Source organism: Cryobacterium sp. TMT2-15-1, assembly GCF_004402345.1.
Lineage (GTDB): Bacteria > Actinomycetota > Actinomycetes > Actinomycetales > Microbacteriaceae > Cryobacterium > Cryobacterium sandaracinum.
The window spans coordinates 1-54876 of record NZ_SOGD01000006.1 but is presented as its reverse complement, the minus strand read 5'-3'; the positions used below and the strand labels follow the sequence as shown (position 1 = coordinate 54876).

Below are 54876 nucleotides of genomic sequence, written 5' to 3'. Positions count from 1 at the left end.
CTTCAGATAGAGGAATGCGACAACCTGACCGCGATCCATTGCCTTGCTGAGCGGTTCGAAGGACGCCTCCCGCACGCGCAGGGACGGCGAGTAACCGAGCACGGGATCGCTCGAGTCGATGCCCAGCGCATGCAGTTTCGTCATCGCACGCCTGGACTCCGCAGACAGGGAGCCCTCCCGCCAGACCGTCGCGGCTAGCTTCAGCAGCATGAGCTCGTCCGGGCTGAAAGTCACGTCCACCGGAAGCTCGTAGAGTCCCTTGGGGATGCGGTAGCGCAAATGGTGGTTGCTTCCGGGATCGTCCGGCGGCTCAACCACCTCGAGCGGAATGCCCAGTTCGCGGATGTCGTCTTTGTCTCGTTCGAACTGCCGCTCCAGGCTCGCGTTGTCGCCGCCGGGGAGGTAGCGCTGGCGGTACCCCTGCACGGTGGACAGAATATCGGCCTTGGTCAACCCGACTTCCGTTGCGATGAGCGCAAGTACCAGGCTGAACAGGCGTTCTTCTACCGAAACACGGCTGTTCTTTTCAATGGTGGACGGCACGCTGCGAGTCTATCCGCCGCTTGCAGGCCGAGACTTAGTTCACGCCGAGGATATCGATGACGAACACGAGCGTTGAGCCTGCGGGGATCTTCTGCGAGGCCTCATCACCGTAAGCCTGATCGGCCGGGATGACGGCGATTACCTGCGAACCGACGGTCTGCCCGATGATGGCCTGGGCGAACCCGGGAATCAGCCCGCCCTCGGTCTTGGAACCGTCCACGATCAGGAACTCGGCCGGTTTCCCGGTCTGCCAGCTGGAATCGAAGACCGTGTTCTCGTTCCAGAGCACGCCCGTGTAGTGCAGGGTCGCAGTGTCGCCTTCCGGGACCTGCTTGCCATTGCCCTTCTTGAGGACGCCGATCTGTAGCTCGGTCGGCGGCTCACTCGACGGAATGGTGAGGCCGGGGGTTCCATCAGTCGCAAGGACAACGGACGGAAGCCCGCTCGCGACCGGCTGGTTGGCGCCGTTGGCCCGGAGCAGGTTGGCTCGCACGACGTCGATCACGAAGACCAGCGAGTCGTCGGCGCCGATGCCACTGTTGGGGTCTCCGCCGGCCGGACCGAGCCCGTCGTCCGGGGAGACGATGAGAGCCAGCCGGGATCCGACCTGGGCGCACTCCAGGCCCATCGCCAGGCCCGGGAGCGACTGCTCGTCGTCCAGGACGATGCTGGCCTGGTTGACCCCGTCGTACTCGCCCGCGCTGATCAACGCACCCGTCGTACCGTTGTAGAGGCTGAGGTCAAGCTTGACCAGCTGATCCGGGACGAGACCGGCACCCGTGCCGGCGATGATCGCACTGGCCTGGGTGGTGTCCGTCTTGAGCGGGGTCGGGAAGTCCACCGTCGGCGCGGAGCCGAATTCTCCCGACACCGACACGAGCTTCGACGCCGCCCCCTTCGTGACCGGCGCCTGGCAGTCTGCGGCGTCGACGGGGGTGCTGCAGCCGGTGAGGACCGCGACCACCAGGCCAGCGGAAGCGATGAGTGCAGGAGCTCTACGCACGGGATCTCATTTCAGTGTGGGGCAGGTGATTGTGCGGGACAGGGGCAAATTCGGGGCCGGATGGCAGGCCGATCCCAATTCTAACGGGCGTTGGGTGCGACGTCGTCTGGTTCGCCCGCGTCGAGCCCGCGAGCCTTCGAGATGGCCGCGCCTGTCTCGGCCATCCGCACGCGCTTGCGCATGACCTTCGAGCTGACACTGCGTTCGCCGAGCGCGCCCGGGGTCCAGGCCTCCACATCGGCATCGGAGAAGTCGGTCTTCGACGGACGGCGCTTCAATTCGGGAAGAATCGTGTCCGGGGCGAGACGGCGGGCCGTGATCAGGAAACCCGTGTGCCCGATCATCCGGTGATCGGGCCGCACGGCGAGACCCTCGACGTGCCACCCGCGAACCATGGTCTCGTTCGAGTCCGGGTTCGTGTAGAGACCGGTCGCACGGATGGCCTCGGCCACCCGCGAGAGCTGGGTCACCGTGGCCACGTAGCAGAGCAGCACTCCGCCGGGCTTGAGCGCGTCCGAAACAGAGCCCAGGCACTCCCAGGGCGCGAGCATGTCGAGCACGACCCGGTCCACGCTCTGAGCCGGCATCGTGTCGGGCAGGGTATCGGCGAGGTCGCCGAGCGTGATGCTCCAGTTGGCGGGATCAGACCCGAGAAAGGTCGCGATATTGTCACGCGCGACATCCGCGAACTCGCTGCGGCGTTCGAATGAGGCCAGCCTCCCGGCGGGGCCGATGGCGCGCAGCAGCCAGAGCGACAGGGCGCCGGAACCGACGCCGGCCTCCACCACAGTCGCCCCCGGGAATATATCGGCCTGCGCGATGATCTGGGCGGCATCCTTGGGATAGATGATGGCAGCACCGCGCGGCATCGACATAACGAAGTCGTTCAGCAACGGCCGTAAGGCGAGGTGCTCCACGCCGACGTTGTTCGTGACGACCGAGCCGTCCGGGACACCGATGACGTCATCGTGCGCCAAAATTCCCCGGTGGGTGTGGAAGACCTTGCCTGGTTCCAGGGTGATCGTGTTCAGTTTGTTCTTGGGTCCGGTCAGCTGTACCCGGTCGCCGATCCGGAAGGGGCCGCTGTTTTGGATGACCTGGTTGTCGCTCATGCGTGGGTTATGTCCTTGCTCTGGGTCAGTGTGGGTCGGTCGGGGCCGGCCTGCGGCCGAGGGATCCGCGACGGGCAGTGTACAGCGAGGTGAAACCGTGAAGAGTGCGACCGGCGAGGGTCGGCCAGAGATCGTAGTGCGCGCTCTCGGGTAGGGGCACCATATGCGGGATGCCGACGACGACTGCCCCGGATGCCACGGCGGCCGCGATCCCCGGAACGGAATCCTCGACCGCGATGCAGTGCTCGGGGTCGACGCCGAGCAGCCCGGCGGCCGTCAGGTAAGCCTCTGGATGCGGCTTGCTGTGCGTGACCATATCGCCGGCGATAATGGTGTCGAAGGCGGTGAATCCGACAAGTTCGGCGATCTGTCGCGCCATCCGCTGCTGCGACATGGTGACCAGCGCCATGGGGACGCCGGCGGTCTTGAGCTCGGCGAGCAGTTCGAGCGCGCCGGGCCGCCACGGGGCACCGCAGGTTCTCAGGAGTTCCTGGACCCGGCTCGTGAGCCGGTGCACGATGGCGTCGCCGGCCAGGTCGACGCCCCGATCCTGCAGGATGACCGCGGAACCCTCGAGACCGGAGCCGACCAGCAGCATGGCGTCGCTGTGGGACCAGACGCCGCCGAAGGACTCGACCAGTTCCGTCTCGGCCTGCATCCAGTACGGCTCGGAGTCCACGATGGTGCCGTCCATGTCCCAGAGCACGGCCGCAGGCAGGGGGGAATTGATTCGGATCGCGTTCACGGAGTTCAAGTGTAGGGGCACCGCCTATCCTTGATGGATGGTGCGCCGTGCGGGGCACCCCGTCGAAAGAGGTTTCAGACAGTGACAGAGGCTAATGGGTTCCTCAACGGTCGCCTCCTGGTGGTGGCGTTCGAGGGTTGGAACGACGCCGGCGAGGCGGCGACCGGCGCCGTGGGCACCCTGAAGGATCTGCTGGATGTCTCCCCGGTCATAGAAATCGACCCAGAGATCTACTTCGATTATCAGTTCAACCGGCCCACCATTTCGGCCGGCGGCGAAGACGGCCGGCGCAAACTGGAGTGGCCGGGTGCCGTACTCTACGGACCGACGACCCCCGCCGAGGCCGGGGCTCCCCTGGCCGACGACGCGCAGCTGCGCGTCAGCGGCACGAACGCCGGAAACATCTATCTGCTCCTTGGAACGGAACCGTCTCGCAGTTGGAAGGGATTCGCCGCAGAGATCCTCGACGCCGCCCTCGCCGCGGATGTCGGCGGCATCGTCTTCCTCGGGGCGATGCTGGCCGATGTTCCCCACACCCGGCCTATCTCCATCTTCGTCTCCAGCGACAACCCGCAGGTACGGGCCGAACTTCAGGTTGAGCGCAGCACCTACGAAGGCCCCGTCGGCATCCTGAGCGTGCTCGCGATCGCCGCGGAGGAGGTCGGCATTCCGACCCTGTCGATCTGGGCATCCGTTCCCCACTACGTGCACAACGCGCCGTCGCCGAAGGCGATGCTGGCGTTGATCGACAAGCTCGAGGAGATCATCGACGTCGTCATCCCGCGCGGCGACCTGGTGAGCGAGGCCGATGAATGGCAGAGCGGCATCGACACGCTGGCGGCCGAGGACGACGAGATGGCGGCCTATATCGGGCAGCTCGAACAGGCTCGCGACACGGTCGATTCCCCGGAAGCCAGCGGCGAAGCTATCGCCCAGGAATTCGAGAAATACCTGCGTAAGCGCGGCGATGGCCGGGACGGCCCCGGCGAGGGGCGCCCGCCGACCGACTCGCCCCGGCAGCCCTAAAGAGCCACGCCGAGCAGCGCGTCGACCGCTCGGGCCAGCAGTGCCGGCTCGTCGACTCTGTCGGAGTCTGCTGCGGCGGCATCAACGACCGCCAGCGCGCCCGGGGTGTCAAGGTCGGCGGCGAGGGCAGCCCGCAGCCGTTCGATAATCGCGTGCGTGTCGATGGTTCCGGCCGTGCCCGCTGCCCCGAAGGCCGCGGTCCAGGCCGCGAGGCGGGCCTCCGCCACTCGAAGGTGCGCGTTCGTCCACTCCCAGTCGGTGCGGTAGTGCTGGTCGAGCAGGGCCAGGCGGATTGCTCGCGGGTCGGTTCCCGCGGTGCGCAGTTTGGACACGAGCACCAGATTTCCGAGCGACTTGCTCATCTTCTCGCCCTGATAGGCCACCATGCCGGTGTGGCTGTAGACGCCGGCAAGCGGATGCCCGGATAGGGCTGCCGCGTGCCCCGCACTCATGTCGTGGTGCGGGAAGATCAGATCGCTGCCGCCGCCCTGCACCGTGAAGTCCGTGCCGAGTTCCTTCAGTGCGATGACCGAACACTCGATGTGCCAGCCCGGACGGCCGGCGCCGACGCGCGACGCCCAGGACGGTTCCCCGGGGCGGGCCGAGCGCCAGAGCAACGGGTCGAGGACATCCCGCTTGCCGGGACGGGCCGGGTCTCCCCCGCGTTCGGAGAACAGGGTGAGCATGGCCTCGGAGTCGAGATTGCTCTCGTCGCCGAGCGTCCACGAGGTTGCGCGCTGCGCGGCCTCGATGTCGAAGTAGATGTCGGAACCGGCCGCCTCCGTCGGCTCGGGCGCGCCTGCGGCGGCCGCGTCCATGGGGACCGGGTACGCGAGGCCGGCGTCCCAGAGCTGGGCCACGGCATCCGCAATCTCGTCGATGACCTCGGTGACGGCGACATAGTCGTTCGGCGGGATGATCCCTAGTGCCTCCATGTCGGTGCGGAAGAGGTCCACCTGCGACTCGGCGAGAACCTCCCAGTCGACGCCGGTGGCGGCCGCTCGCTCGAGGAGCGGGTCGTCGACATCCGTCACGTTCTGGGCATAGTGCACCCGGTAGCCGCCGTCCAGCCAGACCCGCTGCAGGGTGTCGAAGGCCAAATAGGTGGCCGCATGGCCGAGGTGCGTGGCGTCGTAGGGGGTGATCCCACACACGTACAGCCGGGCGACGTCTTGGGGTTTGGCCTCGATCAGGGCCGCGGTGGCGGTGTCGTGCAGCCAGGGTGCGCCGGACTGACCGGGGAGTTGCGGAATTTCGGGTCGTTGCCAGGCACGCATCGTCCCAGCCTAACTAGGCGGAGATGGTGTTCGTCACCAGCAGGCCGATCAGCATGAGGCCGAGCACGATGCGGTAGATCACGAACGGCAGGAAGCTACGTCTGGAGATGTAGCTCATGAAGAACTTGATCACGAACAGGGCGACGACGAAGCCGACGACCGTGGCCGCCAGGGTATCCCACGGGCCGAAAATCTCCGGGGTGCAGTTTGTCGCACCCTCCAGACACGGCTTGGCGATCGCTTTGTACACCTGGAACAGCCCGCTGCCGAGAACGGCCGGGATGGCGAGCAGGAACGCGTAGCGGGCGGCGGCGGCGCGCTCGTACCCCATGAACAGGCCGGCGGTGATCGTGCCTCCCGAACGGGATACGCCGGGGATCAACGCGAGGGCCTGGGCGAAGCCGTAGACGATGCCATGGGGAACGGTGAGGTCGCCCAGCCGGCGGCGCTTGGCCCCGACGTAGTCGGCGATTCCGAGCAGGACGCCGAAGCCGATCAGCACGCTGGCGGTAATCCATAGGTTGCGGAGCGAGGACTCGATCTGGTCCTGGAAGAGCAGGCCGAGCGCCACGATGGGCAGTGATCCGAGGATGATCAGCCAGCCCATCCGCGCGTCCGGGTCCGCGCGCGGAACCTTGCCGACGAGGGACTTGGACCACTGACCGATGATGCGCACGATATCGTGCCAGAAGAAGATCACCACGGCAGCCTCGGTACCGATCTGGATGATCGCGGTGAAGCGGGCTCCCGGGTCATCTCCGGTCCCCAGGAATTCCCCGACGATACGGATGTGGGCGCTGGAGGAAACCGGGAGGAATTCGGTCAGTCCCTGCACGAGTCCCAGGATGAGTGCGTCGATGAAATTCACGAAGTGCCCTTTTGCTGATCAATAGTTCGAGAGCAGGTCGGTCAGGACCTGCCTGCCAAACACTAACGCGTCGAGAGGCACCCGTTCGTCGACCCCGTGGAACATCGCCGGGAAATCGAGGTCGGCGGGGAGCTTGAGCGGGGCGAAACCGTAACCCTTGATCCCGAGAGTACTGAGGGCCTTGTTGTCCGTGCCGGCGGAGAGCAGGTAGGGCAGCACGGGAGCGCCCGGATCGTGTCGGCCGAGAGTCTCGACGACCGCGTCGACGAGGGGCCCGCCGAATTCTGTTTCGAGACCGATGTCGCGGTGCATGATCACGATCTCGATGTCGGGGCCGACCAGCGCTGCCACTTCGGCGAGTACGGATTCCTCGTCTCCGGGCAGGGTGCGGATGTCGATGAGCGCCTCCGCCCGGTCCGGGATGACGTTGTGCTTGTACCCGGCGTGCAGAACGGTGGGATTGGTCGTGGTGCGCAGGCTCGCTTGGATGAAGCCCGATGCCGTGCCAGTGGCGAGGGCCAGCTCGTCGGGACCGACACGTTGGGGGTCGACGTCGAGCACCCGTGCCAGCTCCGCCAACAGCTGGGTGGTGGTCTCGGTCAGGCGGATCGGCCACTCACGCCGGCCGACCTTGGCGACAGCCTCGGCGAGCCGGGTCACGGCGTTGCTCTGGATCAGCCGGGACCCGTGGGCCGCCTCGCCCCGCGCCACAAGCTTGATCCAGATCAGCGCCTTCTCACCCGTCTGGAGCAGGTAGGCACGCTGACCGCCGAGCGTGATCGAGTAGCCCCCGACCTCGCTGATGGCCTCGGTGGCGCCCTGGAAGAGCTCCGGGCGGGTGTCGACGAGGTAGTGCGAGCCGAGCACTCCCCCGGCCTCCTCGTCGGCGAAGAACGCCACGATGAGTTCACGAGCCGGTTCCTGGCCGGAGCCGAGGATGTTCTGGAGCGCCGCGAGCATCATGGCGTCCATGTTCTTCATGTCAACGGCTCCGCGACCCCACAGGAGGCCGTCCTTGATCACGCCGGCGAACGGGTCCACCGACCAGGCCTCCGGGTCAGCGGGAACGACGTCGAGGTGGCCGTGGACCACCAGCGCTCCGCGGCTGCTGTCGCGACCCGGAACGCGCACGACGACACTCGTGCGGCCCGGTTCTGAATCGAACAGCTGCGGGGCGAGGCCGAGAGACCGCAGGTTCGCCTCGACGTACTCGGCGGCATCCGTTTCGCCGTTCGAACGGCCCTCGCCATAGTTGGTCGTGTCGAAACGGATGAGGTCGCGAGCGATCGTGGCCGTGAGGTCCAGTGCAGCGTCGGCCGGTGTGTTGTCAGCAGAGGAAAGCATGCGTGTCACGCTACCGGGCCTTGCCGCCGCCCGGCGACGGTGGGCGCGGCTGGAGGGCCTCGAAATCCGTGCTAGATTATTTATTCGGCGGCCGGGAACGGCCGCTGAAACACTCGGCCCGGGTGGCGGAATGGCAGACGCGCTAGCTTGAGGTGCTAGTGCCCTTATGGGCGTGGGGGTTCAAGTCCCCCCTCGGGCACAGAAATGAGATTCGGATCCTTCCGACTCGTCACATGGAAATAGGTCGCGACAATCGATACTGGTTGCGCGGCCTATTTTTTTTATGGTCGAACGTGTCTCCGGCTTGAACGTAGTCTCCTCGCCATCGCCCCGTATCGGACGTCCGCCGGCGGCAGCCTCACCGCCGACATGCTCGGCGCCGCCCGCTTTTCCCGCAGGCGATCGCTACTGGAGAACTGGTTGATGCCACTATCTGTCATGCGGTCATCGGCCCCTCTCCCGTGCGCGCCCACAGTGCACACCTCATGCCGGCGATCCTCGACGGGACCGTCACTCCCGGAGGGTCCTCGACCGCACGGTGAACCTCGACACAGTCCCCGTCGCCAACCGTGACAGGGGCAACCACGAAGCCCTCACGATCATGATCATCCCCTGACCGGCCGCGTCGCGACCAGAGGTCAGCGACCGAGGGAAGATCGTCGGGGCTGTGCTCGCAGTTGCCCGAGGTCGCGGCTTGGCAGCCTATTCCTCAAACGTCACGTTGCCGCGGCAGGCTTCGCCCGGGCTGGGTACCAGATCCTTGAAGCCGTGGCTGACGAACCGCCCGTAGCTCTGCACGCGCCCGTCCGTGACGAAATCGTCGTTGAATTGGGGCGGCTGGTTCTCCTCAGCATCGGGGAGGTCCCGGCCCGAATAGGCGCACGCCGAACTCGCGTTCGTTGCGCCCGGGACCGGACTGCCATTGCCACTGGTCTCGCCAGCCTGAGCCGAAGTGGCGCCGACGAAAACAAGTCCGAGTGCGACAACGCACCCCAGTACCATGCGTTTCATGAGTAATCCTCTCAACAAGGGACGACCCGCCTGGCATCGGGTGAGCCAGCGTCCCGCCCCACCTTTGCGGAAGATACTCCTCGGCGGCTATCTGGACAACGGGCGGAAGACACATGCGGAAAGCCAAGCATGACGGCGTGAACCGCTCGTTCCCCCCAGGCAGGCCAAGATCCACATCCGACACGTCGTCGTGGCGGTGGCTCGCGTGGGCGTCGAACCGCCAAGCGGTGCTAGACCGCTTCGGTGAGGGCCCCGGAGAGAACCTCGTCCAAAGCCAGGACGGTGTCTTCCGGCGATGTGCCGAGTGCCAGCGCCAGCTCAGACTCCAGGAGTTGACGGGATTTGGCGAGCATCCGCTTCTCTCCGGCGGACACGCCGCCGTCCTGCTCGCGGCGCCACAGGTCCCTGACGACTTCGGCGACGCGCGTCACGCTGTCACTCGCCATCTTTTCTTGATTCGCTTTGAACCGGCGGCTCCAGTTCGTTGCTTCCTCCGTGAACGGCTCGCGCAGAACCTTGTAGACCTCTTCCAGCCCAGCGGCATCGATGACGTCACGCACTCCGACAAGCCCCGCGTTCGCGATGGGAAGTTGGATGGTGAGCTGCGACGAATGCACGCGCAGCGTCATCGCCGGCTGGGCGACGCCCTTCAGGGTTATGGTGGAGAGCTCGGTAAGGGTGACCGCACCGTGGTGCGGATAGACGAGGGTTTCCCCAACGATGAACTTCAAACTGACTCGATTCAGATCGTGCTGCATGCGGCGTCCCGGTGGCGCCGACTAGCCGAATTCCCGGTGGCCAACCTGTCAATCGTGCCACAGTCCCCTGAACGTTCACCTTGCGACAGCAAGCGCGGCGCGGCGTACTAGCCGGCCGATGGCTGCTGCTGGGTGATGCAGTGGATGCCGCCGCCGCGCGCGAACAACGGCCGCGCCTCGACCGACACGACCGTTCGGCCCGGATAAGCCGCGGCCAGGATCTCCCGGGCGACCTGGTCGGCCCGTTCCTCGCCGAAGCCGCAGGCGATCACGCCGCCGTTGACGACGAGGTGATTGACGTAGTTGTAGTCCACGAAGCCGTCCTCGTCCGTGAGTGCGGCCGGTGCCGGCAGGTCGACGATGGTGAACGGCCGGCCCGCGGCATCCGTCTCCTCGGCGAGCACGGCGCGGAGCTGCCTGGTCACTGCATAGTCCGGATGGGCCGGGTCGTTTTGCGCGTGCATCAACATCGTTCCGGGCGACGGGAGGGTGGCCACCATATCGACGTGGCCGCGGGTTCCGTAGCGCTGCTGGTCCCGGGTCAGGCCGCGCGGCAGCCAGACCAGGCGGGTGGCCCCGAGGGTGCGGGCGAACTCGGCCTCGATCCTCGCTCGGTCTACGTAGGGGTTCCGACCCGGATCCAGTTGAACGGTCTGGGTGGCCAGCACCGTTCCCGCGCCGTCGACGTGAATGCCGCCGCCCTCGTTCACGAGCACCGAGGAGATCACACTCGCGCCAGAGGCGGCGGTGACGAGCCTGCCTACCTCCGCGTCTTTGCCCCAGCGCGCCCAGTCCTGGGCACCCCAACCGTTGAATGCCCAGTCCACCGCCCCCAGCTGCCCGTCATCGCCCAGCACGAAGGTCGGGCCGATGTCGCGCATCCAGGCGTCGTCAAGTGGTGACTCGATGATTTCGATCTCCGCGGAGAGGTACCGCCGAGCGGTCGCCACCTCGGCCGGGTCGACGACCATGGTGACGGGTTCGAATTCGAGGACCGCGTGGGCAACCGCGGTCCAGGTTCCGCGCGCCTCGTCGGCGGAATGCGCATCCGTGCCGAGCGTGTAGCCGTCCACCGGGAATGCCATCCAGACCCGGTCCTGCGGCGCGGTCTCCGCCGGCATCAGCCAGGTCACGACTCCCCCGACGTCGCCATCGCACCGAACGGATGAGCCGGGTCGACCGGCGTGGTCAGCCCCGCATAGCTGTCCGGCCGTCGTGTGGCCAGGAAGGGAAACAGCGTGAGCCACTCCTCCCGTTGTGCCAGGTCGAGGTCGGCAACCAGCACCGCGGACTCGTTACGGGGAGCCTGCACGAGCACACGACCGTAGGGGTCAGAAATGAAAGAGGAGCCGTAAAAGGTCAGGTCGCCCTCGTCGCCGTGACGATTGGGCACCACCATGAAGAGGCCGCTGGTGATCCCGTTGGCCACGATCACCTGCCGCCAGAGGGGCTGGGTGTCGAACGTCGGGAAGCCGGGCTCCGAGCCGATCGCCGTGGGATAGACCAGCAGCTGGGCGCCGCCGAGGCCGTACAGCCGCGACACCTCGGGGAACCATTCGTCCCAGCAGGTGGGCAGCCCGATCCGGGCACCGCCCAGTTCCTCGGGCGCATAGACGGGATACGCGTCCTCGGCTGGGCCCGGTCGGAACCAGGTGTCTTCGTAGTAGCCCTCGGTGACCGGGATGTGCAGTTTCCGCGTGCGACCGAGCAGCCGACCGGTCGGCGAGACCAGGATGGCCGTGTTGTAACCGCGCGGGTCCTCCGGTGCATCCTCTGCGTCCGGTCTCTCGTAGAGGGAGGCGTGCACGACGATGCCGTGCACTTCGGCCTGCTCAGCCGCGAAGGCGAAGGTCGGTCCGGTCAGCAGGTCCTCGGCCGCTAGCTTCGGCACACCCTGTGCCCGTGCGTTGCCGGGGTATTTGCGCAGCGTCAGCTCGGGCAGGAAGGCGACGCGGGCACCCTGCTCGGAGGCCAGACGGATGCCCTCGGCCAGCTCCGCGCGCAGCGCGTTTTCGTCGACGTGCCAGCGGTGCTGCACGAGCCCGACCCGGAGCGGCGGCCCGGCCTCGTCCGACGTGCGGGTCAGCGGTTCGGCGATGCCGGGCGCGTTGATCAAGAGCATGACGTGACCTCCCTGTGGAATAATTGATCACTTGATCAATAACCGTTGGCTAAAGATATATAGACTCAGGTTTCATGTCAACCGATCCGAGTGCATCGCGGCGCAAAGCACCGATCGAGCGGGCAGCGGAAATCGCTCGCGCCGCCCGGGAGATCGCCCTTGACGAGGGATTGTCGGCCCTCACACTGCGTGCGGTCGCCTCCCGGATCGGGGTGACCCCGGCCCTGGTCAGTCACTACCAGCCGAGCATGGACTCCTTGGTGGCCTCCACTTTCGGGGCGATCGTGGCCGCCGAGATCGGCGAGGTGGCGGAGGAGCTGGCGCCCTGCGAGACATCCGTGGCGGCCCTGCAGACGCTGATCGACACTCTGCTCGGACCCGCACGTAGCACCGTGACCGCGGTCTGGCTCGATGCCTGGAGCCTCGGCCGACGCCACCCTGCGCTCGCCGTGGAGGTGGGCGTTCAGATGGACGCCTGGCAGGCGTTCCTGGCCGTCCTGCTGAACACCGGCTGCGCGCGCGGTGAATTCCGGGCGATCGACCCGGACGCCGTCGCCTGGCAGCTTTTGGCGATCATCGACGGGCTGAACGCGCACGCCATCGTGCGCTACGGCCATGCGCAGCGGCTGCGCGGTCTCGTTCGCACCGTCGCCGAACACGAACTGGGGCTGCGCTCCGGGGCCCTCGGGCCCGGGGACGACTCCGGCCGCCGACCCGAACCTGACCCTCCCCCGGCATCGATTACCGTGCCTGTATGCTAGAGACAGACTTCCGGTCACGGTTCTGCTGTGCACGGACGAGCGCTGGTTGAGACAGTGCATGAGGCCCCGGCGATTCGTCGCCGGGGCCTTTTTCGTTGCGGGACCGCCACTGAACCCGCGACGTACTCCGCTGCGGGACGGTCGTTTCCGGCGGCCGACTCCCCGGCGGCCCGGAGCCGTCCCGATTCGCGTTGACAACCCGGCGGCCCCGGAGCGCTATGTGACACAATTCCGTGCCTGTCGCTGTTGCCGGGTACCTTTTCGAGGTGGAGGCCCCTGTGCAGATTCCAGCGTCCTTCGACTATGTGCGCGCCAGCACGGTCGACCATTCGATCACCCTACTCGAGCACCACGGTCCGGAGTCCCGGGTCATCGCGGGCGGGCACAGTCTTCTGCCGATGATGAAACTCCGTCTGGCCATACCCGAGTGGCTGATCGACATCAACGAGCTCTTCGAACTGGACTTTGTGCTGCGCGACGGCAACACGCTGCGGGTCGGCGCCATGACCCGTCACGCGACACTGCTGGCGTCCCCCCGAGATTTCCCGCTTGTTTCCGATCGTCGCCGACGCGGAGCGCGTGATTGCGGATCCGACCGTGCGCAACCGTGGCACGATCGGCGGGTCGCTCTGCCAGGCCGACCCGGCCGAAGATCTCTCCACGGTCTGCAAGGTTCTGCGGGCGGAAGCGGTCGTGCGCGGGCCCGGCGGCGAGCGCGTACTCAGCATGCACGACTTCCACCGTGGTGCTTACGAGACCGCCGTGGCGCACAACGAACTCCTCGTCGAGGCGCGCTTCCCGATCCGTGCACGCTCGGGAAGTGCCTACGAGAAGGTTGAACGGCGGGTCGGTGACTGGGCGGTCGTGGCGGCGGGAGCGGCGATCTCCCTGGCCATCGACGGAACGATGGACGACGTCACCATCGGCCTCACCGCCGTCGGTGTGGCGGGCACGGTCGCCGAGGCCGAGGACATGTTGCGCGGCCAGCATCCGCGGGAAGACCTGTTCGTGGAGGCCGGGCGGCTCGCCGCGTTGGCGAGCGACCCGGTCACCGACCAGCGGGGCCCCATCGACTACAAGCGGCACCTTGCCGACGAACTCACCCGCCGGGTGCTGCGCCGCGCGGCTGCTCGCGCCGGCGAAGCACAGGAAGGCTAAGTCCATGCAGATCAGCATGACCATCAACGGCACCGACATCACCGAAGAGATCGAACCGAGGGTGTTGCTTGTTCACTTTATTCGCGACCCGCTGCGGCTGACCGGCACGCACTGGGGATGCGACACCTCCAACTGCGGAACCTGCGTCGTGCTCATGGACGGCCAGCCGGTAAAATCCTGCACGGTGCTCGCGGCGATGGCCGACGGCCACTCCGTGACCACGGTCGAGGGGCTCGCCACCGGGGCCACGCTCGATCCCGTGCAGCAGGGTTCATGGAGGAGCACGGCCTCCAGTGCGGGTTCTGCACGCCTGGGATGATGCTCACCGCGCGGGCCCTGCTGGACCACAACCCGCATCCGGACGAGGGCGAAATCCGCGAGGCGATCTCCGGCCAGATGTGCCGGTGCACCGGCTACGCGACGATCGTGCGCTCGGTGCAGTGGGCCGCGGCCGATCCCACGGCGCAGGACGGGTTGGACGAGACCGCGGAAGAAGAGGTAACGGCATGACCATCATCGAGGAGCGGGCCGCGAACCCGGCGGCCGGAGACGACAACCGCCCGATCGGCTACGGCCGTATCCAGCGCAAGGAGGACCCCCGCTTCGTGCGGGGCAAGGGGCACTACGTTGATGACATCGTGCTGCCCGGGATGTTGCACGGCGCCATTCTGCGCTCCCCCGTGGCGCACGCCCGGCTGGTGTCGATCGACACGAGCGCCGCGCTGGCCCACCCGGGTGTCGTGGCCGTGATCACCGGCCAGGACCTGCTCGGCCTCAAGCTCGCCTGGGCTCCGACCCTCTCCGCCGACGTGCAGGCGGTGCTCGCCACCGACAAGGTGCGTTTCCAGGGGCAGGAAGTCGCTTTCGTGATCGCCGAGGACCGCTACGCCGCGCGCGACGCACTCGAACTCATCGAGGTCGACTACGACGTGCTGCCGCCGGTCATCGACGTACGCACGGCGCTGAACCCCGGTACCCCGGTCATCCGCGACGACATCGAGGGCCGCACCGACAATCACATCTTCGACTGGGAGGCCGGCAACGCGGCCGAGACCGAGGCGGTGTTCGCCTCGGCGGACGTCGTCGTGTCCCAGGAGATGGTCTACCTCGCGTGCATCCGGCACCGATGGAGACCTGCGGGGCCGTCGCCGACTATGAGCCGATCGAGGGCGCGCTGACTCTGTATGAGACCAGTCAGGCCCCGCACGCGCACCGAACCCTGTTCGCGATCGTCTCGGGCATCCCTGAACACAAGATCCGCATCGTCTCCCCCGACATCGGCGGCGGCTTCGGCAACAAGGTCGGCATCTACCCGGGCTACATCCTCGCCGTTGTCGGGTCGATCGTCACCGGGCGGCCGGTGAAGTGGATGGAGAACCGCTCCGAGAACCTGATGAGCACCTCCTTTGCCCGCGACTACATCTTGCAGGGCGAAATCGCCGCCACGAAGGACGGCAAGATCCTCGCGGTGCGGTCGACCGTGCTCGCGGACCACGGCGCCTTCAATGCCACGGCGTAACCCTCGAAGTACCCGGCCGGATTCTTCCACATCTTCACCGGAAGATACGACCTGCAGGCCGCGCACTGCAAGGTGACCGGCGTGTACACCAACAAGGCTCTGGGCGGAGTCGCCTACGCCTGTTCCTTCCGGGTCACCGAGGCGGTCTACCTGGTCGAACGGCTTGTGGACATGCTGGCCCGGAAGCTGGAGATGGACCCCGCGGAACTGCGGCTGAAGAACCTGATCAAGCCCGAACAGTTCCCGTACAAGAACAAGACGGGGTGGGAGTACGACTCCGGCAACTACGAGCAGGCGCTGCGCAAGTCGATGCAGATGGCCGGCTACGACGACCTTCGGCGCGAACAGCAGGAGAAGCGCGCTCGCGGCGAGTTGATGGGGATCGGAATCTCGTTCTTCACCGAGACCGTGGGTGCCGGGCCGCGCAAGCACATGGACATCGTCGGCTTGGGCATGGCGGACGGCGCCGAGCTGCGAATCCATCCCGCCGGCAAGGCCGTCGTGCGGATCTCCGTGCAGAGCCAGGGGCAGGGCCATGAGACGACCTTCGCCCAGATCGTGGCCGAAGAGATCGGCATCCCGCCGGAAGACATCGACGTCGTGCACGGCGACACCGACCAGACCCCCTTCGGCCTGGGCACCTACGGCAGCAGGTCGACCCCGGTCAGCGCCGCCGCCGTGGCCCTCGTCGCCCGCAAGGTGCGGGAGAAGGCGAAGTTCATCGCCGCCGCCATGCTCGAAACCCGGCCCGAGGACCTCGAGTGGGAGAAGGGACGCTGGTTCGTCAAGGGCGACCCGAGCATCGGCAAGACCATGGCGGAAATCGCGATGGGCGCGCACGGAACCGTCACCCTGCCGGAAGGGATCGACGGCAACCTGGATGCCGAGGTCACCTACGATCCCCCAAACCTGACCTTCCCCTTCGGCGCCTACTTCTGCGTGGTCGACGTCGACCCCGGTACCGGCCACGTCAAGGTACGCCGGTTCATCGCCGTTGACGACTGCAGCACCCGGATCAACCCGATGATCATCGAGGGGCAGGTGCACGGTGGTCTTACCGATGGGGTCGGTATGGCCCTGATGCAGTTCATTGAGTTCGACAAAGAGGGCAACAACCTCGGCGGCACCTTCATGGACTACCTCATCCCCACGGCCCTGGAGGTGCCGGATTGGGAAACCGGGTTCACCGTGACCCCATCGCCGCACCACCCGATCGGAGCGAAGGGTATCGGCGAGTCCGCCACCGTGGGGTCGCCGCCCGGAAACCGGGAACCGTTCGTGCGCGCCACAGTGGTGCGTGCCCAACATCCGACAAGCGCCCAGGCCGGGGACACCGGTCTGCTGCTGGCGGACGGCACTCTGGAGGGATTTGTCGGCGGCGCCTGCGTTCAGGCGTCGGTGCGGGAATACGGTCTGAAGAGCCTGGCCTCCCACGAGCCTCTCCTACTGCGCGTTGTGGCGGGCGAGCCATCCTATGTCCGTGAGGGGGAGCCGTGCAGGTGTCCAACCCGTGCCTCAGCGGCGGGGCCATCGAGATCTTCCTCGAGCCGTCCGTGCCGGCACCCCGGATATTGGTCGTCGGAATGACGCCGGTGGCGCACGCCCTGGTGGCGATGGGTGGCCCGCTCGGTCTTGACATGCACCTCACGGTGGGAGCAGACGCGACGCCTCGGTCGGACGACGCGGCGCTGATCGTGGCCTCGCACGGGCGTGACGAAGAGCCTGCCCTGGAGGCCGCCCTGAGAGCCGAGGTGCCCTATATCGCTCTCGTCGCCAGCCACGCCCGGGGGGCAGTCGTGCTGGCCTCCCTCAACGTTTCGGAGGAACAGCGTGCGCACGTGCACAGTCCGGCCGGACTGCAGTTGGGCGCCCGCTCCCCCGCCGAGATCGCGCTGTCCATCCTGGCGCAGCTCGTCGCCGAGAGGGCCAAGCGGCCTGCGGCGGCGACGACCGCCACTGGCCCGGTTGAGGTTGAGGTTGAGGTTGAGGTTGCGGTTGCGGTTGCGGTTGACCCGGTATGCGGCATGTCCGTCGCCATCGGGGACGCGGCGCCGCGGGTCCCGCGCGACGGGAAAACCCTCTACTTCTGCTCGGAGTCCTGCCGGCGCAGCTTCCTCGCCGATCCGGAGCAAATATGTCGTCGCCTCCTGAGCCGCGCATCGCGGGGTTGGTCCTGGCCGCCGGGGCCTCGCGCCGCCTGGGCCGACCTAGGCAGCTCCTGCCCTACGGCGACGGGGTCCTCCTGGACGCCGTCCTCAGGACGGCACGGGCCTGCGGGCTCCACCAGATCGTGCTGACCCTCGGCGGTGGGAAGCAGGCCGTGCGCCAGAGCGTCGACACCCGCAACTGTGACGTGGTCGGCAACCCCGCGTTCGGCTCCGGCTGCTCCTCGTCGATCGCAGCGGCCATCCCGGCGCTGCACCCGGAGACCGACGTGCTGGTGCTCCTGCTCGGCGATCAGCCCGGCGTGAGCCCGGAGACCGTGCGCCGTCTGGTGCACGGCCGGGGCGCCTCGCACCTCGCCGTGTGCCGCTACGACGACGGCGTGGGGCATCCGTTCGCCGTCGACCGGACGGTACTGCCGGACCTGGCCCGGCTCCACGGCGACAAGGCGTTCTGGAGGCTCCTCGAGCAGCGTGCCGCCGAGGTGTGCGAGGTCGTCGTGGCGGGCCCGATGCCCCCGGACATCGACACCGAGGTGGACTACGAGCGGGCGCTCGCCGCATTAAGGAAGTTACGGTGACCGGCGCCGCCCGCACGGGAGCGGAAGACGACGTTCGCCGAATGATCCCGGACGTGCCCGCCCTGCTGGGCGCACTGGACGAGGTCGACTACCTGGCCGACGAGGGCCTCGCCACGGCTCTATTCCTGGCGGTGCGCCTGCCGCAACCCATCCTGCTGGAGGGTGAGCCGGGGGTCGGCAAGACCGAGGCAGCCAAGGCGCTGGCCCGGGTGCTCGACACTCCCCTGTTCCGGCTCCAGTGCTATGAGGGCATTGACTCGGGCGAGGCCCTCTACGAGTGGAACTATCCGCGCCAACTGCTGGGGATCAGGCTGGCCGAGGCCCGCCAGGCCAGCCTGGCCGAGACGGAGCTGTTCGGCCCGGAATACCTGCTGCGCCGCCCCCTGCTGCAGGCGATCGAGCACCAGGGTCCGCGTCCGGCGGTGCTTCTCCTCGATGAGATCGACCGGGCGGATGCCGAATTCGAGGCGTTCACCTTCGAGCTGCTGGCCGAGGCGGCCGTAACGATCCCGGAGCTGGGCACGGTGCGGGCTACGCATCCACCGATCGTGATCCTGACGTCCAACCGCACCCGCGACCTGCACGACGCCCTGACCCGGCGCTGCCTGTACCACTGGATCGACTACCCGACGCCGCAGCGGATCGCGGAGATCGTGCGCTGCAGGGTGCCGGAGAGCGGCGCACAGATCGCACTGCAGGCGGCGTCGGCCATCACGCGGCTGCGCTCGCTGGACCTGGCGAAGCCGCCCGGCGTCGCCGAGGCCATCGACTGGGTCTCGGCGCTGACCGTGCTCGGCGTCGACAAACTCGACCCCGGCCGCGTGGATCAGACCTGGGGGTCGATTCTGAAGAACCGCGACGACCTTGACCTGGCGGTCGGCAGGCGCCGTGTGGCTGGTGGGCGATCATGGCTGACCGGGGGTCACTGGGCCTCCGGAGCATTGATCACGTCGGGGCGGGCCGTTCCCACGTCGAAGCGGCCGCACTGGCGGTCGGGTTCAGCACGGCGCTGCGCCGAGCGGGCGTCCCGAGTTCCCCGGACCGATCCGCTCGACTGGCGGAGGCCCTCCGGCTGGTTCCGCCGCACGAGCGAGAGCCGCTGTACTGGACGTGCCGGGTGGTTCTGGTCTCCGCCCGGGAACAGGTACCCGTGTTCGACGCGGTATTCGACGCCGTGTTCGCCGGCACCCTCGACCCGGCCGACTTCCGCGGTGACCAGAACGCTCCGCCGTCAATCGGCTCCGAACCACGCACCCGGCCGACCGCGACCCACCAGCGGCCGGCGATCGCGGCGGACCAGGCGCCGCTGCCTCAGGCGCCGGGCATGGCTCCGGGCGGGGACGATTCCGGGGACACTGACACGGATGCGCCGGAGCGGGAAACGATCCTGGTGACGGCGGCGGACGAGGAGCGCCTGCACCAGATGTCTTTCACCGAATTAGCTCCGGACGAGGTCGCCCAGATGCGTCGCCTGGTGCGCCGTTTGATCCTGCTGTGCGATGTGTCCGGGTCGATGGAGCCGTACACGCGGGTGTACCTGTCGCTCCTGCAGGGCGCGGTCGCGGGGGCCGAGGCCGAGGCCTTCATCTTCTCGACCGGATTGACCCGGCTGACCCGTCAGCTCGCGGTGCGCGACCCGGACCAGGCTCTGGCACGGGCTGCCGCCAGCACCCAGGACTGGGCGGGTGGCACCAGGCTGGCAGAGAGCATCCGCCATTTCACGGATGCCTGGGGTCGACGTGGCCTCGCCCGCGGGGCCGTCGTCGTGATCATCTCGGACGGGTGGGCGCTGGACGACCCGGAATCGGTGCACGCCCAGATGGCCCGCCTGCGGCGCTTGGCCTACCGCATCATCTGGGTCAACCCCAGGAAGGTCGCTTTGGACTACCAGCCGGTGGTGGGCGGAATGGCGGCCGCGTTGCCCTTTGTCGACGCGTTCGTCAGCGGGCACAGCTATGCGGCCCTGGCAGAAGTGGCGGCGGCGATTCGCGCCGACCGTTCGGACCCACACGAGAATACGAGGGCCCGATAATGGACATCAACGGCACGTTCTCCGTCGTCGCACCGATCGACGAGGTGTGGAAGACTCTGATGGACTTCGAGCGTGTCGCCGGCTGCGTTCCGGGGGCACAGGTGCTGAACAAGCTTTCGGATGACGCCTATCAGGTCGGAATGAAAGTGAAACTGGGTCCGGTGACCATGCAGTACAGAGGTCAGATGACCGTTCTCGAACGCGATGCGACCGCGCACCGCGCCGTGTTCGAGGGGCGTGCTCAGGAGACCCGCGGTCAAGGCACGGCGCAGGGTACGGCCACCCTCACGCTCGTCGAGGCGGACGGCGAGACTCAGGGCACGGTCAGTGCCGATGTGGCGCTCTCCGGCAAGGTGGCCGCGATGGGGCGCAGCATCATCGGCAGCGTCACGGACCAGATGATGGCCCTCTTCGCCGAGAACCTGCAGGCCATGGTCACGGCTCCGGCTCCGGATCCGGCGGTGCCTGCTGCGGGGGTTACAACCGGGCAGACCGCCGACACCGTCGGTGGGTCGGGAACCGCGACGGCTCTGCCCGCCGCACCGCCGGCCGGGCCCCTCACGACGGCGCCTGCCTCCCGAGCGCCGCGGCCGGGCGCCGAGACCAGCCTGAACGCCCTCGATCTGGCCAAGGGCATCGTGATGGATCAGCTCAGCAGCCTGCCCAGGCTGCTCGGCGTGATCGCCGCGGTGGCGTTTGTCGCCTATCGGATCGGCCGCCGCGCCGGCGGTCGGTAGACTCGGATGAGCGAAACCGGAAGGGTCACCACCTGTGCGTGAGGTTCTGAACCCGCTGCTGACGGGATGGCAGGCCGGCGGCATTGCCGGCCTGGCCACCGTCGTGCGCACCTTCCAGTCCGCCCCCCGGTCGGCCGGCGCGTCGATGCTGGTCACCGCCGACGGGGAGGTGGTCGGCTCAGTCTCCGGGGGCTGTGTCGAAAGTGCCGTCTACGACCTCGCGACCCAGGTGATCGATGACGGGCGGCCGGTGCTGGTGCGCTACGGCATCAGCGACGACGACGCCTTCTCCGTTGGTCTGACCTGCGGCGGCATCCTCGACGTCTTCGTGGAGCCCGTCAGCCAGGTGAGCTTCCCGGAGCTGTCCGCTGTGGAGCAGGACATCACCGGATCGGCTCCGGTGGGGGTCGCGACCGTGATCGAGCACCCCGATCCCAGCCGTCTGGGCCGACACCTGATCATCCGGCCGCACGGCTTCGACGGCGATCTGGGCTCCGAACGGGCGAACCGGGCCATCGGTGACGATGCCCGCGGGCTGCTGGCCGCCGGTCGCAACAGCACCCTCACCTACGGTCCCGACGGTGAGCGACGCGGTGAGGGCATGCGGGTCTTCGTCAACAGCTACGCCCCGCGCCCACGGATGCTGGTGTTCGGCGCCATCGATTTCGCGGCCGCCCTGGCCCGGCTGGCTTCCTTCCTCGGCTACCATGTCACCGTCTGCGATGCCCGCGAGGTCTTCGCCACGCCGGCCCGGTTCCCGGAGGCCGACGAGGTCATCGTCGGCTGGCCGCACCGCTACCTGGCCGAGCAGGTCGCGGCCGGGCTCGTGGATGAGCGCACCGTCGTCTGCGTGCTCACCCACGACCCGAAATTCGACGTGCCGCTCCTCAAGGTGGCCCTGACCCGCGGCCCGTTCGCCTACATCGGTGCGATGGGGTCTCGGCGCACTCACGAGGACCGACTGGCCCGGCTCCGCGAGGCAGGTGTGGACGAGGCGGAGCTGACGAGATTGCACAGCCCCATCGGGCTGGATCTCGGCTCCCGAACCCCGGAAGAGACGGCCGTGTCCATCGCCGCGGAGATCATCGCCGAGCAGTGGGGCGGCACCGGAGATCCGCTGGGCAACCTGGCCGACCGGATCCACCACGACGACCTCGACGAGCAGGCCTCGGTGTAGCCGCCGCCCTACTCCCGCATCCCGAAGCGGGCGTAGATCGGATGCAACCACTTCGGCGCCCACCAGAGGCACTTCTCGAGCGAGGTCATCACCGCGGGAACCACGATGGTGCGCACGAGGGTCGCGTCCAGCAGCACGGCCACGGCGAGGGCGACGCCGATCTGTTTCATCTGCAGCAGATTGCCGGTCGCGAACCCGGCGAACACGATCACGATGATCAGGGCCGCGGAGGAGATGATCCGGCCCGAGCTCTGCAGACCTGTCTCGATCGCGAGCCGCGTGGCCTCACCCGCCTCGTAGTGCTCCTTGATCCGGGCGAGCAGGAACATCTCGTAGTCCATGGCCAGACCGAAGCCGAAGGTGAGCACGAGGGTCAGGACCAGAGGGTCCACCCCGGCGATCGTATCGGCATCGAAATCGAGCAGGCCTCCGAGATTTCCCTCCTGGAAACCCCAGACCAGGATGCCCACGGAGGCGCCGAGCGAGATGACGCTGATCACGAGGGCGGTGAGCGGGATGACCACGGAACCGGTCATCAGGAAGAGCAGCAGGAACGTGGCCCCGGCGATGATCAGGGCAGCCCAGGGCGCGCCGGCGACCAGTGAGTCGACATAGTCGACCGACGCGGCATCCGTGCCACCGACCCAGTGGTCGAAGTCGGGCCGGTCGTCCCGGATCTGCCGCACAACGGCCGGGCCCTCGTTCTGGTCGACGCCGACGCGCGACACCCAATGTCCGTTCACCAGGGCCGGTGGTGTCGTGCCGGTGACGTTCGGCAGCGTCGCCACCTCCGCGGCCCAGGCCGCGGCGGACGCCTCAGCGGTGTCCGAGACAAGCTGCACCAGCGGGGCCGTGGCGACGGGGAAGTGGTCGTTCAACGCCGTGACGAACCCGTACTGGGTCGAGGCCTTCGGGATGGCGTCGGCGCCGCCGCTGGACACGTTGATGTTCAGCGCGGGGCTGCCGAGCAGGAGGAGCACGGCGATGCCGCCGAGCGCCACGAGTGCGGGCGCCCGTTGCACGCGGCGGGTCAGCCGGGAGAAGACGCCCTCCCGGGGGGCGACGTCGCCGAAACGGGTCAGGAGGGGACCGAGGCCGGGGATGCGGGTCAGCAGGCCCGGCGTCAGCAGCCGGTCGCCGAAGTACCCGAGCAGAGCCGGCACAAGAACGAGCGCCGTCAGGATGGCGATCAGCACCACGGATACCGCGCCGATGGCGATGGCACGGATGATCGCCGGTTCGAAGACCAGCAGGCCCACCGTGGCGATGGCGAAGGTCAGACCGGAGTAGAGCACCGTGCGGCCGGCCGTGTCCGCCGTGATGCCCACCGCCTGCAGCATCAGCTCGTGACGTTCCGTACGCGTCTCGCTGTCGCCGGCCCGTTCCACGAGTGCCCGGAACTCCTCGCGGAACCGGCTGACGATCAGGAGCCCGTAGTCGATGGAGAGCCCCAGCCCAATCACGGTGATGACGTTGAGCACCGTGGTGTCGATCTCCATCAGGTAGCTGAAGCCGAAGAGGGCCCCGAGAGCGCCGGCGATCGAGGCCAGCGCCCCGATCAGCGGGATGCCGGCCGCCAGGAATCCACCGAAGATGATCAGCATCACGAGGAGGGCGATCGGCAACGCGATCAGCTCGCCCTTCTGCAGGTCGGCCTCGGCGACCGCCACCAGGGATTCCACCAGGAGCGGGGTTCCGCCGACTTCCACGGTCGCGTCCGGCTCCAGCTGCCGGACCTCGTCGGCCGCCACGCCGAGCCGTTCTTCCACCTCGCCCAGCAGGTCCTCACTGATGTCACCGCCTGGTGCCACCATCTGGGCGTTCAGCAACAGTCCGGTGCCGTCGGGTGCCAGGAGAGGCATCGCAGCCGGGTTCGGCGAGCCGTCAGGGAGCGGTGGGATGGCGAGCGGGTTGATGACCTCGGTTACCCCGTCGACTTCCAACAAATCGGTCGTGGCCGCGGTGAGGATCAAGCCCAGGTCCGGGGAGGACAGGTCGACGTCGTGGATCAGCAGAGAGAGAGACTCCGTGTCCGCGCCCTCGGTTCCCTGCAGCAGATCGGCGGCCTGGCTGGCCTCGCCTTCAACGGTGGGGCCGGCGCTGGCGAGCCGCTGGAAGAGGTTCTCCCCCGTCACCCCGATCAGTGCCGTCGCCACGCACGCGGCGATCGTGAGCGCCCACACCAGCAGAGAGGTGAACCGGTGACGGGCGATGAAAACGCCCAGTGTGCGCAGCATGGCAGAAGTCCTCCGGTCTCAGGCGGCTACCGCCAAATTACTCCACCCGGCGCCGGCGGACCGACACCTGTCGGGTGCCGGGACACACCGCGCGAGGTGTACGCTCGGAGTCATGCCCCGGATACCCATGGGGGTATAATCCGGGTTGGCCTGATCGCTGCCACTTGGGACGAACGTGCGCCGCAAGATCCTTGTCGGTCGAGTCCGGGGCTCTGCGACAACTTCATCCCGAACGAATTCGACGGAGATTCTGCTCAAAACAGCGCCTGTGGGCTAAAAAACGGGAGTTTGACCCAAAATCTCCGTCGTATTGGTTCGAGACCGGATACGACGAGGAATCACACTCACCTAGGGTGCCTCGTCGACGATGCCGATGAATGCGTTGCCGATGCCGTCGACCTCGGTGCGACTGAGGCCGGCGGCGGCTTCTGGGAGTTCCTCGGATCCGTGGTAGTCACAGGTCAGATAGGTGAAGGCGGGCCACCACTTCTTGGGACGCGCGGCTTCGGAGAACCCGCAGACATCGCAACGAAGTTCCACCCAGACCGGCTTCTTACCGGTGCGGTTGGCCCGAGACTGCACGAGCCACGCCGGCGGGTTGCGCTCGATCTCGGCCAGTTCAGCCTCCGACATCCGGGAGGGCAGTTCGTGGCGCTGCGCCATTTCGATCGGGATATCCAGGCGCAGGGCGGCCATTCGTCGGGTAATCATCTCGATCAAGGATAGGCGTTCCCGGGCCGGGTAGCCTCGTCGGCTACGGCGCTCCCTGCGTCAAACTCGACTTTCTCGACCCGCCGACGTCGGCCGAGGACCGGAGCACCAACGGTGCGATCACGGTGGGGCTGCCGGCGGACGGGGTGACCTGCCGGGTGGACGCCGGCACGACCAATGGCGAGAGTGACAGCGGGCCGGTCCCGAGTGCCCCCTCCTTCCGCCGCTCCATCACCGCGGCGACCACCAACGGGAAGGTGACGGTCGAAGGGGCACGCCCGTGAAACACTGGGGTATGCGCGATACCTCCTCCCCCCTCGGCCTGCTGCTCGACGTGGACGGGCCGATCGCCAGTCCGGTGTCCCGGACCATCGCCACACCGAGCATCATCACGGATCTGATCAGCCTGGCCGGAGCCAACGTTCCGATCGCATTCATCACCGGGCGGTCGTCGACGTTCATCCGCGAGCAGGTTGTCGCACCGCTCCGTGCAGCCGGGTTGCCCGAGTCGATGCGGATGTACGGGGTCTGCGAGAAGGGAGCCGTCTGGTTTCCGATCACGGCCGCGGGGATGGGCGAGATCGTCGTCGATGACAGCGTGGCCCTGCCGGCCGCCGCCGTCGATCGGCTGCGCAACCTCGTCGCCGACCGGTTCAGCGACACGATGTTCTTCGACGAGACCAAGCAGGCGATGGTCTCGGTCGAGCAGCGCACGGATGCCGACCACGGCCGGTACCAGGCCGCCGCGGTGGAATTCAACGAGGCCGTATTCGGGGTGATGGTTGAACTCGGGCTGGGCATCCGTTTCGGTGATCGAGTCGTTCCGGACCAGGCCGGTAGCGTGGCATTCCGGATCGACCCGACGATCATCTCGACCGACATCGAGTCGGTCACCCTGGACAAGGACCGTGGCGCGGAGCGGGCGCTGGCCTTTTTCTCCGAATCGGGAACACTCCCCCGGGTCTGGCGCTCGGTCGGCGACTCGCGCAGCGACTACCTGATGGCCGACCACCTGCATGCCGCCGGCTATGACGTCTCGCATGTGGATGTGCGGCCGTCCGACGGCATCCTCGAACGCCCCTACCCCGTAATCGTCGAGGGGTCCCTGATCCACGACGCGGCCGGCGCAGAATTCCTCCGGTACTGGGTCGACAAGCTGGGCCTGCGCGAAGCGGTTACTCCGAACTGAAGCGGATGCCGTCCTGCAGGCGGCTCCGCAACTCGAACACCTTTTCAAAGCTGCCGCGGTCCATTCCGGGCAGCCCGCTGCGCAGCACCCCGATCAGCCGTGACCTCGGCAGCGTGATCACGGTCGGGCGCCGGCCACGGCCGGGGACCGTCAGAGGGTCGGCCAGGGCCTCGTCGGGCAGCACGATCAGCACAGCGGTGAACCTCACCCGGACCGACTTCGCCAGAGCCCGCACGACACCCTCGACGTCTTCAATCGGACGAGCATCGGGGCCAAGGGCGTCACCGACGAGCTCCCCGCGCCGAAGCTGCACCGGCCCGCCCCAGTCCTCGGACAGGACCGCGAACAGTCCCGCCGGGCCGAGCACGACGTGATCGACCTTGCCGCCCTGCGTGCCGGCCGCCACATCATGCCAGGCCGTGAAGCCGATCCCGAGGGCGGAGACGAGTTGCGCCGTTGATTCCTCGGCCAGTGCCTTCGCCAGCCAATGCCGGATCTCCCGCGGCGCCGAACGGATCAGCGTCGGGGCATACGGGTCAGCGATGGAGGTTCCGCGCCCGGCCCATTCCCGGAGGAGTTCGAGGTAACGCTGGCGCGCCTCGCCACCCGGATGGCCGTACATGCGCGCGCGCGGCCCGGCCTGCGTGGCCTGCGCACGGCCGGCTCCGGAGGCGTAGGCGGGGCGCTCCGGCTCGGGGACCGCGTCCGGGTATCGGCGGCGGTCATAGTCGGCGCGCCCCTCCGGGGTTCCCACCCGCTCCCACGCGATCTGAACGAGGTGGAAGGCGGCGGCGTCTCCGCCGACATCCGGATGCGTGTGGCGCAGCAGGCGACGGTAGGCACGACGAAGTTCGTCGTCACTCGCCGACGGGCTGACGCCAAGCACCTCGTAGGGCGACGCCGCGGCCGGGCTATCTGACATCCAGCGTTCTCTTTCAGCGTTAGTGCGGCCGGCAATGGAACAGCCAGCCAATCGTTCCCTCACAGTACCGACCCTGGCTGGCATAACACCGGATGCTCCCCGGGCCTCGGCCCGCAGAGACCCGACTTCATGGCACGATCAGCATATGACGACGCACGGCCAACGCCTCCACCGCTCGAGTACCCGACTTATCGGCATGTTCGCGGCGGGTGTCGTCGTGGCCGTTCTGGCCGGGGTGTACGGGAGCTGGACCCTGGCTCCGATCGCGGGCTGGGCGGCCGCCTGCGTGACGTATGTCACCTGGGTGTGGATCACCATCGGCCCCATGGACGTCCAGAACACGGCCAGCCATGCCACCCGGGAGGATTCGTCCCGAGGTGCCGCGGACATCCTGATTGTTCTCAGCAGCCTCGGCAGCCTCGGCGCTCTGGTGTTCCTACTGGTGGGGACCGACACCACCTCGGTCGCCGCACCGGGAATCCTGGCGGCGGCGGCGGTGCTCAGCGTCGGACTCTCCTGGATTCTGGTGCACACCCTGTTCACGCTCCGCTATGCCTCGCTCTACTACTCCGGGCGCGACGGCGGGGTGGATTTTAGCCAGGCGGTGCCACCGAGTTACGGGGATTTCGCCTACCTGGCCTTCACGATCGGGATGACGTTCCAAGTCTCAGACACCAGTCTGCAAACGCACGCGATTCGGATGACGGCGCTGCGTCACAGCCTGCTCTCGTACCTGTTCGGCTCGTTCATCCTGGCTACCCTGATCAACCTGGTGGCCGGCCTGTTGCGCTGACGCGGCCCGTCAGCCGGCGCACTCCCGGACCGAGCGCACGGCACTCCCACTGTCGACGGCCACCCACACGCCACCGTCGCTGTCCACGGTCAGCCCGTCGGGGGAGCCGGCCATCCGGGTCGCAACCTCCCTCGAGCGCGAACCCTCGTTCGTGCGCGATGACGGCTCCTTCGACACTTCGGGGCCGGAGGGCCTCCGCGATCGAGCCGACGCGGTGCCGGGGGCTGCGACCTAGTCGCGGAGGATCTGCACCGGGATGGCCACGGCCAGCGAAACGCAGAGGATGCCGCTGAGGAAGATCGGCAACTGCCAGGCCGTCACCTCGAACGCGAACCCGAACAGCCAGAGACCGAAGACGAAGATGGCCATTGCGACGGTGAAGGCGACGGCGTTCATGGTGCGGTCCTTTCGAGCGATGCCCGCACTAAACGCCGGGCCGATGAGTCGAGCGTACCCGGTCGAGCGTCAGACCGGCGACGGCGCCCCGACGGGCTCGATGAGTTCCGGACCGTCACCACGCACCGGGGCGACCTCGTGGTAGCTCAGGCTCTCGACGGCCTCCCGCGAGGCGGCCACCGCGGCGTCGACCAGCGCCTGGTCACCCGGAGTATGGGGGTCAAGCCACTGATCCCACCACTCTTCCGCCAGAATCACGGGCATCCGGTTGTGGAGGGCGGCCAGGGGACCCTCGGCGTCCTGGGTGAGAATCGTCGCGGACAGGACCCACCGGGCCGGGTCGTCGTCGGCCAGGGCCGGATTGCGCCACCAGGAGTAGAGGCCGGCGAAGGCCAGTGGAAGACCGTCGTCTGAGTGGATGAAGTACGGAGTCTTCACGGTGCCGTCCGTGTGCCACTCGTAGTAGCCGGTGGCCGGGACCAGCGCGCGCCGGGACGCGACCGAACTCTTGAAGGTGGGCTTCTCCGCCGCCGTTTCGGCACGGGCGTTGAAGGTGGCGAAGGACGACTGCAGCTCGGTCGCGAATGAGGGGACAAGGGACCAGCGCGCGCCCTCGAGCCGGCGCACGACCGGCCCGGCCTTGGCTGACTCGAGCACGATCGGGATCTTTTCGGTGGGTTTGATGTTCCACGACGGTTCCGGCAGGTTCTCGCCCTCGTGCTCGACGTCGAACATCGCGGCGAGATCGGACGCCGTGTCCGTGATGATGAATCGACCGCACATGGGGACAGGTTACTACCGGACGCCGACACCCCGGTCTGAGAGCGCAGACCGTGCCGGCATCCGCTAGCGTCGATTCCGGCGTCGGCGAGGCGTAGGAGCGAGGAAGCGTCGATGGACGAGCGGAACATGCAGGATCGGTACAGTGCGGATGTACTCTCCCCCGGCTGGCGGGACGCTGGCCGGAAGGTCATCCCGCCGCGGGAAGCCACGCCCGACCTGGTCGTCGAGGAGGTCGCGACCGGTTTCTGCGGTGCCGTGGTGCGGATCGAGAAGAAGATCGTCACCCTGGAGGACCGCCACGGTCAACTACGCCTGTTTCCGCTCGGCGGCGGATTCTTGATTGACGGCGACCCGGTGGTGCTCGTCGTCCCGGTCAGGGCGGCGCCGCAGGGCCGCGCCCGTACCGCCTCGGGATCGATGGCCGTGCGGGATGCCCCGGCGCGGGTGGCCCGAGCAAGCCGCATCTTCGTCGAAGGCCGGCACGACGCCGAGCTTGTGGAGAAGGTCTGGGGAGCCGATCTACGGCTCGAGGGGGTCGTCGTCGAGTACATCGAGGGCGTCGACAACCTCGAGGAGCTCCTGCGAGAGTTCCGCCCGGGACCCACCCGGCGGGTCGGGGTGTTGGTCGACCACCTGGTGCCCGGATCGAAGGAAAGCCGGATCGCCGACGCCGTGGCGCGCGGACCGCACGGCCGGAATGTGCTCGTGGTCGGGCATCCATATATCGACGTCTGGCAGTCCGTGAAGCCGAACCGCGTGGGAATCACGACGTGGCCCGCGATTCCGCGCAGCATCGAATGGAAGCACGGGATCTGCGAGGCCCTCGGCTGGCCTCACGAGGACCAGGCCGATATCGCCCGGGCCTGGCAACGGATCCTGGGACGGGTGCGCACATTCGCCGATCTGGAGCCGGAACTGCTGGGCCGGGTGGAACAACTGATCGACTTCGTCACGACCGAGTAGTGCAGGGTGCGCCCCGATCGACTCATCACCTGCAATCAACGTAACGCTTTGGAACCGAATTGCCACGGAATCTGGATGCACCGCGGCGATGTGGGCTAGGGTTATCTCAGTAGTTGTAGTGCTTGCACGTCTTAAAACGCGGTGACCCCGGTCGCCGCGGCGTATTCCTTTCGGAAGCGGACGACGAATACCGCGACGAACGGCCTCGAAAGTCGGGGCCTTTCTAACACTCCTGGAGGAGTTTCATAATGGCAACAGGTACCGTGAAATGGTTCAACGCTGAAAAGGGCTTCGGCTTCATCGCTCCCGACGACGGAAGCGCCGACGTGTTCGCGCACTACTCCGCGATCGCATCGAACGGCTACAAGTCTCTCGACGAGAACCAGAAGGTCGAGTTCGAGGTAACCCAGGGCCCGAAGGGTCCTCAGGCCGAGAACATCCGCGCCCTCTAAAGTGCGCAACTGCTCAACCAGCGAGGCGGCTTTCCGAGTCGCATAGCTCACGAGCTTCGACAACGCCCCTGCTTCGGCAGGGGCGTTGTCTGCGTTAAGCGAACTACTTGACGAGGTCCTGCCAGCCGTCACCGTCGACGTACTCGAAGATAAGGTTGGTTTCGGTGTGCGCAACCGCCGGATGCTCCGCCAGATGCTGCAGGACGAAGTCCCGCAGGTCCGACGCGTCCGCCGCGGCCACGTGCAGCAGATAGTCGTCGGCGCCGGCGGTGTGGAACAGGCCGATCACCCCGGGCCAGTGCGGCGCCGCTGCCCGGAACGCGTCGATCTGCACGCGGGCGTGCTTGACCAGGCGAACCGAGATCAACGCCTGCAGGGACGCGCCCAGCGCGGCCAGATCGATATTCGCGCGATAGCCTCGGATGTGCCCCAGCTGCTGCAGCCGGCGCAGACGCAGCGACACGGTCGACTCGGCGACGCCGATCTCCGCGGCCAGCGCCGCACCGGAGGCACGGGCGTTCACGGACAGCGCACGCAGGAGCGCCCGGTCGACCCGGTCGATTTCGGCTTTCTTCGGTTCCATCGGCCTACTCTTTCTTCCGTGAGCAGTTTATGCGAAAGCTTCCGCTGATTCGCAAGGGTCTGCAAGGATGATTGCGCCGTGCGGCAGATTCTGTTTGGGTCTGTGCATGACGCCAACGCTTCCGCTGCTGCCGCCCCTGCCTCCCCGCGGACCTGCCCTGCGGCCATCGGCCCCGCACCCGGACACGGTTGCCGTGCACGGCGGGATGGCCGGGCTGACAGCGGCCGGTTCGCATGTGCCCGTGATCGACCTCTCCACGACCAATCCGCTGGCGGGAGTCGAGTGCGGCGGGGACTCCTACGAGAACCTCGCCACCGGAGGTACGATCCGCGAGGGCGATTCCGCGGTGTACCAGCGACTCTGGCAGCCCGGAGTCGCCCGGTTCGAAACGGCACTGTCGGCCCTGGAGGGCACCGAGGGCACCGTCGCCTTCGCGAGCGGAATGGCCGCGCTGGCGGCCGTGCTGATCGCATCCGTGGCCGGCGGCACGCCCCACGTGGTGGCCCTCCGGCCGATCTACGGCGGTACCGACCATGTGCTCGCCACCGGTCTGCTCGGCACGACCGTGTCGTGGGTCGATCCCGACGGGGTTGCCCAGGCAATCCGGCCGGACACCGGGCTGGTCATCCTGGAGTCCCCAGCGAACCCGACGCTGGCGCTGACCGACATCCGTGCCGTGGTCGCGGCGGCCGGCAGCGTGCCGGTGCTGGTCGACAACACGTTCGCCACCCCGGTGCTCCAGCGCCCGGTCGATTCGGGCGCCGCGTTGGTGCTGCACAGTGCGACCAAATTTTTGGGCGGCCACGGAGACGTGATGGGCGGCACGGTCTCCGGCCCCGAGCACTGGATGGCGCGCCTGCGCCAGGTGCGGGCCCTGACCGGCGGTGTGCTGCATCCGTTCGCCGCGTATCTGCTGCACCGGGGGCTGCGCACGCTGCCGGTGCGTGTGCGCGCCCAGCAAGCAACCGCGGGCGCCGTCGCGGAGCGTCTCGCGGGTCACCCCGCACTGGCCCGGGTCCTGTACCCGGGGCTGCCCGGGCAGGACCCGCTGGGGCTTTTGGGCCGTCAGGCGAACGGGGCCGGGTCTATCATCGCCCTCGACCTCGCGGGCGGCTTCGATGCGGCCGTGCGGTTCACCGAGGCGTGCACGCTGATCACGCACGCGGTCTCCCTCGGCGGCGTGGACTCACTCGTGCAGCATCCGGCCTCCCTGACCCACCGCCCGGTCGAGGCCGGCGCCCGGCCCGGTGCCGGGATCGTGCGCCTTTCGATCGGCCTCGAGCACGTCGACGACCTGCTCGCCGACATCCTCGCCGCCTTGGACGTGGCGATGGATGTCACTCCCGACGTGGCGAAGGTCGGGGTGCCGAACACCGCGGCTGCCGAACCTCAGGACGCCGTTGTCTGAGCGGCCGTTTCGGTCGAGAGTAGCCGTTCAGCGGGGCGCTCCCGCGCGGAACGGGCACCCGCGATGATCAGATGCGGCTCCGCCGCGGGTCAGCTGCGGCCGAGGCGGCGGCGGAGCAGGTCGATCCGGTTCTGCAGCTGCGTGACGCTGGCCTGCGCGACGGCGGGCCCGCCGCACTCGCGCCGGAGTTCGGCATGCACCATGCCGTGGGGCTCACCGGCGAGCTTCGACCACATGCCTACCAGGCTCGCCAGCAGTGTGCGCTGCTCCTTGAGCGTGCGATAGAGCGGTGGCGGGTCCACCGGGGTGACCTCGCCGGTGACGGGATCCTTGCGTCGGTCGGTGGAGCGCTTGGCTTGCCGGTGCTGGCGCTGGCGCAGCAGCTCGGAGACCTGCTCGGGCTCGAGCAGACCGGGGATGCCGATGAAGTCGAACTCCTCGTCGGTGCCCGGTTCCGCCAGCTCGCCGAACTCGTCGCCGTTGAACATCACCATGTCGAAGGTGGCCTGGGAGTCGATGGCCTGCCAGGTGAATTCCTCGCCGAGGTCGTCGGAGGCCTTCTCCGACGTGTTGGCGTCGGCGACCATGGCGTCTTCGGGGTTGTACATGCCGTCGTCGCCGTCGTCGCGGTTGCTGCGGTCGAGGGCGTGGTCGCGCTCCAGCTCGAGCGCGTTGGCCAGGCTGAGCAAGCTGGGCACATTGGGCAGGAAGATGGACGCCGTCTCACCGCGGCGCCGGGCCCGCACGAACCGGCCAATGGCCTGCGCGAAGAAAAGCGGTGTGGAGGCGCTGGTCGCGTAGACGCCCACGGCCAGGCGCGGCACGTCGACCCCCTCCGACACCATCCGCACGGCCACCATCCAGCGCGAGGTGTTGTGCGCGAACTCGTCGATCCGGTCGCTCGACTCCTTCTCATCGGAGAGTACGACGGTCACCGACTCCCCCGAGATCTCCTGCAGGACGGCCGCGTACGCGCGCGCCATGGTCTGGTCGGTGGCGATGACGAGGCCACCGGCATCCGGGATGCCGTGGCGCACCTGGGTGAGGCGCAAATCGGCGGCGCGCAGCACTGCGGGGATCCACTGCCCGGTGGGTTCCAGGGCGGTGCGCCAGGCCTGGGAGGTGATGTCCTTGGTGTTACCCTCGCCGAGTTTGGCTTCCATCTCGTCGCCGGCGCGGGTGCGCCACTTCATATGTCCGGCGTAGACCATGAACATGACCGGGCGCACGACGCCGTCTTCGAGGGCTCGGCCATACCCGTAGTTGTAGTCGCTCTGGGACAGGCGGATGCCGTGCTCGTCGGGTAGGTAACTCACGAACGGGATCGGCGAGGTGTCCGATCGGAACGGGGTGCCGGTGAGCGAGAGGCGGCGGGTGGCCGGCTCGAACGCCTCCCGGATTGCGTCACCCCAGCTCAGCGCGTCCCCGCCGTGGTGCACCTCATCCAGGATTACAAGGGTGCGGCTGGACTGGGTCAGCTGCCGGTGCAGGGCTGCCCGGCTGGCCACCTGGGCGTAGGTGACGGCAATGCCGTGGTAGTGGTTGCCGTAGCGCCCGTTGGCGTTCTTGAAGTTAGGGTCGAGCCGGATGCCCGCCCGCGCCGCGGCATCCGCCCACTGGCGCTTGAGGTGCTCGGTGGGCGCGACTACCGTGATGCTGTCGATCAGTCGGCGGGCCTTCAGCTCGGCCGCGAGCCGCAGGGCGAAGGTGGTCTTGCCGGCGCCCGGCGTCGCCGCGGCGAGGAAATCACGTGGCTGGTGCACGAAATACGCTTCCAGCGCTTCCGCCTGCCAAGCCCGCAATTTGCCGGCTGTGCCCCACGCGGCACGCTCCGGGAACGAAGGCGAGAGATGCTCGGCTGCACTCGTCCCCTGGGCAGGACCGAAGGGGGGTGGAGTATTCACGTCATACGAACTTACCCGGTGAACGGACTGCCGGGATGCGGGGGGAGAATGGAGCAATGACGACGCCGATGCATCCGTGGTCCCGCTATGTCGCCCTCGGCGACTCCTTCACGGAGGGGGTGGGTGATCCCGAGCCGACGAGCCCGGGTGGGAACCGGGGCTGGTCGGACCGGGTCGCCGAGGTGCTCAGCCAGGGCACACCGGACTTCGCCTACGCGAACCTCGCCGTGCGGGGCAAGCTGATCCGCCAGATCAGCGTGGAGCAGGTGGAGACGGCGCTCGCTCTGCATCCGGATCTGATCACCTTCTCCGGGGGCGGCAACGACGTCCTCCGGCCGGGATCCGACCCCGACCACATCGCCGCCCAGGTCGAGGAGCAGGTGCGCCGGCTGAGTCGCGATAACGCCACCATCGTGCTGTTCACGGGCGCCGATGTGGGCTTCTCCCCCGTATTCCGTGGTATTCGGGGCAAGATTGCGATCTATAACGAGAACCTGCGCGCGGTCGCGACGAAGTATGACTGCGTCGTCGCCGACCTCTGGTCGCTGACCGAGATTCAAGATGCCGGCATGTGGTCTGCGGACCGGCTGCACCTGAACGCTCTCGGCCACCACACCGTCGCCCGGATGGTGCTTTCCGATCTCAACGTGCTCAATGCCCTCGAACCCCGGAAGCCCGAGCCAATGCCAGGGCGTACCTTCCGGGAGGCCCGCACGGAGGACATGCAGTGGGCGCGGGAGTACCTGTTGCCGTGGGTTCTGCGCCGTATCCGGCACCAGTCCTCCGGCGACCACGTGCTGCCCAAGCGCCCAGATGCACGGCCGTTCAGCCAGCCCCGGCACTAGACCGGCTCGGCGGCGGCGAGCCGGCGCCGCTCGGTCACCAGCATCCGGTGTCGAACCAATTCGACGGAGATTCTGAAGAAAATGCGGGTTCCCGGTAGGCGCTGCCTCGGATCCGGCCGGTGTTGTGGCTAACTCAGGAGATCCGACCGGCTGGGACGGGCATCGGCACCGGCTCCGCACTGGTCCGCAGTGGCCGGTGAGTGCGGGCGACGGATGTCCTGAGTTGGCCACACGCGCGGGCTCGGCCCGGCCTCACGTGCGACTAGCCCGCGGCCAGCTCGGCCGGGTGGGTGAAGCGCCAGGCGGCCCCCGGGTCGGTCAGCTCGCGCTCGAGCACCAGCGGCACGCTCACCGTGGTCTCCCCCACCTGGAAGTCAATTGCACCGGCCGAGTCGCCGACCTCCCCGAGGGTGACCGGGCGCGCCGCCGAAAGGGCCGTGATGGGCGTGTCCGACCAGACCACGGCTGATGCCGCCTCCGCGGCGACCGCCCGACTCTTCTGCCCCCACTGGGTGGCGTAAGTCGCGTAGGCGGCACCCTTGTCGGCCAGGCTTACCGCGCGGAACCCGGGTTCGGCGCTGTCGAGCAGGTCCACGATCGACGCATTCAGTTCGGGATGAGTGTCGCCGCCGAGCATGACGCCGACCAGGGTGATGGTCTTGCCGCCGACCGTGAACTCGGCCGAGTACAGGAGGCAGGCGCCGGCCTCGTCCGTGGTTCCGGTCTTCATCCCGGTGACACCATTGGTGCCGAGGAGCTTGTTGGTGTTGGTGACCGTGCCGATGGTCGGCAGGTCGGACGTCTCCATGGACACGATCTCGGCCAGGACGGGTTCGGCCAAGACAAGCTTGCCGATCGTGACCAGGTCGCCCGGGCTGCTCACGCTGGCCGGCGACAACCCACTGGTGTCGGCCACCGTGGTGTCGGTCAGACCATTCGCGGCCAGCCAGGTTTCAGCCTCCGCCAGGTAGGCATCCACGGAACCGAATGCCCAGATCGCCAGTGAAATGCTGTAATTGTTCGCGGAGGGCAGGAGCATGGCCTCGAAGGCCTCACGCTGGCTGAGCACCATGCCGGCGGACACGGGCGCGACCGAGCCGTCCTCGGCCAGCACGTCGTAGTAGATGTCGACGTCGTCGTCGGTGAAACGGATGTCCGGGCCGGGTTCGTTCAGGCTCAGGGGTTTCTCCTCGAGCAGCACGAGTGCGGTGACCATCTTCGTGATGCTCGCGATCGGCATCGACTCCTGGTCGCCGGTGGAACCGAGCAGCCCCGGGTAGCCGACCGCACCGATGGCGCCCGCACCGGCATCCGGCCAGATCAGCTCGGCGGCCGGTTGGGTGAGCGCGGCCGGTTCGATCAGTTCGACGGCCGCGGCCGGAACCGGGGCCAACCCCGTGCCGGTTAGGTAGCCGACCCCGCCCAGGGTGAGAACCAGGGCCGCCGCAAAGGCAACCCGACGGCGAAGGAACGTTTGGCGTCGGGTCAGTGGCATCCGACGACTCTACCAAGCGCCCGCGTTCAGACGCGCAGAGCGTACAGCGCGACGGCGCTGGCCGAGGCCACATTGAGCGAGTCGACGCCGTGGAGCATGGGGATCGTCACGACGGTGTCGGCGGCCGAGAGAGCCTGGGTGCTGAGCCCGTCGCCCTCGGCGCCGAGAATCAGGGCCAGCCGTTCCGGCGCGTTCCCGGCGAACTGCGGGAGGCTGATGGCGTCGTCGGACAGTGCCAGGGCCGCGAGGTGAAAACCGGCCCCATGCAGCATCGGGGCGGCCTCGCTCCATTCCGGCAGTCGGGTCCACGGCACCTGAAGCACCGTGCCCATGCTCACCCGCACACTGCGCCGGTAGAGCGGGTCCGCGCAGCGCGGCGTGATCAGGACGGCGTCCGCGCCGAGGCCGGCGACCGAGCGGAAAATGGCGCCCACGTTGGTGTGGTCCACGATGTCCTCGAGGATCACAATGCGCCGCGCGTCCCGGATCACCTCGTGCACCGGCGCCAGATCCGGGCGGTGCATCGCCGCCAGCGCACCGCGGTGCAGGTTATAGCCGGTGAGCCGTTCGAGAACGGATGCCGCGCCGACGTACACGGGCACGTCCGGCCAGTCGACGAGCAGCGGCAGCACGTCGGGCAGCCACTGCTGCTGCAGAAGCACGGACCGTGGGCGGTGGCCGGCCGCGAGGGCGCGGGCGATGACTTTGCTGGACTCGGCGATGTACAGCCCGCCGGCCGGTTCGGAGACACGGCGGAGCGCGACATCCGTCAAGCGCGAGTAGTCGGCGAGACCGGGCAGGTCAAGGTTTTCGATGGGGACGATCTGCACAGCGGGACGCCTTTCACGGGGATGATCCGTCCAGCCTGCCAGTTCCCTCCCCCAGTCGAAAACCGGCGAGTTTAGACTCGGTGTACACAGGATGGAGCTTCATGACCACCGAAACGCTTCCGGTCGCCGTCGGCGCCACTGCCGCCGCTCTGGATGCCGTGGCCGAGGTGCTCCGCGGTCGCCACATCGCGGTGCTGACCGGAGCCGGTCTGAGCACCGATTCCGGCATTCCCGATTACCGTGGGAAGGGGGCCCCCGTGCGTACCCCGATGAACTTTCAGACCTTCGTCGGCGACGAGCGGGCGCGCAAGCGTTACTGGGCCGGCAGCCACCTCGGCTGGCACCGGTTCCGCTCTGCGGAGCCCAACCTCGGGCACCGGTCCCTCGCCCGGCTGGAGCAGAGCGGACTGATCAGCGGGGTCATCACGCAGAACGTGGATGGCCTGCACACCCGGGCCGGGTCGCGGCACGTCGTGGACCTGCACGGGTCGTTGGACCTCGTCGTCTGCCTGGACTGCGGTCAGGCATTCGGCCGCGACAGCGTGGCCGCGCGCCTCGAAGCGGCCAACCCGACACTGATGTTACCGGGTGACGTGCGCACAGCCCCCGACGGCGATGCGGAGGTGTCCGACATCGACGGTTTCACCATTCCCGACTGCACGGTCTGCGGCGGTATGCTCAAGCCCAACGTCGTCTTCTTCGGCGAGCTGGTGCCGACAGTGAAGTTCACCGAGGCCACGGCGCTCGTCACCGGTGCGGAGGCCCTGGTCATCGCCGGCTCGTCCCTGTTTGTGAACTCGGGCATCCGACTGCTGGAACAGGCCCGGCGCCGCAAGCTGCCGATCGTCGTGATCAACCGCGGCGAGACCAAGGGCGACGGCCGGGCACTGCTCAAGCTGGAGGCGGGCACGTCGGAGTCGCTGGCGGGGCTGGCCGACCGCCTCGCCGGCGCATCGGCGTGAAACAGACCCGGTCCATCACCACTCCCACCCCCGCGACAACGGAAACGGCAGGATGACCAGACTTTCGATCGTGCGGCACGGACAGACCGAGTGGAACCTGCGCACGCGGATCCAGGGCAGCACAGACATCCCCCTCAACTCGACCGGCTGGGCGCAGGCCGCCGAGGCGGGGCTGAGGTTGCGAGCCCGGCGCTGGGACACCATCGTGACGAGCCCGTTGGACCGTGCCCACGAGACGGCCCGGATCATCGCCGGTGAGCTCGGCCTGCCGAGCCCGGAGGTCATCCCGGAACTCACCGAGCGCCATCACGGCCAGATCGAGGGACTCACGTTCGCCGAACGACAGCGCCGCTTTCCCGACGGCGTGCCCGTTCCCGGCCTCGAGACGCGCCAGGAGGTGCTCGACCGGGTGCTGCCGGCCTTCGGGTTGCTGGCCGCCGCGCGCCCCGGACAGTCCGTGCTGGTCGTCTGTCACGGCGGGGTGATCGGAACCCTGCTGCGCCATAGCACGGCCGGGGAACGGCCGCGCCAGAACGAGATCATCGCCAACGGCTCCGTGCACGACTTCGTCTGGCGGGACGGTCGGCTCGAGCTGACGCATTTCGACGCCACACTGCGCGGCCGAGCCGAGAACACGCACTACACAGGCTGAGCCGGCTGCTCCGCGTCGATGCCGGGGCCCGTAGACGTCTCGGTCCGGGTACCGGCATCATCCGCGGTATCGGTATCGGTATCGGTATCGGTATCGGTATCGGTGCCGGTAAGCAGTTTCAGGAGCCGCCGGGCCGAATCGCGCCAGGTGAAGCGTTCCGCCTCGATGACGGAGGCTGTGGAGCGGGCCGCCCACTCCCCCGCGCCCAGCCGCCGAACGGCCAGGGCGAGCGCGTCGGTGCTGGCCGGGTCGAAGTAGAGCGCAGCGTCGCCGCCGATCTCGCGAAAGATCGGGATGTCGCTCACCACGACGGGGATGCCGAGGCTCATCGCCTCGACAAGCGGGATGCCGAATCCTTCGTCCAGAGACGCCGTGACCAGCGCGGTCGCGGAGCCCAGCAGCCGCAGGTACTCCTCGTCGGTGACGCCGTTGTGGAACACCAGCGTCGCCTGCGGCGCGAGGGCGGTCAGGCGTTCCCGTTCCCGGTCGCTCACCTGGCTCATCAGGTGCAGCTCATGGCCCGGCAGTTCCGCGGCTGCGCGCACCAGGGTGTCCACGTTCTTGTACGGCATGAACGAGCCCATGTAGACCAGGCGACCCGTTTCCGCAGCGGCACGCCCGGCGGGCGGCGTCGACCGCGTGTCGGCGGCGTTGTGGACGACCGTGACCGGCCGCCGTGTCAGACGATTGTCCCGGATCAGGTCCCGGGTAGTCTCGGAGACGGTGACGACGCCGTCCGCCCGGTTCAGGAGCATCCGCTGCGGCCACCACGACAGGTGATACAGCCGCCAGATCAGGCGCAGCAAACCGGGCAGGTCCCGCGGCGGGGTGCGATTGCGGTAGTAGATCAGGTCGTGCACGGTGAGGAACAGCCGGTACTTCCGGCCCCAAGAGCCCATCGTCTGCATCGGGGAGAACACGACGTCGGGCTTCAGCTGGTTGACCTGGAGGGCGATGAACGGCTCCCGGACGCTGGTCGGGGCGCTCACGAGCTGCCAGGGCAGATCCGGAAGCAGGTCGAGCTGCCGGTGGTCATGGATCAGCATGGTGACCGGGTGGAGCTTGCCCAGTTCCGTGACCAGCCCGGCCGTGTACCGGCTGATGCCGTCGTGCCGGTCGAATCGGGTGTAACGGCAATCGAAGACGATTCTCATTTCGTCTCCGTTTCGCCGAGGAAGTGGCGCAGGGCGTCCGCCGCCTGCGCCGGCACCTCGTAGTGGATCAGGTGGCCGACGTCGGGGATCACCTGCAGGGTGGCATCGGGGAACAGCTTCTGCAGCCGGTACTGGGCTGCGACCGGCGTGATGTCGTCTTTCTCCGCCGCGATCAGCAGCGTGCGCTGCGGGATGCGACCGGCGAACTCGCTGACGTCGGAGCCGACCGATGCGGTGAAGGCTTCCAGCACAACCCGGCGATCCGCGAAGGCGGAGAAGTAGCGGTCGTGCTGGTTGTGGATCCAACGGCGCAACCCGGGATCCCCCGTCTTTGCCATGGTCACGCTCATCACGCGGACGATGACGCGGTTGCGCAGCAGGGCGAAGCCGAGCCGTTCGGGCAGACGCGCGGCCACCCAGTAGTAGAACATCGCCAAGCGGGTGAGGATGCCGCGCGGCCCGGCCAGGGCAGGTGCGGCGATGGGGTTCACCAGAACCACATCGTCGGCGTGCAGTCCCCCTGCGACGGATGCAGCGACGATAATCGATCCGAACGAGTGCCCGAGCACCACTTTGCGCCCGGTCAGACCCAGAGCTGCCACGAACTCGGCCAGCCACCGGCCGTAGCCCGCGATGTCGTGCCGGCACCCCTGGAGCACCCCGGACTCGCCGAAACCGGGAAGGTCCGGTGAGATCATGCGGAATCCGGGAAGCTGGGCGACCACGGGCTCCAAGCCGTGGTGGTCGCCGCGGAAGCCGTGCACCATCACGATGGTGGTGTGCGCGGTTGGATCGCCGTACTCCCAATACCGCGTTTCGCCGCCCAGCACCGGGACGTCGCGGACCCTGACAGGGATCTGGGCGAGCTGTGAACCGTAGGGCGAAGGAACATTCATCGTCCCAAGTTTAGGCCGGCCGACGGCTGTCGCCGGACGCCCTCCACAGAGACACGAAGAACTCGAACTGGGCCCTCGACTCCGTGCGGCGCCAGTTCTCCGACCACCGCTTCTTCGTGAACCAGCCGGACCTGAACTGCCTTCCCCATGACCCGAGGCGCCGGGGATGACGGTGGTCGCCCCTAGGCTTTCCCCATGAGCAACTGGAGTGACACCCTCGCCGTTTTCGACCTTGAGACGACCGGCATCGACGTGGAGACAAGCCGCATTGTGTCGGCCACCGTCGCGATCATCGATGTGAGCGGGGAGGTGCTCGAACGCGTGGACTGGCTCCTGGATCCCGGAATCGAGATCCCGGCCCAGGCCACCACCGTGCACGGCATCACGACCGAGCATGCCGCCGCGAACGGCCGGGTCGCCGCCGACGGGGTGGCCGAGATCGTCGCGACGATCCGGGAGCACCTCACCCGGGGGCTTCCTCTGGTGGCGTACAACGCGCCCTACGACCTCACCCTGCTCAACCGCGAGTCGATCCGCTACGGGGTTGCCCCGCTGGTCTCACCGTCGCCGGTGGTCGACCCTCTCGTCATCGACAAGGCCCTCGACCGGTACCGCAAGGGAAAGCGCACCCTCGCAGTGACCAGTGCGTTCTACGGTGTGCCCCTCGATGACGCGCACGACTCCGGGGCGGATGCGATCGCGGCCGGCCGGGTGGCCCAGGCCATCGCCCGGGCGCATGAGAAGACCCTGCCGGTCACCGTCGGCGAGCTGCACCAGCTCCAGGCACAGTGGTCCCTGCAGCAGGCGGAGAGCTTCCAGGCCTACATGCGCCGCGAACGCGACCCCGCGTTCGTCGCGGCGGGCGGCTGGCCCGAACGCTGACCCGGCAGCACCCGGGCGACAGCGACACCTGACCCAGTTCCGCAACATCGAAAGGGCGGCCAGCCGAAGCTGGTCGCCCTTTCGTTGTGCAGGATGCTACGGTGTGGCGCGGTTTTACTTGCCGAAGCCCTTGTAGCGTGAGTTGAACTTCTCGACGCGGCCGGCGGAGTCCATGATCCGCTGCTTGCCGGTGTAGAAGGGGTGCGACTCCGACGAGATCTCGACGTCGATGACCGGGTACGTGGTTCCGTCGGTCCACTCGATGGTCTTGGAGCTGGAGACCGTTGAACGGGTAAGGAACGTCGCACCCGACGCGAGGTCGCGGAAAACCACGGGAGCGTACGTGGGGTGAATGTCAGACTTCATGAAGACTTCCTTATTGCTGTTCGATTGGTGAGTTGCGCTTCGATTAGCGAGTACAGACTCGCCAGGTGCGGCAGAAAAAACTATACGGTCCAAGGACCGACTGTCGAGTTTAGCAGAATCCACTGGCTGTGACCGCCATCCGGTGGCGGTCAGATCGCGCGAGCGCTGAAACGTCCGTCGGCCTCGTGCAACTCGATGGACAGGCCGAACGCCTCGGTCAGTGACTCCGCGGTCAGCGCGTCGGCGATGGGCCCGGCGCTGACGATGCGGCCGTTGGACAGGAGCAGGACGTGCGTGAAGCCGAGGGGGATTTCCTCGACGTGGTGGGTGACCATGATGATCGCCGGCGACCCCGACTCGCTCGCGTAGCCGCCGAGGAGCTGCAGCAGTTCCTCGCGCGCGCCGAGGTCGAAGCTGGCGGCCGGCTCATCCAGAAGCAGAACCTCGGGGTCGGTCATGATGGACCGCGCGATCTGCACCCGCTTCTGCTCGCCGTCGCTCAGCGTGCCGAACTTGCGGTCGGACAGAGCATCGAGCTTCCACTCGCCCAGCACCCGCTGGGCGCGGCGCTCGTCGATGGCTTCGTACTCTTCGGTCCAGCGCCCGGTGACGGAGTACGCGGCCGTCATCACCACATCGAGGACCTTCTCGTTCGCGGGGACCCGGCGGGCCATCGCCGTCGAGGCGAAGCCGATCCGCGGCCGCAGCTCGAAGAGGTCGGTGCGTCCGATCGGTTCGTCGAGAACGACGGCACTTCCGCTCGACGGGTGGATGAGGGCGGCGGCAATCTGCAGCAGCGTGGTTTTGCCGGCGCCGTTCGGGCCCAGGATCACCCAGCGCTGGTCGTCATCAACACTCCAGTTCACTGAGTCGAGGATGGGTGTGCCATCCCGGACGACGGAGACGTCGGTGAAGTGAAGAACGTTGACCATAAGGCCATGTTATCTGCCGCCGCCGATGCCCACACACGCGAAACGGGTGCCGCGCATTCCTGCAGCACCCGTTGGGGCGGTTAGTCAGAGCCCGACTTAGAGCAGTGCGGCGTAGATCTCCCGGGTGCGGGTGGCGATTTGGGTCCAGCTGAACATCTGCTCGGCCCTGACCCGGCCGGCTCGGCCCATCGCGGCGGCGTTGGCCGGGTCGGCGAGGACCTCGATCAGGGTGCGCGACAGGTCTGAGACGAAGAGGTCGGCATCGATGGGGGTTCCGGTTCCGTCGGTGGCCTGGTCGATGGGCACGAGCCGGCCGGTCACGCCGTCGGCGACCACCTCGGGGATGCCCCCGGTCGCAGTTCCGACGACTGGCAGCCCGCAGGCCATGGCCTCCAGATTGACGATGCCGAGCGGTTCGTAGACCGACGGACAGACGAAGACGGTGCCGGCAGTGAGCACGGCGGCCAGGTCGTGCTGCGACAGGAGGCGATCGATCCAGACCACGCCGGAGCGTTCGCGCTGGAGGGCCTCGACTCCGGCCGTGACCTCGGCCAGGATGCCCGGGGTGTCGGGGGCGCCGGCGCAGAGCACCAGCTGCACCTCCGGTGGCAGCAGGGCAGCCGCGCGGAGCAGGTATGGAAGCCCCTTCTGCCGGGTGATGCGGCCCACGAAGACCACGGCCGGTCGGTCCGGGTCGATGCCCAGTGCCCGCACGGTGTCCCGGTCGTCCGTGGGCTTCCACCGTTCGAGGTCGATGCCGTTGTAGACGACGTGCACCCGAGCCGCGTCAAGTGCTGGGTAGCTGCGCAGGATGTCGCGGCGCATCCCACCGCTGACGGCGATGACGGCATCCGCGGCTTCGAAGGCGCTGCGTTCGATCCAGCTGGAGACCCGGTAGCCTCCGCCGAGCTGCTCGGCTTTCCAGGGGCGGAGCGGCTCGAGGCTGTGCGCGGTCACAACGTGCGGAATCCCGTGCAGGAGCTTCGCGAGGTGGCCGGCGCCGTTGGCGTACCAGGTGTGCGAGTGCACGATGTCGGCGCCGTGCACGTCCTGCGCCATCTGGAGGTCGACGCCGAGCGTGGCCAGCGTCGCATTCGCGCCCGCCAGTTCCGCCGGCACCTCATACGCGTGGGTGTCGACGGCGTCGCGGGGCGCGCCGAAGCATCGCACGGAGACGTCGATGTCGGTGCGAAGGGCCTTCACAAGCTCCGCCACATGCACGCCTGCTCCGCCGTAAATCTCCGGGGGGTATTCCTTGGTCAACAGATCCACTCGCATGAGGCAAAGCTATCGCAGGCTGGCCGGAGGCACACCCACTCGTGCTGGATCGACGTGACGAATGGCCCTACTGTAAAGACATGCAGTCAAAGAAGATCTTTGGAATCGTGCTCGCCGGCGGAGAAGGAAAACGGCTCATGCCGTTGACGGAGGACCGTGCGAAACCGGCCGTTCCTTTCGGGGGTCATTACCGGCTGATCGACTTCGCGCTGTCGAATTTGATCAATTCGGGCCTCACCCAGATCGTGGTTCTCACTCAGTACAAGTCCCACAGCCTTGACCGTCACGTCTCCCAGACCTGGCACGTTTCTGGTGGCCTCTTCAACTCTTATATCGCATCGGTGCCGGCGCAGCAGCGTCTCGGCAAGCGCTGGTTCAGCGGATCCGCGGACGCGATCCTGCAGAGCCTCAACCTGATCCATGACGAGAAGCCCGACATCGTCGTCGTCGTGGGAGCCGACCACGTCTACCGGATGGACTTCAGCCAGATGATCGAGGCTCACATCGCCTCCGGAGCCGCCGCAACCGTCGCGGCCATCCGTCAGCCGATCGGTCTGGCCGACCAGTTCGGCGTCATCGAGGTCGACGCGGCGACGCCGGACCGCATTCGTGATTTTCGCGAGAAGCCGAAGGATGCCGTCGGCCTCGCCGATGCCCCGCACGAGGTCTTCGCGTCCATGGGCAACTACGTTTTCAACACGGAGGCGCTGATCGAGGCCGTCCTGCGCGACGGCGAACGCGCCGACTCGAGCCACGACATGGGTGGCGACATCATTCCCGATTTCGTGTCCCGCGGTGAGGCCGGCGTCTACGACCTCAAGCTCAATGACGTCCCCGGATCCACCGACCGAGACTGCGACTACTGGCGCGACGTGGGTACCATCGACTCCTTCTTCGAGGCGCACCAGGACCTGATCAGCGCACTGCCCGTTTTCAACCTCTACAACCAGAAGTGGCCTATCTTTAGCCAGCAGCTCAACTCTCCGCCGGCGAAGTTCGTCCGGGACGGACGCGGCTTCCTCGGCACCATGATCGACTCGATCGTTTCCCTCGGCTGCGTCATTTCGGGAGCGCACATCGAACGCAGCGTTCTCGGCCCCTGGGCCGCCATCGATTCCGGTGCCCAGGTGGTGGACTCGATCGTCTTCGACCGGGTGCAGATCAAACCGGGTGCGACCGTGCGTCGGGCGATTCTGGACAAGGACGTGGTGGTCGCCGCCGGAGCGGAAGTCGGCGTTGATCGTGAGCGTGACCGCGCACGGGGGTTTAGCGTCACCGAGTCCGGCATCACCGTCGTCGGCAAGGGAGTCCACGTCCACCCGTGACCGTGTTCGTTCGTTTCCTCGTCGTCCTGGACGCCGATTCCACCCTGATCGAAGACGAGGTCATTGAGTTGCTCGCTGATGCGGCCGGCTCGCTGGCCCTCGTCGCCGAGGTGACCGAGCAGGCCATGCGCGGCGAGATCGATTTCGCGCAGAGTCTACGGCTCCGGGTCAAGACGCTGGCCGGACTGTCCACGGATGTTTTCGCGGAGGTCGGGCGGCTCGTCCGCCCGACTCCCGGGGTGCAGGAACTCATCGACGGCCTGCACGCCCAGGGCAGCAGAATCGGGGTGGTATCGGGCGGCTTCCACGAGGTGCTCGACCCGCTGGCTGCCGCCTTCGGCCTCGATCACTGGCGGGCGAACCGGCTGGAGGTGGCCGACGGTCGCCTCACCGGCGGCCTGGTCGGACCCGTCATCGACGCCGCCGCCAAGGCCGCGGCCCTGCGGGAGTGGGCCGCCCTCGAGGGCGTAGCCCTGCCCCAGACCGTCGCCGTCGGCGACGGAGCGAACGACCTCACGATGATGCGGGCAGCAGGTCTGGGCATCGCTTTCAACGCGAAACCGATCGTGAGGGCGCAGGCGGACCTGGCCCTGGATACCCGCGACCTCAGCCAGATCCTGCCGATACTCGGTCTGCGCGGTTAGTGCCCCATCCCCAGTCCGCCGTCGACGGGGATGACCGCGCCGGAGATGTACCCGGCGTCGTCCCCGGCAAGCCAGGTGACGACCCGAGCCACCTCGACCGGGGTCGCGAAGCGTCCCGCCGGGATGCTGCGCTTGTAGTCGGCCTGCTGCGACTCGGAGAGTTTTGCGGTCATGTCGGTTTCAATGAAACCCGGTGCGACGACGTTGGCCGTGATGCCCCTCCCGCCCAGTTCACGGGTCACCGAACGGGCGAGGCCGATCAGACCGCTCTTCGACGAGGAGTAGTTGACCTGTCCCGCGGAGCCGTACAGGCCGACCACGCTGGAAATCAGCACGATGCGGCCGAACCGAGCCTTGAGCATCCCCTTGGACGCACGCTTCACGACTCGGAATGCGCCGCTCAGGTTGGTGTCGATGACCGAGGTGAAGTCGTCCTCGCTCATGCGCATCAGCAGCATGTCCCTGGTGATGCCCGCGTTGGCGACAACCACCTCGACGGGGCCGAGCGCCGCCTCGATCTCGGTGAACGCGGCGTCGATGGATGCGGCGTCCGTCACATCCGCGCGCACCGTCAGGCTGCCGCTCGGACCGTCCCCGGAGCGGGCGGTGACCGCGACGCGGTGTCCCTGCCTGATGAACTCCTCCGCGATAGAAAATCCGATGCCGCGGTTTCCCCCGGTGACAAGGACAGTTCTGCCAGTCGTCATGCTGGGTCCAATCTCTTTTTCTCAGCGAACGAACAGCCGTACGCGCGTGTTTTCCAGTTTAGGGCGTCTACGTTTAAGTCCGACGAGACGTAGAATTTATAGAGAGAAACTCCCCGACTGACCGAATCGATGGCATCCATGAAACAGCAGTCGATCACCTCGCTCCCCCCTTCACCCGAGGAGGAGCGTCGAGCCCGGATGATCAAATACTTGATCGCCATGGGCATCCGGATGGTCTGCATCGTGCTGATGCTCTTCGTCCAGGGTTGGTGGCTTCTCGTCTGCGCCGTCGGCGCAATCGCCCTTCCCTACTTCGCGGTCGTCTTTGCGAATGTTCAGAGCAGCGCCGTGGCGTCCACGGTCGTCCGACCGGGAGCCGTGCAGGTGTTCCGGGCGCCGCCTCGCGGACCGGATAATGACGAGAGCGGAACGTGATCGGCCTCGGCGCCGATCTCGAAACGACGAATTGCTCTCGCGCCGGCTGTCGTGAAAACGCCGACTGGCGGTTGGACTGGCGCAATCCCCGTATTCACGCTCAAGACCGCGTGAAGACCTGGCTGGCCTGCGACCTGCACGTCGATTACCTCCGCGATTTCCTGGCCAGTCGAGACTTCCCATTAGCCGTCTCGCCTCTGCCGGTCCTCCTTGAGGCTGTAGACCCGGAAGCCGGGCCGGCGTGATCGGCTGGAAGTTTGCGTTCACCCGGCGCTGGGCCGGATATCTCGCGCTGACCATCCTCTTTGCGGCCGTGTGCTCCGGGCTCGGTCTCTGGCAGCTCGCGCGACGCTCCGATGCCCTCTCTGAAATGGACAAAGTGGAGACCAACTATGCGGCGGATCCGGTTCCCTTGGCCGAGGCTCTGCCTGGTCTGGACGCGTTCTCCGCGTCTCAGAAGTGGCTGCCCGTTGTCGTGACCGGCACGTATTTGACGGACGACGAGCTGATCGTGCGCAACCGCCCACTCAATATCCACCCGGGTTTCGAGGTTCTCACTCCCCTGCTGCTCGCCGATGGCTCGGTCTTCATCGTGAACCGGGGCTGGTTGCCGACCGGGCAGACCCCCGACGCCCCGGCATCCGTGCCAACCGCCCCCTCGGGGGTGGTCACCGTCATCGCCCGGCTCAAGGCCGGTGAGCCTTCGTTGGCCGGGCGGTCGGCCACGGGCGACCAGATCGCGACGATCAACCTCGACGAGGTGTCCACCCGGCTGGACCTTCCGACGTATACCGGCGCGTACGGGCTGATGGCTTCCGAAGATCCGACGCCGGACGAACGTCCCGTGGCGGTCACCCGCCCGGTCAAAGACGAGGGGCCTCACCTGTCCTACGCATTCCAATGGTTCGTGTTCGCCCTGATGGGCTTCGTCGGTCTGGGCTGGGCCATCCGGCAGGAGTACCGAGCCGTGAACTTCGACGACCCGGACGAGCGCGTTCGCGCCGCCGAGCGTGCCCGCCGGCAGGCTGCCAAACCCCGCAGCGACTCGGAGATCGAGGATGAGCTCATCGACGGCAGGTGATCGACAGGTCAGAGGGATTCGGAGACACGAATGCCCGGGCCAGCAGGCCCGGGCAGTGTGCTGGGTGCAGGAAGGTGATCAGGCGAGCATGATCAGATCAAGGTAGTCCTTGTTCCAGTGATCCTCGGTGCCATCGGGCATGATCAACACGCGCTCGGGGTTCAGTGCCTCGACAGCGCCCTCGTCGTGGCTTACGAGGACGACAGCCCCGGCATAGTGCGCCAGGGCGTCGAGGATTTCCTCGCGGCTGGCCGGGTCGAGGTTGTTAGTCGGTTCATCGAGCAGCAGAACATTGGCGCCTGACACCACGATCATGGCCAGGGCCAGCCGGGTCTTCTCGCCACCGGACAGAACCCCGGCCGGCTTGTGCGAGTCGTCGCCGGTGAACAGGAACGAGCCCAGAACCCGGCGCGCCTCCATCTCAGTGATGTTGGGCGAGGAGGACACCATATTCTCCAGCACGCTGCGCTTGACGTCGATCGTCTCGTGCTCTTGCGCGTAGTAGCCGATCCGCAGACCGTGGCCGGGCACGATCTCTCCGGTGTCCGGCTTATCCACGCCCGCGAGCATGCGCAGCAGTGTGGTCTTGCCCGCACCGTTGAGGCCGAGGATGACCACCTTCGAGCCGCGGTCGATGGCCAGATCCACGGCCGCGAAGATCTCCAGCGAGCCGTAGCTCTTGGAGAGGTCGGTGGCCATCAACGGGGTGCGCCCGCACGGGGCGGGCTCGGGGAAGCGCAGTTTGGCGACTCGGTCGACTGCCCGCACGGCGTCCAGTCCGGACAGGAGCTTCTCGGCGCGCGCGACCATCTGGTGGGCGGCGGCAGCCTTGCTTGCCTTAGCGCCGAACTTCGCGGCCTGCAGCTGGAGGGTCGACGCCTTCTTCTCGGCGTTGGCGCGTTCCTTCTTACGGCGGTCCGCGTCGGCCACGCGCTGCCGCTGGTAGTTCCTCCAGTTCATGTTGTAGATGTCGATGACCATGCGGTTGGCGTCGAGGTAGAACACCCGGTTCACCGTGTCGCCGACCAGCTCGATGTCGTGGCTGATAATGATGCATCCGCCGCGATAGTTCTTGACGAACTCCCGCAGCCAGACCACGGAGTCGGCGTCGAGGTGGTTGGTGGGCTCGTCGAGGATCATCGTTTCCGCGGCCGAGAACAGGATACGGGCGAGTTCGATGCGGCGGCGCTGTCCGCCGGACAGGGTTCGCAGCTGCTGGTCGAGGATGCGGTCGGGAAGGTTCAGGTTGCTGGCGATCGACGCGGCTTCCGCCTCGGCCGCGTAGCCGCCGAGGGCGTTGAACTCATCCGTGAGGTTGCCGTAGGTGCGCATGGCCTTGGCGCTGGTCTTGGGATCGTCGCTGCCCATGTCGATACCGGCCTGGGCAAGACCCAGGGAGATCGTTCCGAGGCCGCGGGCATCCAGGATGCGGGTCCGAGCGAGCATGTCCGGGTCGCCCGAGCGGGGGTCCTGGGGCAGATAGCCGATCTCGCCGGTGCGGTCGATCGAACCGTTGGTCGGAACTGTCTCACCCGCCAGAGTCTTCGTCAGTGTCGTCTTACCAGCCCCGTTGCGGCCAACCAGGCCGATCTTGTCACCGGCGGAAACGCGGAAACTGACGTCTTCCATGAGCACGCGCGCCCCAACTCGGATTTCGAGATTTTGCACACTCAGCACAGCAACAGTCCGTTCAGGGGAGTCGTAGAATTTTCTGGCCGAAGCGGGCCAACTCTCCACTATATTTGATCGGTTCCGCCTCGGTGTGCGCCGGCAAGCGAAAGTGCCCCCTGAAGTGCCTTCGCCAGCCAGTCCCGGTAAGCGGCATCCGACCAGCCGAGGTCGAGGACCAGAGACCGGTAGGCCTGTGGATGCCCGAGCGCCCACACCGTTGCCGCCGCCTCGTGGTCGCTCACTCCCCCGCGCAGGCTGTGCCGTGAGCGCAGCGCGCTCGCGACCTCGCCGTACTGGAGAAGTCGCTGGGCGGAACGCCGCATCTCCAGCTCCGCGATGTCTGCATCGACTCCGGCCGCCTGGGCGATCACGCGGTGCACCCCGGACGTCTGGGCGTTCAGGTCGGCGATCCAGCCAGTCAGGATTCGGACGATCTCGGCGGCCGTGCGCGCTTCGGCGATCTGACTGCGCAGCGGTGGGGGGCCGGCTTGCGGTTCGTACGCACGTGCGGCCGCGCGGTCGAGCACGGCGGAGAGAACGGCGGCTTTGCCACCGACCGAGTTGTAGATGGTCTGCACCGCGACGCCTGCCTCGGCGGCGATCGAGCCGAGAGTGGTGGAAATGTACCCCCGCTCAAGCATTAGCTGGAGCGCGGCCCGCACGATCAAGGTGCGGGTCTCTTGCGACTGGGCCTCCCGGCGGGATTCGATGCTCATCAGGACTTCAACCTTCTTTTTAGAATGTTATTCTACACACTGGAATGATCTTCTAGCAGGCGGTATTTCGGTTCGGGGACCATGCGGCAGCGTTCGACCATGACGTTGTGTGATCGGGAGGGGTGCCCGGGCCGGACTGGCCTCCTATGGTTTCGGCATGACACTCGTGCAGACGCCCGCCGCCCTCTCCCCCCGTGCCGAAGATTGTGCCAGCCGCCTCATCGCCGCCGGAACCGCTTGGAGTGAGCGCATCAGCGCTGACGCGTCGAAAGCGAAGCTGACCTACCGCGTCACGGCCGCCGGCGAGGGCTCGGTTGCCACCCGCATCACGGCCGGCAAGCATGTCTTCCTCGTCGACGAGCCCGGAGCCCTGGCCGGAGACGATGTGGCAGCCAGCCCCGTCGAGATTGCGCTCGGCGCCCTGCTCTGGTGCCAGGTGGTCGTCTACCGCCTCTACACCCAGGGGCTGGGCATCCGGGTCGACGAGATCGAGATTGTCGCGGAGGGCGACCTTGACGTTCGGAGGCTGTTCGACATGAGCGAGGACGTGCGGGCCGGCTTCGCAGCGATCCGCCTGCACATCACCATCACCGGTCCCGAATCCGATGAGCGCTACCAGGAGCTGCGGGCAACCGTCGACGCGCACTGCCCGGTTCTCGACCTGTTCGCGAACCCCACTCCCGTGTCCGTCATCGTCACCAAGGCGTAGCCGGATCCGAAGCCGACCGGTGGCCAGGCCTGTCGCGTCCCGCGGCGCACCGTGTGGAAGCTGGCGCACGATAGGCCGTCCGCCGGCCTCCAGGACGTGCGCCGTGACGCAGTCACCCACTCGTCTAGCGGCGAACAGGGCGGAGGCCTACCGTCGGCTGCAGCTGCAGCCGCACCGGTTGCTGCACGAATGCGAGGAGGTCGACGATGGACCACGAATCAGCCACACCACCCCACCGAACCCGGACGGGCCTCCCCCGTCCGACTCAGATGAGGAACAGGAAAGCGCCAGCCCTGTGGGCGACATGTTCGAGGAGGGTGAAACCGACATCGGGCCGCACCCGTCCCTGATCGATTTGGAGAATTGGGAGCCGTCTGAGTTGGCGTCGTCCGCTGAAACGGGCGCTCGGGAAACGGGCGCTGAGGAGAATACATCGTCCGAGTGACCAGGATCGGATCATCGACCAGGACACGTCGACGGGGCGCCGGCCAGATGGCCGGTGCCCCGTCGACGTGGGTGGATCAGGACTAAATCGGATGCGGATCAAAGGGAGACACCGAGGGCACGGATCGACTCGTTCGGGGCCTTAACCGGATTAATGCGGAATATATTCCGTTTAATAGGAGGATACTTGCAGGCAGCAAGCAGGAAATGGGCATAACGGTGCTGTATATCGCACTCCCGACACGGTTGGGGAGGCATCCTGCTTCTCAAATGGGGACGGTATGGATACAAACTCGATTGATCGAAATATTCCTGCAACAGACATTGGAGCAGGGGGGACGCGGAGAAGTTTTCGAGAGGAACTGGACACGACGCGGTACCACGTGGTGGATGACCACTGGGCCGGCCGGGTCCCTGCCCAGTACGGCGTTGCCCCGCGGGTGCGGATCGGCACGGACAAGTGGTTCAATCTGCTGTGGTTGATTCCCATTGGACTGGTCCTGCTGATCGTGGGGATCGCCATTGCCAAGGGGCTGCGGGAGATGCCCGCGGTGCAGGACTTCATGAGCCAGTATCCGGGTGCGACTGCACTGCCCGACAACGCCCCGGTCGGGTTCCCGGCGTGGGTCGGTTGGCAACACTTCCTGAACCTCTTCATGATGATCTTCATCATCCGGTCCGGTGTCAGCATCATGGCTGACCATCCGCGGCTGTACTGGACCCGGCACTCGACACCGGGTAAGGACTGGTTTCGCATGCAGAAGCCGGTGCCGAGCGATCCGCTCTACACGGCGAAGGAGGACTCAATCACCTTGCCCGATGGTGTCGGCCTGCCGGGGCGCCGTCACTCCATCGGTCTCGCACGGTGGTGGCACCTCGGCGTCGATACGGTCTGGCTGCTCAACGGAATCATCTTCTGTGTTCTTATCTTTGCGACGGGGCAGTGGATGCGCGTGGTCCCGCTGAGCTGGGACGTCGTCCCCAACGCCGCGTCGGCCGCCCTTCAGTACCTGTCTTTGGACTGGCCGGCCGAGAGCGGGTGGACCAACTACAACAGTCTGCAGCTGATCGCCTACTTCATCACCGTTTTCATCGCGGCGCCTCTCGCCCTGGTCACCGGCCTCGGCATGTCCCCCGCGCTGTCGACCCGCTTCCGTAGAATCAGCTCGGTGTTCAGCATCCAGGTGGCCCGTTCGCTGCACTTCTTCGTGCTCTGCTGGTTCGTCATGTTCATCGTTGTGCACGTCACCCTGGTGATGACCACAGGGGCCCTGCGCAACCTCAATCACATGTATGCGTCTCAGGACAGTGAATCGTGGGTCGGCATCGGGATCTTCGCGGCTTCGATGGTCATCGTCATCGGAGGATGGCTCGCAGCCACGCCTTTCACCTATCGGCATCCTCGTGTGGTGCAGAAGGTCGGTTTCGCGCTGATCGGTCGCGCGCAGCGCCTATTTGAACACATCGACGCGAACCCCGGCCAATACACGGAGAAGGACATTTCGCCGTACTTCTGGCACAACGGCAAATACCCGGACTCCGAGGAATACCAGGCGCTTCGAGCGGGCAACTTCGCGGACTACACACTGCGGGTCAACGGGCTCGTCGAGAACCCCGTCGATTTGAACCTCGCACAGTTGCAGGGTCTCCCCTATCACGATCAGATCACCCAGCACTTCTGTATTCAGGGGTGGTCAGGGGTGGCGAAGTGGGGCGGAATCTCCATGCAGACGATCCTGGATCTGGTGCAGCCGAAACCCGAGGCGAAATGGATCATTTTCTATTCCTTCGCGGCGGGTCCGGACGGTGGCACGTACTACGACGCCCAACCCATCGAGCAGATGAGCTACAAACTGACCATGCTCGCCTATGACCTCAACGGGCAGACCCTATCTTTCGGGCACGGAGCACCGCTTCGGTTGCGCAACGAAACGCAGCTGGGTTTCAAGATGGTGAAGTGGATCAAGGGAATCGAGTTCGTTGAGGACTTCTCGGAGATCGGTGCGGGGTTTGGTGGTTACCACAACGACCATGAGTTCTTCGGCTACCGGCAGTCCATCTAACGCGAAAACCCCGATTTCCGGAGGAAATCGGGGTTTTCGCGTGCGTTCGGGGAAGATTAGATAGAAAAGCCGAGGGCTCGCATCATGTCACGGCCGTCGTCCGTAATCTTCTCGGGACCCCACGGCGGCATCCAGACCCAGTTGATGCGGAATTGGTCGACGACGCCGTCCAACGCCTCGGCGGTCTGTTCCTCGAGGACATCGGTCAGCGGGCAGCCGGCCGAGGTCAGGGTCATGTGGATGATCAGGGCATTGTTCTCATCGTCCCAGCCCAGGTCGTAGATGAGCCCGAGGTCGACCACGTTGATACCGAGTTCCGGGTCCATGACGTCTTTGAGCGCCTCTTCGATTTCATCGAAGCGCGCCGGGGGCAGCGTGGAAACCATGCGCCTAACCTACGTTCGTTTCGGTGAGGAAGCGATCGTAGCCCTCGTCTTCGAGGCGGTCGGCGAGTTCGGGGCCGCCCTGTTCGGCGATGCGGCCGTCGACGAAGACGTGCACGAAGTCCGGCT

General features: G+C 67.1%; 59 protein-coding genes, 1 tRNA gene and 3 pseudogenes (1 of these 63 only partly in view). 32 read left to right on the top strand and 31 right to left on the bottom strand.

What is annotated here, in order from left to right:
• The 4 genes from E3O62_RS00785 to E3O62_RS00770 all read right to left on the bottom strand — a co-directional run.
• Nucleotides 1-543, bottom strand: the 5' portion of a protein-coding gene (locus E3O62_RS00785; protein WP_241973233.1) for a YafY family protein. The gene continues 519 nt to the left of window position 1, outside the view; only the first 543 of its 1062 coding nucleotides appear in the window; it begins with the start codon at nt 541-543; its stop codon lies beyond the left edge, outside the window.
• A gap of 34 nt (nt 544-577) precedes the next feature.
• Entirely contained in the window at nt 578-1546 is a 969-nt protein-coding gene (locus E3O62_RS00780; protein WP_134397209.1) for an FKBP-type peptidyl-prolyl cis-trans isomerase, read from the bottom strand.
• A gap of 80 nt (nt 1547-1626) precedes the next feature.
• Entirely contained in the window at nt 1627-2658 is a 1032-nt protein-coding gene (locus E3O62_RS00775) for a tRNA (adenine-N1)-methyltransferase (protein ID WP_134397207.1), read from the bottom strand.
• A 25-nt stretch (nt 2659-2683) separates the two neighbouring features.
• Complete coding sequence (locus tag E3O62_RS00770) at nt 2684-3388, bottom strand: HAD family phosphatase (RefSeq protein ID WP_134397256.1); 705 nt, start codon at nt 3386-3388, stop codon at nt 2684-2686.
• Between the two features lie 96 nt (nt 3389-3484).
• Here E3O62_RS00770 and E3O62_RS00765 point away from each other — a divergent pair, with 96 nt between their 5' ends.
• Nucleotides 3485-4429, top strand: a complete 945-nt coding sequence (locus tag E3O62_RS00765; protein WP_241973232.1) for a proteasome assembly chaperone family protein — start codon at nt 3485-3487, stop codon at nt 4427-4429.
• Here E3O62_RS00765 and mshC read toward each other — a convergent pair.
• From mshC to E3O62_RS00750, 3 genes are read right to left on the bottom strand one after another with little or no spacing between them, the layout of a single operon-like run.
• Nucleotides 4426-5706: a cysteine--1-D-myo-inosityl 2-amino-2-deoxy-alpha-D-glucopyranoside ligase gene (mshC, locus tag E3O62_RS00760; protein ID WP_134395557.1), complete on the bottom strand. Its 1281-nt coding sequence runs from the start codon at nt 5704-5706 to the stop codon at nt 4426-4428. The genes E3O62_RS00765 and mshC overlap by 4 nt on opposite strands.
• Nucleotides 5707-5719: 13 nt before the next feature.
• On the bottom strand, nt 5720-6574 hold the full coding sequence (locus E3O62_RS00755) for an undecaprenyl-diphosphate phosphatase (protein ID WP_134395556.1): 855 nt from the start codon (nt 6572-6574) through the stop codon (nt 5720-5722).
• Between the two features lie 18 nt (nt 6575-6592).
• On the bottom strand, nt 6593-7918 hold the full coding sequence (locus tag E3O62_RS00750; RefSeq protein WP_134397204.1) for a M20/M25/M40 family metallo-hydrolase: 1326 nt from the start codon (nt 7916-7918) through the stop codon (nt 6593-6595).
• A 116-nt stretch (nt 7919-8034) separates the two neighbouring features.
• Here E3O62_RS00750 and E3O62_RS00745 point away from each other — a divergent pair.
• Nucleotides 8035-8117: transfer RNA gene (locus E3O62_RS00745), tRNA-Leu, on the top strand.
• Nucleotides 8118-8620: 503 nt separating this feature from the next.
• Here E3O62_RS00745 and E3O62_RS00740 read toward each other — a convergent pair.
• The 4 genes from E3O62_RS00740 to E3O62_RS00725 all read right to left on the bottom strand — a co-directional run bounded on the left by E3O62_RS00740 (nt 8621) and on the right by E3O62_RS00725 (nt 11809).
• Complete coding sequence (locus tag E3O62_RS00740; RefSeq protein WP_104102102.1) at nt 8621-8929, bottom strand: hypothetical protein; 309 nt, start codon at nt 8927-8929, stop codon at nt 8621-8623.
• 230 nt (nt 8930-9159) lie between these two features.
• Nucleotides 9160-9660, bottom strand: coding sequence for a CarD family transcriptional regulator (locus tag E3O62_RS00735; protein ID WP_104102105.1), 501 nt, complete (start codon nt 9658-9660; stop codon nt 9160-9162).
• A gap of 134 nt (nt 9661-9794) precedes the next feature.
• Nucleotides 9795-10820: an agmatine/peptidylarginine deiminase gene (locus E3O62_RS00730; protein WP_134397202.1), complete on the bottom strand. Its 1026-nt coding sequence runs from the start codon at nt 10818-10820 to the stop codon at nt 9795-9797.
• Nucleotides 10817-11809: a nitrilase-related carbon-nitrogen hydrolase gene (locus tag E3O62_RS00725; protein WP_134397200.1), complete on the bottom strand. Its 993-nt coding sequence runs from the start codon at nt 11807-11809 to the stop codon at nt 10817-10819. Before E3O62_RS00725 ends, E3O62_RS00730 begins: the two co-directional genes overlap by 4 nt.
• Before the next feature lie 74 nt (nt 11810-11883).
• Here E3O62_RS00725 and E3O62_RS00720 point away from each other — a divergent pair, with 74 nt between their 5' ends.
• The 14 genes and pseudogenes from E3O62_RS00720 to E3O62_RS00680 all read left to right on the top strand — a co-directional run bounded on the left by E3O62_RS00720 (nt 11884) and on the right by E3O62_RS00680 (nt 21936).
• The gene (locus E3O62_RS00720) at nt 11884-12570 is read left to right on the top strand and encodes a TetR/AcrR family transcriptional regulator (protein WP_134397198.1); all 687 of its coding nucleotides are present in this window, start codon (nt 11884-11886) and stop codon (nt 12568-12570) included.
• A 233-nt stretch (nt 12571-12803) separates the two neighbouring features.
• A pseudogene (locus E3O62_RS16940) lies at nt 12804-13037 on the top strand (FAD binding domain-containing protein); the annotation flags it as partial.
• Between the two features lie 82 nt (nt 13038-13119).
• Complete coding sequence (locus E3O62_RS00715; RefSeq protein WP_241973231.1) at nt 13120-13728, top strand: xanthine dehydrogenase family protein subunit M; 609 nt, start codon at nt 13120-13122, stop codon at nt 13726-13728.
• A 4-nt stretch (nt 13729-13732) separates the two neighbouring features.
• Nucleotides 13733-14047, top strand: a complete 315-nt coding sequence (locus E3O62_RS17460) for a (2Fe-2S)-binding protein (RefSeq protein WP_370448871.1) — start codon at nt 13733-13735, stop codon at nt 14045-14047.
• On the top strand, nt 14044-14238 hold the full coding sequence (locus E3O62_RS17455) for a 2Fe-2S iron-sulfur cluster-binding protein (RefSeq protein WP_370448870.1): 195 nt from the start codon (nt 14044-14046) through the stop codon (nt 14236-14238). Before E3O62_RS17460 ends, E3O62_RS17455 begins: the two co-directional genes overlap by 4 nt.
• On the top strand, nt 14235-14906 hold the full coding sequence (locus E3O62_RS16450; RefSeq protein ID WP_166786384.1) for a xanthine dehydrogenase family protein molybdopterin-binding subunit: 672 nt from the start codon (nt 14235-14237) through the stop codon (nt 14904-14906). Before E3O62_RS17455 ends, E3O62_RS16450 begins: the two co-directional genes overlap by 4 nt.
• Nucleotides 14855-15412 (top strand): annotated as a pseudogene (locus E3O62_RS17450) (molybdopterin cofactor-binding domain-containing protein); the annotation flags it as partial. The gene E3O62_RS16450 and the pseudogene E3O62_RS17450, both read left to right, overlap by 52 nt.
• A 6-nt stretch (nt 15413-15418) precedes the next feature.
• On the top strand, nt 15419-16834 hold the full coding sequence (locus tag E3O62_RS17445; RefSeq protein ID WP_370448873.1) for a molybdopterin cofactor-binding domain-containing protein: 1416 nt from the start codon (nt 15419-15421) through the stop codon (nt 16832-16834).
• A complete protein-coding gene (locus E3O62_RS16440; RefSeq protein WP_241973230.1) occupies nt 16747-17544 on the top strand; it encodes an XdhC family protein in 798 nt (265 codons plus the stop codon). Before E3O62_RS17445 ends, E3O62_RS16440 begins: the two co-directional genes overlap by 88 nt.
• On the top strand, nt 17445-17990 hold the full coding sequence (locus E3O62_RS00700) for an NTP transferase domain-containing protein (RefSeq protein WP_241973238.1): 546 nt from the start codon (nt 17445-17447) through the stop codon (nt 17988-17990). The genes E3O62_RS16440 and E3O62_RS00700 overlap by 100 nt, the downstream gene beginning before the upstream one ends.
• Nucleotides 17987-19384: a MoxR family ATPase gene (locus tag E3O62_RS17440; RefSeq protein ID WP_241973229.1), complete on the top strand. Its 1398-nt coding sequence runs from the start codon at nt 17987-17989 to the stop codon at nt 19382-19384. The genes E3O62_RS00700 and E3O62_RS17440 overlap by 4 nt, the downstream gene beginning before the upstream one ends.
• Complete coding sequence (locus E3O62_RS16920) at nt 19315-20022, top strand: VWA domain-containing protein (protein ID WP_241973228.1); 708 nt, start codon at nt 19315-19317, stop codon at nt 20020-20022. The genes E3O62_RS17440 and E3O62_RS16920 overlap by 70 nt, the downstream gene beginning before the upstream one ends.
• Nucleotides 20022-20759 (top strand): SRPBCC family protein, encoded by a 738-nt coding sequence (locus E3O62_RS00685; RefSeq protein ID WP_134397192.1) that lies wholly within the window; start codon nt 20022-20024, stop codon nt 20757-20759. Before E3O62_RS16920 ends, E3O62_RS00685 begins: the two co-directional genes overlap by 1 nt.
• 34 nt (nt 20760-20793) lie before the next feature.
• Nucleotides 20794-21936, top strand: coding sequence for an XdhC family protein (locus E3O62_RS00680; protein ID WP_134395547.1), 1143 nt, complete (start codon nt 20794-20796; stop codon nt 21934-21936).
• A gap of 8 nt (nt 21937-21944) precedes the next feature.
• Here the strand turns inward: E3O62_RS00680 and E3O62_RS00675 are convergent, their stop codons facing one another.
• Entirely contained in the window at nt 21945-24173 is a 2229-nt protein-coding gene (locus E3O62_RS00675; protein ID WP_134395546.1) for an MMPL family transporter, read from the bottom strand.
• A gap of 348 nt (nt 24174-24521) precedes the next feature.
• Nucleotides 24522-24884: a hypothetical protein gene (locus E3O62_RS00670; RefSeq protein WP_134397191.1), complete on the bottom strand. Its 363-nt coding sequence runs from the start codon at nt 24882-24884 to the stop codon at nt 24522-24524.
• A 280-nt stretch (nt 24885-25164) separates the two neighbouring features.
• Between E3O62_RS00670 and E3O62_RS00665 the strand changes: the two genes are divergently transcribed.
• Nucleotides 25165-26073, top strand: a complete 909-nt coding sequence (locus E3O62_RS00665) for a hypothetical protein (RefSeq protein ID WP_370448869.1) — start codon at nt 25165-25167, stop codon at nt 26071-26073.
• Here E3O62_RS00665 and E3O62_RS00660 read toward each other — a convergent pair.
• Nucleotides 26060-26995 (bottom strand): DnaJ domain-containing protein, encoded by a 936-nt coding sequence (locus E3O62_RS00660; RefSeq protein WP_134397189.1) that lies wholly within the window; start codon nt 26993-26995, stop codon nt 26060-26062. The two genes, E3O62_RS00665 and E3O62_RS00660, sit on opposite strands and share 14 nt — an antisense overlap.
• A gap of 145 nt (nt 26996-27140) precedes the next feature.
• Here E3O62_RS00660 and E3O62_RS00655 point away from each other — a divergent pair, with 145 nt between their 5' ends.
• Entirely contained in the window at nt 27141-27788 is a 648-nt protein-coding gene (locus E3O62_RS00655; RefSeq protein WP_241973227.1) for a DUF1345 domain-containing protein, read from the top strand.
• 9 nt (nt 27789-27797) lie between these two features.
• Here E3O62_RS00655 and E3O62_RS17435 read toward each other — a convergent pair whose 3' ends face one another.
• The 3 genes from E3O62_RS17435 to E3O62_RS00645 all read right to left on the bottom strand — a co-directional run bounded on the left by E3O62_RS17435 (nt 27798) and on the right by E3O62_RS00645 (nt 28967).
• Entirely contained in the window at nt 27798-27902 is a 105-nt protein-coding gene (locus E3O62_RS17435; protein WP_198410590.1) for a hypothetical protein, read from the bottom strand.
• 117 nt (nt 27903-28019) lie between these two features.
• Complete coding sequence (locus E3O62_RS16765; protein WP_158250294.1) at nt 28020-28184, bottom strand: hypothetical protein; 165 nt, start codon at nt 28182-28184, stop codon at nt 28020-28022.
• A 69-nt stretch (nt 28185-28253) separates the two neighbouring features.
• Nucleotides 28254-28967, bottom strand: coding sequence for an SOS response-associated peptidase (locus E3O62_RS00645; protein WP_134395541.1), 714 nt, complete (start codon nt 28965-28967; stop codon nt 28254-28256).
• A 126-nt stretch (nt 28968-29093) separates the two neighbouring features.
• Between E3O62_RS00645 and E3O62_RS00640 the strand changes: the two genes are divergently transcribed.
• A complete protein-coding gene (locus E3O62_RS00640) occupies nt 29094-29930 on the top strand; it encodes a DUF3097 domain-containing protein (protein ID WP_134395599.1) in 837 nt (278 codons plus the stop codon).
• A gap of 248 nt (nt 29931-30178) precedes the next feature.
• On the top strand, nt 30179-30382 hold the full coding sequence (locus E3O62_RS00635) for a cold-shock protein (RefSeq protein WP_035840308.1): 204 nt from the start codon (nt 30179-30181) through the stop codon (nt 30380-30382).
• Between the two features lie 103 nt (nt 30383-30485).
• On the opposite strand, the gene E3O62_RS00630 is transcribed toward E3O62_RS00635, so the two are convergent.
• A complete protein-coding gene (locus E3O62_RS00630; protein WP_104102139.1) occupies nt 30486-30965 on the bottom strand; it encodes an Lrp/AsnC family transcriptional regulator in 480 nt (159 codons plus the stop codon).
• A gap of 106 nt (nt 30966-31071) precedes the next feature.
• Here E3O62_RS00630 and E3O62_RS00625 point away from each other — a divergent pair, with 106 nt between their 5' ends.
• Nucleotides 31072-32373 carry a PLP-dependent aspartate aminotransferase family protein gene (locus E3O62_RS00625; RefSeq protein ID WP_134395540.1) on the top strand — a complete coding sequence of 434 codons (1302 nt, stop codon included), beginning with the start codon at nt 31072-31074 and terminating at the stop codon, nt 32371-32373.
• Between the two features lie 89 nt (nt 32374-32462).
• Here E3O62_RS00625 and E3O62_RS00620 read toward each other — a convergent pair whose 3' ends face one another.
• A complete protein-coding gene (locus E3O62_RS00620) occupies nt 32463-34277 on the bottom strand; it encodes a DEAD/DEAH box helicase (protein ID WP_134395539.1) in 1815 nt (604 codons plus the stop codon).
• A 56-nt stretch (nt 34278-34333) separates the two neighbouring features.
• On the opposite strand from E3O62_RS00620, the gene E3O62_RS00615 reads away from it, so the two are divergent.
• Complete coding sequence (locus E3O62_RS00615) at nt 34334-35122, top strand: SGNH/GDSL hydrolase family protein (RefSeq protein ID WP_134395538.1); 789 nt, start codon at nt 34334-34336, stop codon at nt 35120-35122.
• A gap of 262 nt (nt 35123-35384) precedes the next feature.
• Here the strand turns inward: E3O62_RS00615 and E3O62_RS00610 are convergent, their stop codons facing one another.
• Together E3O62_RS00610 and E3O62_RS00605 are read right to left on the bottom strand one after the other, a co-directional pair.
• The gene (locus E3O62_RS00610; protein WP_134397187.1) at nt 35385-36617 is read right to left on the bottom strand and encodes a D-alanyl-D-alanine carboxypeptidase family protein; all 1233 of its coding nucleotides are present in this window, start codon (nt 36615-36617) and stop codon (nt 35385-35387) included.
• Between the two features lie 26 nt (nt 36618-36643).
• Nucleotides 36644-37447, bottom strand: a complete 804-nt coding sequence (locus E3O62_RS00605; RefSeq protein ID WP_134397185.1) for an RNA methyltransferase — start codon at nt 37445-37447, stop codon at nt 36644-36646.
• Nucleotides 37448-37548: 101 nt separating this feature from the next.
• Between E3O62_RS00605 and E3O62_RS00600 the strand changes: the two genes are divergently transcribed.
• On the top strand, nt 37549-38409 hold the full coding sequence (locus E3O62_RS00600; protein ID WP_134397184.1) for a Sir2 family NAD-dependent protein deacetylase: 861 nt from the start codon (nt 37549-37551) through the stop codon (nt 38407-38409).
• Nucleotides 38410-38461: 52 nt separating this feature from the next.
• A complete protein-coding gene (locus E3O62_RS00595) occupies nt 38462-39061 on the top strand; it encodes a histidine phosphatase family protein (RefSeq protein WP_134397183.1) in 600 nt (199 codons plus the stop codon).
• Here E3O62_RS00595 and E3O62_RS00590 read toward each other — a convergent pair.
• Together E3O62_RS00590 and E3O62_RS00585 are read right to left on the bottom strand one after the other, a co-directional pair.
• Entirely contained in the window at nt 39049-40215 is a 1167-nt protein-coding gene (locus tag E3O62_RS00590; protein ID WP_134397182.1) for a glycosyltransferase family 1 protein, read from the bottom strand. The genes E3O62_RS00595 and E3O62_RS00590 overlap by 13 nt on opposite strands.
• A complete protein-coding gene (locus tag E3O62_RS00585) occupies nt 40212-41111 on the bottom strand; it encodes an alpha/beta fold hydrolase (RefSeq protein ID WP_134397181.1) in 900 nt (299 codons plus the stop codon). The genes E3O62_RS00590 and E3O62_RS00585 overlap by 4 nt, the downstream gene beginning before the upstream one ends.
• A 195-nt stretch (nt 41112-41306) precedes the next feature.
• On the opposite strand from E3O62_RS00585, the gene E3O62_RS00580 reads away from it, so the two are divergent.
• The gene (locus E3O62_RS00580) at nt 41307-41993 is read left to right on the top strand and encodes a 3'-5' exonuclease (RefSeq protein ID WP_134395531.1); all 687 of its coding nucleotides are present in this window, start codon (nt 41307-41309) and stop codon (nt 41991-41993) included.
• Nucleotides 41994-42107: 114 nt separating this feature from the next.
• Here the strand turns inward: E3O62_RS00580 and E3O62_RS00575 are convergent, their stop codons facing one another.
• From E3O62_RS00575 to glgA, 3 genes are all read right to left on the bottom strand, one after another.
• Nucleotides 42108-42359, bottom strand: a complete 252-nt coding sequence (locus E3O62_RS00575; protein WP_104102169.1) for a type B 50S ribosomal protein L31 — start codon at nt 42357-42359, stop codon at nt 42108-42110.
• Between the two features lie 149 nt (nt 42360-42508).
• A complete protein-coding gene (locus tag E3O62_RS00570; protein WP_134397180.1) occupies nt 42509-43291 on the bottom strand; it encodes an ABC transporter ATP-binding protein in 783 nt (260 codons plus the stop codon).
• A gap of 96 nt (nt 43292-43387) precedes the next feature.
• Nucleotides 43388-44569, bottom strand: a complete 1182-nt coding sequence (gene glgA, locus E3O62_RS00565) for a glycogen synthase (RefSeq protein WP_134395529.1) — start codon at nt 44567-44569, stop codon at nt 43388-43390.
• Nucleotides 44570-44649: 80 nt separating this feature from the next.
• On the opposite strand from glgA, the gene glgC reads away from it, so the two are divergent.
• Entirely contained in the window at nt 44650-45894 is a 1245-nt protein-coding gene (glgC, locus tag E3O62_RS00560) for a glucose-1-phosphate adenylyltransferase (RefSeq protein ID WP_134395528.1), read from the top strand.
• Nucleotides 45891-46538 carry a phosphoserine phosphatase SerB gene (serB, locus tag E3O62_RS00555; protein WP_134395527.1) on the top strand — a complete coding sequence of 216 codons (648 nt, stop codon included), beginning with the start codon at nt 45891-45893 and terminating at the stop codon, nt 46536-46538. The genes glgC and serB overlap by 4 nt, the downstream gene beginning before the upstream one ends.
• Here the strand turns inward: serB and fabG are convergent.
• The gene (gene fabG, locus E3O62_RS00550) at nt 46535-47245 is read right to left on the bottom strand and encodes a 3-oxoacyl-ACP reductase FabG (protein ID WP_104169936.1); all 711 of its coding nucleotides are present in this window, start codon (nt 47243-47245) and stop codon (nt 46535-46537) included. The genes serB and fabG overlap by 4 nt on opposite strands.
• 129 nt (nt 47246-47374) lie before the next feature.
• Between fabG and E3O62_RS00545 the strand changes: the two genes are divergently transcribed.
• From E3O62_RS00545 to E3O62_RS00535, 3 genes are read left to right on the top strand one after another with little or no spacing between them, the layout of a single operon-like run.
• Nucleotides 47375-47680 carry a DUF3099 domain-containing protein gene (locus E3O62_RS00545; RefSeq protein WP_347232337.1) on the top strand — a complete coding sequence of 102 codons (306 nt, stop codon included), beginning with the start codon at nt 47375-47377 and terminating at the stop codon, nt 47678-47680.
• Nucleotides 47677-47925: a hypothetical protein gene (locus E3O62_RS00540; protein ID WP_134397179.1), complete on the top strand. Its 249-nt coding sequence runs from the start codon at nt 47677-47679 to the stop codon at nt 47923-47925. Before E3O62_RS00545 ends, E3O62_RS00540 begins: the two co-directional genes overlap by 4 nt.
• Complete coding sequence (locus E3O62_RS00535) at nt 47922-48761, top strand: SURF1 family protein (RefSeq protein WP_134395525.1); 840 nt, start codon at nt 47922-47924, stop codon at nt 48759-48761. The genes E3O62_RS00540 and E3O62_RS00535 overlap by 4 nt, the downstream gene beginning before the upstream one ends.
• Before the next feature lie 78 nt (nt 48762-48839).
• Here the strand turns inward: E3O62_RS00535 and E3O62_RS00530 are convergent, their stop codons facing one another.
• Complete coding sequence (locus E3O62_RS00530; RefSeq protein WP_104102190.1) at nt 48840-50438, bottom strand: ABC-F family ATP-binding cassette domain-containing protein; 1599 nt, start codon at nt 50436-50438, stop codon at nt 48840-48842.
• Nucleotides 50439-50497: 59 nt separating this feature from the next.
• The gene (locus E3O62_RS00525) at nt 50498-51148 is read right to left on the bottom strand and encodes a TetR/AcrR family transcriptional regulator (RefSeq protein WP_134395524.1); all 651 of its coding nucleotides are present in this window, start codon (nt 51146-51148) and stop codon (nt 50498-50500) included.
• A gap of 157 nt (nt 51149-51305) precedes the next feature.
• On the opposite strand from E3O62_RS00525, the gene E3O62_RS00520 reads away from it, so the two are divergent.
• Together E3O62_RS00520 and E3O62_RS00515 are read left to right on the top strand one after the other, a co-directional pair.
• On the top strand, nt 51306-51857 hold the full coding sequence (locus tag E3O62_RS00520; protein WP_134397178.1) for an OsmC family protein: 552 nt from the start codon (nt 51306-51308) through the stop codon (nt 51855-51857).
• Nucleotides 51858-52687: 830 nt separating this feature from the next.
• A complete protein-coding gene (locus E3O62_RS00515) occupies nt 52688-54364 on the top strand; it encodes a molybdopterin-dependent oxidoreductase (protein ID WP_241973225.1) in 1677 nt (558 codons plus the stop codon).
• Nucleotides 54365-54420: 56 nt separating this feature from the next.
• On the opposite strand, the gene E3O62_RS00510 is transcribed toward E3O62_RS00515, so the two are convergent.
• Nucleotides 54421-54750 (bottom strand): metal-sulfur cluster assembly factor, encoded by a 330-nt coding sequence (locus E3O62_RS00510; RefSeq protein WP_134395521.1) that lies wholly within the window; start codon nt 54748-54750, stop codon nt 54421-54423.
• 4 nt (nt 54751-54754) lie between these two features.
• A pseudogene (sufC, locus tag E3O62_RS16915) lies at nt 54755-54876 on the bottom strand (Fe-S cluster assembly ATPase SufC); the annotation flags it as partial.

Bases quoted from the DNA above. Each gene is read 5' to 3' on its own strand.
- E3O62_RS00580 (WP_134395531.1), top strand. From the start codon at position 41,307: ATGAGCAACTGGAGTGACACCCTCGCCGTTTTCGACCTTGAGACGACC.
- E3O62_RS00640 (WP_134395599.1), top strand. From the start codon at position 29,094: ATGCAGGATCGGTACAGTGCGGATGTACTCTCCCCCGGCTGGCGGGAC.
- E3O62_RS00775 (WP_134397207.1), bottom strand. From the start codon at position 2,658: ATGAGCGACAACCAGGTCATCCAAAACAGCGGCCCCTTCCGGATCGGC.
- E3O62_RS00720 (WP_134397198.1), top strand. From the start codon at position 11,884: ATGTCAACCGATCCGAGTGCATCGCGGCGCAAAGCACCGATCGAGCGG.
- E3O62_RS00645 (WP_134395541.1), bottom strand. From the start codon at position 28,967: ATGTGCGGTCGATTCATCATCACGGACACGGCGTCCGATCTCGCCGCG.
- E3O62_RS00725 (WP_134397200.1), bottom strand. From the start codon at position 11,809: ATGCTCTTGATCAACGCGCCCGGCATCGCCGAACCGCTGACCCGCACG.
- E3O62_RS00570 (WP_134397180.1), bottom strand. From the start codon at position 43,291: ATGGTCAACGTTCTTCACTTCACCGACGTCTCCGTCGTCCGGGATGGC.
- E3O62_RS00625 (WP_134395540.1), top strand. From the start codon at position 31,072: ATGACGCCAACGCTTCCGCTGCTGCCGCCCCTGCCTCCCCGCGGACCT.
- E3O62_RS00545 (WP_347232337.1), top strand. From the start codon at position 47,375: ATGGCATCCATGAAACAGCAGTCGATCACCTCGCTCCCCCCTTCACCC.
- E3O62_RS00595 (WP_134397183.1), top strand. From the start codon at position 38,462: ATGACCAGACTTTCGATCGTGCGGCACGGACAGACCGAGTGGAACCTG.
- E3O62_RS00585 (WP_134397181.1), bottom strand. From the start codon at position 41,111: ATGAATGTTCCTTCGCCCTACGGTTCACAGCTCGCCCAGATCCCTGTC.
- E3O62_RS00740 (WP_104102102.1), bottom strand. From the start codon at position 8,929: ATGAAACGCATGGTACTGGGGTGCGTTGTCGCACTCGGACTTGTTTTC.
- E3O62_RS00610 (WP_134397187.1), bottom strand. From the start codon at position 36,617: ATGCCACTGACCCGACGCCAAACGTTCCTTCGCCGTCGGGTTGCCTTT.
- E3O62_RS00660 (WP_134397189.1), bottom strand. From the start codon at position 26,995: ATGTCAGATAGCCCGGCCGCGGCGTCGCCCTACGAGGTGCTTGGCGTC.
- E3O62_RS00615 (WP_134395538.1), top strand. From the start codon at position 34,334: ATGACGACGCCGATGCATCCGTGGTCCCGCTATGTCGCCCTCGGCGAC.
- E3O62_RS17445 (WP_370448873.1), top strand. From the start codon at position 15,419: ATGCTGGCCCGGAAGCTGGAGATGGACCCCGCGGAACTGCGGCTGAAG.
- E3O62_RS16450 (WP_166786384.1), top strand. From the start codon at position 14,235: ATGACCATCATCGAGGAGCGGGCCGCGAACCCGGCGGCCGGAGACGAC.
- E3O62_RS17460 (WP_370448871.1), top strand. From the start codon at position 13,733: ATGCAGATCAGCATGACCATCAACGGCACCGACATCACCGAAGAGATC.
- E3O62_RS00750 (WP_134397204.1), bottom strand. From the start codon at position 7,918: ATGCTTTCCTCTGCTGACAACACACCGGCCGACGCTGCACTGGACCTC.
- E3O62_RS00600 (WP_134397184.1), top strand. From the start codon at position 37,549: ATGACCACCGAAACGCTTCCGGTCGCCGTCGGCGCCACTGCCGCCGCT.
- E3O62_RS00675 (WP_134395546.1), bottom strand. From the start codon at position 24,173: ATGCTGCGCACACTGGGCGTTTTCATCGCCCGTCACCGGTTCACCTCT.
- E3O62_RS00635 (WP_035840308.1), top strand. From the start codon at position 30,179: ATGGCAACAGGTACCGTGAAATGGTTCAACGCTGAAAAGGGCTTCGGC.
- E3O62_RS00525 (WP_134395524.1), bottom strand. From the start codon at position 51,148: ATGAGCATCGAATCCCGCCGGGAGGCCCAGTCGCAAGAGACCCGCACC.
- E3O62_RS00590 (WP_134397182.1), bottom strand. From the start codon at position 40,215: ATGAGAATCGTCTTCGATTGCCGTTACACCCGATTCGACCGGCACGAC.
- E3O62_RS16920 (WP_241973228.1), top strand. From the start codon at position 19,315: ATGGCTCCGGGCGGGGACGATTCCGGGGACACTGACACGGATGCGCCG.
- E3O62_RS00510 (WP_134395521.1), bottom strand. From the start codon at position 54,750: ATGGTTTCCACGCTGCCCCCGGCGCGCTTCGATGAAATCGAAGAGGCG.
- E3O62_RS00575 (WP_104102169.1), bottom strand. From the start codon at position 42,359: ATGAAGTCTGACATTCACCCCACGTACGCTCCCGTGGTTTTCCGCGAC.
- E3O62_RS17455 (WP_370448870.1), top strand. From the start codon at position 14,044: ATGATGCTCACCGCGCGGGCCCTGCTGGACCACAACCCGCATCCGGAC.
- E3O62_RS00670 (WP_134397191.1), bottom strand. From the start codon at position 24,884: ATGATTACCCGACGAATGGCCGCCCTGCGCCTGGATATCCCGATCGAA.
- glgA (WP_134395529.1), bottom strand. From the start codon at position 44,569: ATGCGAGTGGATCTGTTGACCAAGGAATACCCCCCGGAGATTTACGGC.
- E3O62_RS17435 (WP_198410590.1), bottom strand. From the start codon at position 27,902: ATGGCCGGCTCCCCCGACGGGCTGACCGTGGACAGCGACGGTGGCGTG.
- E3O62_RS00685 (WP_134397192.1), top strand. From the start codon at position 20,022: ATGGACATCAACGGCACGTTCTCCGTCGTCGCACCGATCGACGAGGTG.
- glgC (WP_134395528.1), top strand. From the start codon at position 44,650: ATGCAGTCAAAGAAGATCTTTGGAATCGTGCTCGCCGGCGGAGAAGGA.
- E3O62_RS00520 (WP_134397178.1), top strand. From the start codon at position 51,306: ATGACACTCGTGCAGACGCCCGCCGCCCTCTCCCCCCGTGCCGAAGAT.
- mshC (WP_134395557.1), bottom strand. From the start codon at position 5,706: ATGCGTGCCTGGCAACGACCCGAAATTCCGCAACTCCCCGGTCAGTCC.
- E3O62_RS00655 (WP_241973227.1), top strand. From the start codon at position 27,141: ATGACGACGCACGGCCAACGCCTCCACCGCTCGAGTACCCGACTTATC.
- E3O62_RS00630 (WP_104102139.1), bottom strand. From the start codon at position 30,965: ATGGAACCGAAGAAAGCCGAAATCGACCGGGTCGACCGGGCGCTCCTG.
- E3O62_RS16765 (WP_158250294.1), bottom strand. From the start codon at position 28,184: ATGAACGCCGTCGCCTTCACCGTCGCAATGGCCATCTTCGTCTTCGGT.
- fabG (WP_104169936.1), bottom strand. From the start codon at position 47,245: ATGACGACTGGCAGAACTGTCCTTGTCACCGGGGGAAACCGCGGCATC.